The sequence below is a fragment of the Mesorhizobium sp. WSM4847 genome (genome assembly GCF_055811335.1).
Genome location: NZ_JBVVPY010000024.1, coordinates 1 through 57,671, shown reverse-complemented (window position 1 = coordinate 57,671; position 57,671 = coordinate 1). Strand labels below are relative to the sequence as shown.

47 protein-coding genes and 2 pseudogenes (1 of these 49 running past the window's edge) are annotated in these 57,671 nt (G+C 57.9%); 23 read left to right on the top strand and 26 right to left on the bottom strand.

Translation table 11 applies throughout. The features are described 5' to 3' along the window. Positions 1 to 530 carry the 3' end of a hypothetical protein gene (locus AC0L28_RS27790; protein ID WP_473481471.1) on the top strand. 580 nt of this gene lie to the left of the window's left edge, so only the last 530 of its 1,110 coding nucleotides appear in the window; its start codon lies off the left edge, out of view; it ends in the stop codon at positions 528 to 530. Between the two features lie 32 nt (positions 531 to 562). Here the strand turns inward: AC0L28_RS27790 and nadE are convergent, their stop codons facing one another. The 6 genes from nadE to AC0L28_RS27760 form a co-directional block, all read right to left on the bottom strand. Continuing rightward, positions 563 to 1,570 (bottom strand): NAD(+) synthase, encoded by a 1,008-nt coding sequence (gene nadE, locus AC0L28_RS27785; protein ID WP_473481470.1) that lies wholly within the window; start codon positions 1,568 to 1,570, stop codon positions 563 to 565. Continuing rightward, positions 1,567 to 3,108, bottom strand: a complete 1,542-nt coding sequence (locus AC0L28_RS27780) for a class I adenylate-forming enzyme family protein (RefSeq protein ID WP_473481469.1) — start codon at positions 3,106 to 3,108, stop codon at positions 1,567 to 1,569. Before AC0L28_RS27780 ends, nadE begins: the two co-directional genes overlap by 4 nt. A gap of 23 nt (positions 3,109 to 3,131) precedes the next feature. Continuing rightward, positions 3,132 to 3,389, bottom strand: coding sequence for an acyl carrier protein (locus AC0L28_RS27775; RefSeq protein WP_473481468.1), 258 nt, complete (start codon positions 3,387 to 3,389; stop codon positions 3,132 to 3,134). Between the two features lie 21 nt (positions 3,390 to 3,410). Then, positions 3,411 to 5,348 carry an asparagine synthase (glutamine-hydrolyzing) gene (gene asnB, locus AC0L28_RS27770; protein WP_473481467.1) on the bottom strand — a complete coding sequence of 646 codons (1,938 nt, stop codon included), beginning with the start codon at positions 5,346 to 5,348 and terminating at the stop codon, positions 3,411 to 3,413. Positions 5,349 to 5,664: 316 nt separating this feature from the next. Then, positions 5,665 to 6,135 (bottom strand): VOC family protein, encoded by a 471-nt coding sequence (locus tag AC0L28_RS27765; protein ID WP_287193759.1) that lies wholly within the window; start codon positions 6,133 to 6,135, stop codon positions 5,665 to 5,667. Between the two features lie 503 nt (positions 6,136 to 6,638). After that, positions 6,639 to 7,181, bottom strand: a complete 543-nt coding sequence (locus AC0L28_RS27760) for a class I SAM-dependent methyltransferase (RefSeq protein WP_473481466.1) — start codon at positions 7,179 to 7,181, stop codon at positions 6,639 to 6,641. Here AC0L28_RS27760 and AC0L28_RS27755 point away from each other — a divergent pair. The 3 genes and pseudogenes from AC0L28_RS27755 to AC0L28_RS27745 all read left to right on the top strand — a co-directional run. Further along, on the top strand, positions 7,170 to 7,601 hold the full coding sequence (locus AC0L28_RS27755; protein ID WP_473481465.1) for a hypothetical protein: 432 nt from the start codon (positions 7,170 to 7,172) through the stop codon (positions 7,599 to 7,601). The two genes, AC0L28_RS27760 and AC0L28_RS27755, sit on opposite strands and share 12 nt — an antisense overlap. Before the next feature lies 1 nt (position 7,602). Beyond that, positions 7,603 to 7,734, top strand: coding sequence for a hypothetical protein (locus AC0L28_RS27750; protein WP_473481464.1), 132 nt, complete (start codon positions 7,603 to 7,605; stop codon positions 7,732 to 7,734). A gap of 821 nt (positions 7,735 to 8,555) precedes the next feature. Further along, positions 8,556 to 8,798: pseudogene (locus tag AC0L28_RS27745) on the top strand (Arm DNA-binding domain-containing protein); the annotation flags it as partial. 183 nt (positions 8,799 to 8,981) lie between these two features. Here AC0L28_RS27745 and AC0L28_RS27740 read toward each other — a convergent pair. Further along, a complete protein-coding gene (locus AC0L28_RS27740; RefSeq protein ID WP_473481485.1) occupies positions 8,982 to 9,404 on the bottom strand; it encodes a hypothetical protein in 423 nt (140 codons plus the stop codon). Here AC0L28_RS27740 and AC0L28_RS27735 point away from each other — a divergent pair. The 5 genes from AC0L28_RS27735 to AC0L28_RS27715 all read left to right on the top strand — a co-directional run bounded on the left by AC0L28_RS27735 (position 9,380) and on the right by AC0L28_RS27715 (position 13,919). Next, positions 9,380 to 9,811, top strand: coding sequence for a tyrosine-type recombinase/integrase (locus tag AC0L28_RS27735; RefSeq protein ID WP_473481463.1), 432 nt, complete (start codon positions 9,380 to 9,382; stop codon positions 9,809 to 9,811). The genes AC0L28_RS27740 and AC0L28_RS27735 overlap by 25 nt on opposite strands. A gap of 33 nt (positions 9,812 to 9,844) precedes the next feature. After that, complete coding sequence (locus AC0L28_RS27730; protein ID WP_473481462.1) at positions 9,845 to 10,918, top strand: hypothetical protein; 1,074 nt, start codon at positions 9,845 to 9,847, stop codon at positions 10,916 to 10,918. Positions 10,919 to 11,023: 105 nt separating this feature from the next. Continuing rightward, positions 11,024 to 11,257, top strand: coding sequence for a helix-turn-helix transcriptional regulator (locus tag AC0L28_RS27725; protein WP_473481461.1), 234 nt, complete (start codon positions 11,024 to 11,026; stop codon positions 11,255 to 11,257). Continuing rightward, positions 11,250 to 12,101, top strand: coding sequence for a hypothetical protein (locus AC0L28_RS27720; RefSeq protein ID WP_473481460.1), 852 nt, complete (start codon positions 11,250 to 11,252; stop codon positions 12,099 to 12,101). The genes AC0L28_RS27725 and AC0L28_RS27720 overlap by 8 nt, the downstream gene beginning before the upstream one ends. A 210-nt stretch (positions 12,102 to 12,311) precedes the next feature. Further along, positions 12,312 to 13,919: a DUF927 domain-containing protein gene (locus AC0L28_RS27715; RefSeq protein WP_473481459.1), complete on the top strand. Its 1,608-nt coding sequence runs from the start codon at positions 12,312 to 12,314 to the stop codon at positions 13,917 to 13,919. Positions 13,920 to 14,185: 266 nt separating this feature from the next. Here the strand turns inward: AC0L28_RS27715 and AC0L28_RS27710 are convergent, their stop codons facing one another. The 8 genes from AC0L28_RS27710 to AC0L28_RS27675 all read right to left on the bottom strand — a co-directional run bounded on the left by AC0L28_RS27710 (position 14,186) and on the right by AC0L28_RS27675 (position 23,540). Next, positions 14,186 to 14,875, bottom strand: a complete 690-nt coding sequence (locus AC0L28_RS27710) for a hypothetical protein (RefSeq protein ID WP_473481458.1) — start codon at positions 14,873 to 14,875, stop codon at positions 14,186 to 14,188. 248 nt (positions 14,876 to 15,123) lie between these two features. Further along, positions 15,124 to 15,810 (bottom strand): DarT ssDNA thymidine ADP-ribosyltransferase family protein, encoded by a 687-nt coding sequence (locus AC0L28_RS27705; RefSeq protein WP_473481457.1) that lies wholly within the window; start codon positions 15,808 to 15,810, stop codon positions 15,124 to 15,126. A 661-nt stretch (positions 15,811 to 16,471) separates the two neighbouring features. Next, entirely contained in the window at positions 16,472 to 18,349 is a 1,878-nt protein-coding gene (locus AC0L28_RS27700) for an Hsp70 family protein (protein ID WP_473481456.1), read from the bottom strand. After that, positions 18,325 to 19,359 (bottom strand): hypothetical protein, encoded by a 1,035-nt coding sequence (locus AC0L28_RS27695; protein WP_473481455.1) that lies wholly within the window; start codon positions 19,357 to 19,359, stop codon positions 18,325 to 18,327. Before AC0L28_RS27695 ends, AC0L28_RS27700 begins: the two co-directional genes overlap by 25 nt. A 3-nt stretch (positions 19,360 to 19,362) precedes the next feature. Then, on the bottom strand, positions 19,363 to 20,520 hold the full coding sequence (locus AC0L28_RS27690) for a hypothetical protein (RefSeq protein ID WP_473481454.1): 1,158 nt from the start codon (positions 20,518 to 20,520) through the stop codon (positions 19,363 to 19,365). A 278-nt stretch (positions 20,521 to 20,798) separates the two neighbouring features. Continuing rightward, positions 20,799 to 22,076: a DUF2130 domain-containing protein gene (locus AC0L28_RS27685; protein ID WP_473481453.1), complete on the bottom strand. Its 1,278-nt coding sequence runs from the start codon at positions 22,074 to 22,076 to the stop codon at positions 20,799 to 20,801. Positions 22,077 to 22,118: 42 nt separating this feature from the next. Beyond that, positions 22,119 to 22,469, bottom strand: a complete 351-nt coding sequence (locus tag AC0L28_RS27680) for a hypothetical protein (protein ID WP_473481452.1) — start codon at positions 22,467 to 22,469, stop codon at positions 22,119 to 22,121. Positions 22,470 to 22,604: 135 nt separating this feature from the next. Next, complete coding sequence (locus AC0L28_RS27675) at positions 22,605 to 23,540, bottom strand: helix-turn-helix transcriptional regulator (protein WP_473481451.1); 936 nt, start codon at positions 23,538 to 23,540, stop codon at positions 22,605 to 22,607. Here AC0L28_RS27675 and AC0L28_RS27670 point away from each other — a divergent pair. Beyond that, complete coding sequence (locus tag AC0L28_RS27670; RefSeq protein ID WP_473481450.1) at positions 23,481 to 27,050, top strand: TM0106 family RecB-like putative nuclease; 3,570 nt, start codon at positions 23,481 to 23,483, stop codon at positions 27,048 to 27,050. The two genes, AC0L28_RS27675 and AC0L28_RS27670, sit on opposite strands and share 60 nt — an antisense overlap. 58 nt (positions 27,051 to 27,108) lie before the next feature. Then, positions 27,109 to 27,372, top strand: coding sequence for a hypothetical protein (locus AC0L28_RS27665; protein ID WP_473481449.1), 264 nt, complete (start codon positions 27,109 to 27,111; stop codon positions 27,370 to 27,372). Positions 27,373 to 27,449: 77 nt separating this feature from the next. On the opposite strand, the gene AC0L28_RS27660 is transcribed toward AC0L28_RS27665, so the two are convergent. From AC0L28_RS27660 to AC0L28_RS27650, 3 genes are read right to left on the bottom strand one after another with little or no spacing between them, the layout of a single operon-like run. Then, positions 27,450 to 28,259 (bottom strand): hypothetical protein, encoded by an 810-nt coding sequence (locus AC0L28_RS27660; RefSeq protein WP_473481448.1) that lies wholly within the window; start codon positions 28,257 to 28,259, stop codon positions 27,450 to 27,452. 29 nt (positions 28,260 to 28,288) lie between these two features. Continuing rightward, positions 28,289 to 28,906, bottom strand: a complete 618-nt coding sequence (locus AC0L28_RS27655) for a hypothetical protein (protein WP_473481447.1) — start codon at positions 28,904 to 28,906, stop codon at positions 28,289 to 28,291. 18 nt (positions 28,907 to 28,924) lie between these two features. Then, on the bottom strand, positions 28,925 to 29,686 hold the full coding sequence (locus AC0L28_RS27650) for a hypothetical protein (protein WP_473481446.1): 762 nt from the start codon (positions 29,684 to 29,686) through the stop codon (positions 28,925 to 28,927). 203 nt (positions 29,687 to 29,889) lie between these two features. Here AC0L28_RS27650 and AC0L28_RS27645 point away from each other — a divergent pair, with 203 nt between their 5' ends. The 5 genes from AC0L28_RS27645 to AC0L28_RS27625 all read left to right on the top strand — a co-directional run bounded on the left by AC0L28_RS27645 (position 29,890) and on the right by AC0L28_RS27625 (position 35,504). Next, positions 29,890 to 32,073 (top strand): AAA family ATPase, encoded by a 2,184-nt coding sequence (locus tag AC0L28_RS27645; protein WP_473481445.1) that lies wholly within the window; start codon positions 29,890 to 29,892, stop codon positions 32,071 to 32,073. Next, complete coding sequence (locus AC0L28_RS27640) at positions 32,070 to 33,383, top strand: McrC family protein (RefSeq protein ID WP_473481444.1); 1,314 nt, start codon at positions 32,070 to 32,072, stop codon at positions 33,381 to 33,383. The genes AC0L28_RS27645 and AC0L28_RS27640 overlap by 4 nt, the downstream gene beginning before the upstream one ends. Before the next feature lie 358 nt (positions 33,384 to 33,741). Continuing rightward, positions 33,742 to 34,350: a hypothetical protein gene (locus AC0L28_RS27635; protein ID WP_473481443.1), complete on the top strand. Its 609-nt coding sequence runs from the start codon at positions 33,742 to 33,744 to the stop codon at positions 34,348 to 34,350. A gap of 486 nt (positions 34,351 to 34,836) precedes the next feature. Beyond that, positions 34,837 to 35,295 carry a hypothetical protein gene (locus AC0L28_RS27630; RefSeq protein WP_473481442.1) on the top strand — a complete coding sequence of 153 codons (459 nt, stop codon included), beginning with the start codon at positions 34,837 to 34,839 and terminating at the stop codon, positions 35,293 to 35,295. A gap of 8 nt (positions 35,296 to 35,303) precedes the next feature. After that, the gene (locus tag AC0L28_RS27625) at positions 35,304 to 35,504 is read left to right on the top strand and encodes a hypothetical protein (RefSeq protein WP_473481441.1); all 201 of its coding nucleotides are present in this window, start codon (positions 35,304 to 35,306) and stop codon (positions 35,502 to 35,504) included. A gap of 79 nt (positions 35,505 to 35,583) precedes the next feature. Here the strand turns inward: AC0L28_RS27625 and AC0L28_RS27620 are convergent, their stop codons facing one another. Then, the gene (locus AC0L28_RS27620) at positions 35,584 to 35,829 is read right to left on the bottom strand and encodes a hypothetical protein (RefSeq protein ID WP_473481440.1); all 246 of its coding nucleotides are present in this window, start codon (positions 35,827 to 35,829) and stop codon (positions 35,584 to 35,586) included. Positions 35,830 to 36,042: 213 nt separating this feature from the next. Here AC0L28_RS27620 and AC0L28_RS27615 point away from each other — a divergent pair, with 213 nt between their 5' ends. The 4 genes from AC0L28_RS27615 (at position 36,043) to AC0L28_RS27600 (ending at position 42,240) form a co-directional block, all read left to right on the top strand. Beyond that, positions 36,043 to 36,315, top strand: a complete 273-nt coding sequence (locus AC0L28_RS27615; protein WP_473481439.1) for a recombinase family protein — start codon at positions 36,043 to 36,045, stop codon at positions 36,313 to 36,315. Beyond that, the gene (locus AC0L28_RS27610) at positions 36,270 to 36,560 is read left to right on the top strand and encodes a hypothetical protein (RefSeq protein WP_473481438.1); all 291 of its coding nucleotides are present in this window, start codon (positions 36,270 to 36,272) and stop codon (positions 36,558 to 36,560) included. The genes AC0L28_RS27615 and AC0L28_RS27610 overlap by 46 nt, the downstream gene beginning before the upstream one ends. A gap of 878 nt (positions 36,561 to 37,438) precedes the next feature. Further along, entirely contained in the window at positions 37,439 to 40,870 is a 3,432-nt protein-coding gene (locus AC0L28_RS27605; protein ID WP_473481482.1) for a DNA/RNA non-specific endonuclease, read from the top strand. 113 nt (positions 40,871 to 40,983) lie between these two features. After that, positions 40,984 to 42,240: a hypothetical protein gene (locus AC0L28_RS27600; protein ID WP_473481437.1), complete on the top strand. Its 1,257-nt coding sequence runs from the start codon at positions 40,984 to 40,986 to the stop codon at positions 42,238 to 42,240. Positions 42,241 to 42,663: 423 nt separating this feature from the next. Here AC0L28_RS27600 and AC0L28_RS27595 read toward each other — a convergent pair whose 3' ends face one another. The 4 genes from AC0L28_RS27595 to AC0L28_RS27580 form a co-directional block, all read right to left on the bottom strand. Beyond that, complete coding sequence (locus AC0L28_RS27595; RefSeq protein WP_473481436.1) at positions 42,664 to 45,381, bottom strand: hypothetical protein; 2,718 nt, start codon at positions 45,379 to 45,381, stop codon at positions 42,664 to 42,666. 1 nt (position 45,382) lies between these two features. After that, positions 45,383 to 46,537, bottom strand: coding sequence for an AAA family ATPase (locus AC0L28_RS27590; RefSeq protein ID WP_473481435.1), 1,155 nt, complete (start codon positions 46,535 to 46,537; stop codon positions 45,383 to 45,385). A gap of 14 nt (positions 46,538 to 46,551) precedes the next feature. Continuing rightward, positions 46,552 to 47,802: a hypothetical protein gene (locus tag AC0L28_RS27585; protein WP_473481434.1), complete on the bottom strand. Its 1,251-nt coding sequence runs from the start codon at positions 47,800 to 47,802 to the stop codon at positions 46,552 to 46,554. A gap of 803 nt (positions 47,803 to 48,605) precedes the next feature. Continuing rightward, positions 48,606 to 49,715: a trypsin-like peptidase domain-containing protein gene (locus AC0L28_RS27580; RefSeq protein ID WP_473481433.1), complete on the bottom strand. Its 1,110-nt coding sequence runs from the start codon at positions 49,713 to 49,715 to the stop codon at positions 48,606 to 48,608. Positions 49,716 to 50,275: 560 nt separating this feature from the next. Between AC0L28_RS27580 and AC0L28_RS27575 the strand changes: the two genes are divergently transcribed. From AC0L28_RS27575 to AC0L28_RS27565, 3 genes are all read left to right on the top strand, one after another. Then, on the top strand, positions 50,276 to 51,616 hold the full coding sequence (locus AC0L28_RS27575) for a trypsin-like serine peptidase (protein WP_473481481.1): 1,341 nt from the start codon (positions 50,276 to 50,278) through the stop codon (positions 51,614 to 51,616). Then, positions 51,519 to 51,989, top strand: coding sequence for a DNA/RNA non-specific endonuclease (locus tag AC0L28_RS27570; RefSeq protein WP_473481432.1), 471 nt, complete (start codon positions 51,519 to 51,521; stop codon positions 51,987 to 51,989). The genes AC0L28_RS27575 and AC0L28_RS27570 overlap by 98 nt, the downstream gene beginning before the upstream one ends. Before the next feature lie 846 nt (positions 51,990 to 52,835). Next, a complete protein-coding gene (locus tag AC0L28_RS27565) occupies positions 52,836 to 55,487 on the top strand; it encodes a peptidoglycan-binding protein (protein ID WP_473481431.1) in 2,652 nt (883 codons plus the stop codon). Positions 55,488 to 56,361: 874 nt separating this feature from the next. Here the strand turns inward: AC0L28_RS27565 and AC0L28_RS27560 are convergent. From AC0L28_RS27560 to AC0L28_RS27550, 3 genes and pseudogenes are all read right to left on the bottom strand, one after another. Beyond that, the gene (locus tag AC0L28_RS27560) at positions 56,362 to 56,595 is read right to left on the bottom strand and encodes a hypothetical protein (RefSeq protein WP_473481430.1); all 234 of its coding nucleotides are present in this window, start codon (positions 56,593 to 56,595) and stop codon (positions 56,362 to 56,364) included. Between the two features lie 38 nt (positions 56,596 to 56,633). Next, on the bottom strand, positions 56,634 to 56,888 hold the full coding sequence (locus AC0L28_RS27555) for a hypothetical protein (RefSeq protein WP_473481429.1): 255 nt from the start codon (positions 56,886 to 56,888) through the stop codon (positions 56,634 to 56,636). 52 nt (positions 56,889 to 56,940) lie between these two features. Then, positions 56,941 to 57,215 (bottom strand): annotated as a pseudogene (locus AC0L28_RS27550) (MBL fold metallo-hydrolase); the annotation flags it as partial. Positions 57,216 to 57,671: the final 456 nt, after the last annotated feature.

Here is a 57,671-nt window from a genome sequence, read left to right as displayed (position 1 = left end):
TGGCGGCAGACGGGGCAGGCCATGGAGCCTTTCGGACATCGCAAATCGACGGCGACGCATTTGCCAGGCTCGTCGAACCGTTGACCGCCCAGTTCGCCCTGCGCCCGAACTGGGCGGCAGGCCAGATCCATCATATGCTGACCGATGCGGCACAAAAACCGGAGCTGGGCGAGCTTGTCTATGTTTCCGTGGCATCGCCGGTCGGCACCAATGTCGGCGCATTCGCCTATCACGCACGGGCGGGCGGAATCGGTCGCGTGCTGCAGATCCTCGCCCTCCCCGGCCAGGCGGGTGCGGTGATCGACTGCCTGATCGATGATGCCGCCGTACGCGGCGTCAGCGGCCTGCGCGGCCGCATTCAACCTGCACTTCTGGAAGCAATGCTGGGGCGCCGCATCGCTTTCCTGACCGTTGCCTCGACCGTGGTGCATTCACGCGATCCAGAGCTTTTGAACGCCATGAAGAACTCGCAAGCTTTCCTGAACGGGCTTGCGGGCGAGCAGTGGAGCCGGCTGGGCCGCTTCACCTGAAGCGCTTCGCGTGACCTGGATCGAGAGCCAGCTCAGGCACTGATTTCCTCGACCTCATCAACGAGTTGCGGGCGCAGGTGCAGGTAGCGCGTCGCCTTGCGTTTGGCGGCGATGTCGGCCCAGACGCGTTCCACCTGCGAGGCGTCCAGTCCTGCCGCCTGCCCCACCACTTCGGCCGCCACGCCGTTGTTGAAACCGCAAAGGCAAAGATCCATGCGGTCATAGGGAAGCGAGAAGTAGAACTCCTCCTGCGTCTGCGCCAGCGAATAGGTATCAGTGGTCGGCGGCCGGTTGCGGATTTCCTCGGGAACGCCGAGATAGGCCGCCAGCGCATAGACCTGCGTCTTGTAGAGGTGGGCGATCGGCTTGACGTCCGCCGCGCCGTCACCGTTCTTGACGAAGAAGCCCTGATCGTATTCCAGCCGGTTGGGCGTTCCTAGAACGGCGAAGTTCAGGCGGTCGGCATGAAAATATTCGATCTGCTTGCGGGTGCGCTGTTTCATGTTAGTGGCGGCGACGATGCCGAGATAGACCGGCAGCGGCATTCTTATTTTGGTCTGCTTCCCCTTGGGATCCTGCACCACCAGCGACGAAATATTGTAGCCCTCATGCTCGAGGGCGTTCGCAATCACGATCTTCGAGGCCCAGCCTTCGCCGTAGTCCGGGACCAATTCGCGGATGAAAGCGTCGCGGCGCTGATAGCAGCCCATGGCGCGCAGGATCGGCCCGATATCCTCCACAATAGCCTCGACACCGAAAGTGCCGGCGACAAGCCGGCCGAGCCGCAGACTTTCCGGATCGGAATCGTTTTCCGGCATGAAGAGGCACAGTACATTCTGTGGCCCGACGGCTCGCGCCGCCAACGCCATCGAAACGCTGGAATCGATCCCGCCGGAAAGACCGAGCACGAGGCCGCGCTTGCGAATGCCGCGCAACTGCTGGCGCAAGGCGGTCACGATCCTGTCCGTTTCGGCGGCAAGGTCGATCGCCAAAGCCTGCGCCAGGATGGCCGGCGCGTCATCGCCGGGGCGAACGCTCATTGCGCGGCCTCCATCATCTCCGACGCAAGCCGGCGGCTGACCTTGCCCGTATCCGTCTTCGGCAATTCCAAGCGGAACTCTATGATTTTGGGCACCATGAAATCCTCGAGATGACTGGCGCAGTGGCGCATGACATCCTTTTCGCTGAGCTTCGGGTCCGAGCGTATGACGAGCGCGCCTATCGCATGCCCGAGCAGCGGATCCGGCACGCCGACGACAACGGCTTCGGCGATGCCCGGATGGCCGTGAAGCACGGCTTCCACTTCCTTCGGCGCCACCTTCTCTCCCCGCGTCTTTATGATGTCGTCCTTGCGGCCGACGAAATAGAGAAAGCCGTCCTCATCGGTCCTGAACAGGTCACCGGTGTAGAGGACCTTCTCCCAAGGGTTCGGGCCCGGTCGCAGCGCTCGTTCCGTCGCAGCTTCGTTTCGCCAATAACCCTGCATGACGTGCGGTCCGCGAATGACCAGCTCACCCGCCACACCTGGCGGCACGCTCTGCCCGTTGTCGTCGACGACAAAGGCTTCGGTGTTCGGAATGGCTATGCCGACCGAACCCGGCCGGTGGTCGAGCTCCTCGGGCGGCAGATAGGTGCAGCGCTTGCATTCCGTCTGGCCATACATCGAATACAGCCTGACACCGGGAAAAAGGCAGCGCAGACGTTCGATATGGGCCGGCGGCAAGGCCGCCGCCGTGTTGGAAATATAGCTGACGCTGGGCAGGAAGCCCGGTTCCAGGTCACGCATCTGCAGGATCATCGCTGCCATCGTCGGCACCAGCGGAAGACCGGTGACGCCCTCCTCGCGGATACGCTCAAAGATCGCTTGAGGAAAGGCGAAGGATTTTTCGAGCACGAGCGTGGCGCCGAGCCTGACGGCCATCAGCAATTGATAGAGGCCGTAGTCGAAGGCAAGAGGAAGGACATTCAGAATGATGTCGTCGGACGTGTTGCGCAGATAGGTGGTGATGGAGTCCGCCGCCGCGTCGCAATTGCGGTGCGTCATCATCACGCCCTTGGGCCGGCCGGTTGAGCCCGACGTGTAGATCAGCATCGCAAGATCGACGTCGATGCCGCGGTGGTCGATCTCCCCGGCTTCGAGCGTCAGGCAGTCCGTGAGGCCTGCAGCCCCCACCGGGCATTGGCCATCGGCGCCGACGGTCGAAGCCACGAAGATGCCGGTGTTGCCGCCGCAGGCCTCGGCGACCACGGGCATCAGTTTTGCCTGGGTGAGGATCGCGGCAGCGTCGCAATCGGCAAGGATGTAGGCAAGCTTGTCGGCCTTGGTCGATGGGTTGACCGGGATGAAGGTCGCCCCTGCCTTGAGGACGGCGTAAATCGAAACCGCGATCTCCCAGCAATTGTCCATGAAAACGACAACCCGGTCGTTGCGCCTGACGCCGTTCGCGAAAAGCGCAGCGGCAAGGCGGCTCGAGAGATCGTCCAGTTCTTCGTAGCTCAGCCTTTTATGGCTGGTGATCAATGCCGTCTTGGCAGGTTGGGCAGCGGCATTCGCGGCCAGAAAATGTTCGATCCGCACGGAACGCTCCTCGCCGATCGGGCCTAGACTGCCGGCGCTTTCGCCTTGATGAAGGACGAAATACACTCAATCGAATCCAAATTGGCCGGCACGATGTCGGTATCGACCATCGCAATACCGAAGGTATCCTCGATGAACGCCACGAGTTCGACCACGGCGGTCGAGTCGATGATGTCGTTCTCGATCAGCGAGGCTGTATCTGCAAGTTCGTAAGACGTGTCGCCGAACAAGAAATTGTCGACGATGAAGGCTCTGACCTTGTCCTTGATTGTTATCATCATTTTTTCCTTCCCTGGATTTGATCAGGCCGCTCGTGCCGCACTGGTTTTTTGGCCGGTGAAAATTTTCTGCCACAGCTGCGTCGACAGGATGCCGACGAAGGCGGCGTTGTCGCGGAACCCCGACCCTGGCTGCGTGCGGCATTTCTCATGAAGGTTCGCCACCGCCTTGGCGTTGAACAGTCCGCCGGCGGCGATGCTCGCTTCGCTCAGCAAATCGCTGACATAGTCCAGTTCGCCGGCTCCAACGAAGGAGCGAGCTTCCGGCGCCCGGTAGGGCTGCTTGGCACGCTCCCGGATCGCGCTGGGAAGCAGATGCCCCGCCGCTTTGCGCAATATGTGCTTTTCGACCAATCCCTTCAGCTTCATTTCAGGCGGAAGTCTTGCGGCAAATTCCACCAGGCGATGGTCGAGATAGGGAAACCGTCCTTCGATCCCATGCGCCATGGCCATCCGATCGCCTTGGCTGGACAGGATATAGCCAGGCAGGAGGAAGCGGCTTTCGAGATATTGCGCCTGATGCAGCGGGTGCCACAGGGAAAAAGCCTGGGGCAACCGGCTGACCAGTTCCTCGGCCGCATCATAGCCCTTCAACGTCGCGCGCAGGTCGCCGGAAAAGAAAATCTTCGCCGCCGCCGTGGTCTTGAAGCGCGGCCGATGCGAGAACAGCGGATCGTCGAGCGCAGCGTTGCCGGCGCCGAAGAACGCCGCAAGGTACTCCACGGACTGCTGCTGCAGGCCCGGCAGATAGGGATAAAGCCTGCGGAACAGCTGCGGCCTGATGCGCGATGCCGGCTGCCGTGCGCAGAACCGACGCACACGCGCTTCCCTAAAAATATCGTAGCCGGCAAAAACCTCGTCGGCGCCCTCGCCGGTCAGCACCACTTTCAGGCCGGCCTGGCGAACGAGGCCGGACAACTGATAGAGCGGGGCCGGTGCGGTGCGGATGATCGGCCGCTCGGCAAAGCGGATGACTTCGGGGAAGACGCCGGCGATATCGCCGGCCTGGCAGGCAATGGTTCGGTGCCGGGAGCCAATTGCTGACGCCATCTCGGTCTGGAAGGCGCTTTCGTCGTGCTCGGCGCTGTCGAACGTCACTGAAAATGTCTGCAGCTGGAGAGGTGTCATGCCGGCGGCAAGCACTGAGACCAGGGATGAATCGAGCCCGCCCGAAAGATAAGAACCGACCGGCACGTCGGCGCGCATGCGAAGTCTCACCGCATCGCTCAACAGCGCCTGCAGTTCCTCGGCCGCATCGTCCTCGTTCGTGAGCTTCGACGGCGCGTCCCGATGCGGATAGTCGAGGTGCCAATAGCGTTTCAGCGTGACTTGCCCCGGTGTCGCAATCATCACGCTCGCCGGCTCCAGCTCGTGGATGTTGCGGAAAGCCGTGCGGGGAGCGATCGGCGCCCACAGCGTAAAGATCTGGTCGAGTGCTATCGGATCGATCTCGGCCGAGACGCCGGGGACCTTCAACAGCGCCTTGATCTCCGACGCGAAGTACAGCACGCCGTCCTTGTTGGTGTAAAACAGCGGCCGGACACCCATCCGGTCTCGGGCAAGCACCATGCGCCGGCGCCTGTCATCCCATATCGCGAAGGCGAAATCGCCGTTCAGAAGCGACAGGCAGTCTTCGCCCATCTCGTCATACAGGTGCAGGATGACCTCTGTGTCGCTCGACGTACGGAAGCGCCGGCCCTTGGCGATCAGCCCTTCGCGCAGTTCCAGGTAGTTGAAAATCTCGCCGTTGAACGCAACCGTCAAATTGCCCGACACGTCGGACATCGGCTGCTGGCCATCGCCGATGCCGATCACCGACAGCCGCGCATGCCCGAGCCCGGCGTCGGCTGCTACAAATTTCCCTTGCTCATCCGGCCCGCGATGGGCGATCGCAGCTGTCATCCGCGCAAGCAAAGCTTCCGCATCCCGGATCGAACCGAAATAGCCCCCGAATCCGCACATTGTTATGACTCATATATCGATGAGATACGGAACATAACCGTGATAGCGGACTCAAGCGTTAACTGGATAATTTCGGCTGACACATGGTTAACAACAATTAAAAGACAAGGTACCTTTTTGTTCTATTATCTCTTCCCGGATAAAAGTATATTTCAACGCTAAACGCAATTTTTGTTCGAGCAACGGCGGCGCGATAGCGTTGCCCCGCCTGACCGACTCGCGCAGCGACTCCAGTCCTCATCGGAGGTAGCTGATAGCACAGTAAAGGCCGATGACTGGAGAACAGGTGTGAGGCAGCCCAATGCGGCCTTCGCGATCAGTCTGGCCAAAGCTCCCGCTTGCGTTCTTCAAAGCCGAGCACGCGTTTGCTATCGGTCCACCGCGCGACCTCGCCCTCCATTCCATCCGGGTCCTTGAAGGTCACAAGACGGACAGCGCCGAAATCTGTAATGGTCCCATCCGAAGCGCCGGCCTTCACCAGACGTCGCCTGACTTCCTGCAAGCACTCTTCATCGTGTACCTTCAGCGCAAGATGATCTATGTGACCTCTCTTGCCCATCTGCATCGACCCATCTTCATACCCCGTTGGTTCCGGCATTTGGAATGGATGAAGGGCAAAGCCACCTCCAACGTCGATTAGTGAGTGACGAAGAGTGCCGCCACCGGGACCGGGCTCGGACAGATCGAACTTCGTTTCCGCGTCGAAGATTTCTTCATAAAAGCGAATGAAACGGTCCATGTCGTGTGTGAACAGCGTCAGATGGTGCGCACCAACCGTTACAGGCATGCCGAACCTCCCTTGCCGATAATATGACGAGCATACCATCTCGCGTTGAACCGGGCGACCTGGAGCCGCGGTACATCACTGAACGGGCCGATTCGGTCCGCAAAGCGGCTGTTCGATACGGGTTTCGTCGCGGCTGCTGAACCGGAAAACCTCAAACCCTTGAGAAAACATGGCGGGCGATGACGCGCTCGAACCGCCGACATCTTCGGTGTAAACAATGCTCCCGCCCTTGCAGACCAGCATAAGAGCCGGCTTTACAACGTTACAGACGGGGCCGTGGCGGCAGTCGGGACTGCGGGCTACGCCAGCAATGGCGCTGGCATTACCGTTACAAGCATAGGTGCGTGTCCCGTCGTGGCTGGAAAGGCGTATAGGGTGGAACACCGTTGCACCAGCACCTGAGGAACGGATGGTTTGGGTGCGGCGGCAGGCTATTCCGAGATTGAAATTTATACCCGCGTCGAATTTTGGCGAAGAGACTGACTGTAGGTCTCCTAGACAAGCTATTCCCGCCTCATCAGCATACAAAAGCCGGCAGATGTGCTGTTCGACTTATTCCAATATTTCTTACGGTCCCAAACCGCAATGAGACTGGATGGCGAAAAGTCGTGCCTGATCTCTTTCATGCCCTCAAAAAGAAAGCGCATCCCGGAAGGGGTGGCCCGCCAATGGTCGCCAAAATACGGGCCTTCATGAACAGGGTAGAACCAGGGCATAGCGATGAAAAGGTAGCCGCCCGGCCGAATGAGGCCAGTTATGTTCGGAGCGGCAACCCACGGCTTGTCGATGTGTTCGATGACCGAGTTCGCGATTACCAAATCGTAGGTTCCGGCATCTGCCGGAAGATCCATTAAGTCCCCGTGGATATGGCGGGGGTCATCATGCGGGGCCAAGTCCAAGGTTCTGAAATCCGCGCCGGGGAAATAGTCCTCGTAAACTCGGCCTTCCTTGTCTATGTGGTTTGGCTTCGCGCCGAGATTGAGAACCGTTTTTGCCCCCAGCGGTGAGCAAAAGTCCTTCAGGCACCGATTAACGTGCTTGCGCAAGACTGTCGTCCGGCCACGTCCGAAAATCCAAATCCGATTAAGCATCTGGCTTCGATAGCACTCAACAATGTGAGAGCGCAAGCCAGCGTTGTTCCTAGAATTTGGATTGGCGCATCGGGCTGTCTAGCCTTCGTCAACTCCGGACTGCTCAAGCGCCAAAATCAGATTCTTGGCTTTGCCGAGGACGGGGGCTACGTGGTTCAGACGGCGGCACCGATTCATTATTTCCTTCCATGGCTTGCCTTCATAGCGCTCGGTATTGCGGTCACGGTAACGCGCAGTTCCATCGCCGCCGGAATAGCAACGCTGGTTCCTGCGTACATTTTCTATAAGCTTTTCGAGCTTCACGGCGTGCTTGCAGGAGTGAAACGGAAGTTCGCTTCACTCGGTGTCAGCGACAATACGGCAAAGGTTTACTGACATGCGCCGCTGGAAACTCTCGGCGGCTGCCGTTCTCTTTTCCATGTCGGCAGGCCTTGCGACGATCCACGCCGCCGGCCGCGACCCCTATGTCGGCGAGTTCAGCATGGAGTGCCCGCAAGCCCAGTGCTGACTCGAGATCGAGAAGGGGAAAGGGAAGACCTACAACGTCCGCTTCATTGCCGCCGACCGCGTGGATGCCTCCAAAGTCCTCTGTCGGGCGGATATCCCGATGGAAAGGGGACCTTTGAGTTTCACCGCGACGGAACAGTATGAGGACGGTCTGTCCGGCTCTTACGGCGACGACCCGCTCGTTTGGATTCTGTCCTTCGGCAACGGCAGTGTCGGCTTTTATATCAACGACGACCGGTGCGGGAAACTCGATTGCTCGGCGAGTAGACCGCCATCGGCGATTGAGGCCTATTCGAACAACCACCAAAAGACGAGCCCCCACGAGCCGGCCGTCGCGGCCCCGGCAACGAAATGTCGCCAGCGCGCCCATTGCCATTGGAGGTATTCCGTACGCGTCAGGGAGGCCCGCCACTTGTGGTAGGCCTCTTTTTCAGCTTCTCCGTATGCCCTGTCTGCCCGCCAGCCCATGCCCAGTTACCTGTAGCGTCCCGGATGCAAGATCACGGCTAGCGGGTTGCCAGTCAAGTACGCTGGACCATCGCCACCATTTCAAGGCTTATATCGGTGGCGGTTTCGGGGGCGGTTGCCGAGGTCACCGGGAACTGGAAGCTGGTACCTATGTGAATTTCCTTAAGAAATTTGGTGGGCGATGACGGGCTCGAACCGCCGACATCTTCGGTGTAAACGAAGAAGGCCGGTATCCTCCGGCGTCCCTCAGCTACCACCAATTCTTGATTTTGTTGAATTTTTTCCGCCAGACTACCTTGTATGTATCGGACAATCCCTCGATACTAGTTGCTAGTTTGTTGCTAGGAGAGGCACGTGCCGATCACAAAGACGGACGCGGAGAGGCTAACTCAGAACTCAATCCTCTGGGACACAGGTCGCGGAAGCGTGACCGGTTTCGGTGTCAGGCGGCAACGAAGGCATGTTGTCTTCGTCCTAAAATATTCTGTGGCCGGTCGGCAAAGGTGGCATAGGATAGGTCGCTTTGGCGTTTTGACCGTCGACGAGGCAAGACACCAAGCGAAGGTGCTATTCGGTCAAATCGCAGCCGGTGAAGCTCCGCAGACTCGAGAGCCGCAAAAAGAAATGATCCCGGCCCTCACAATGGCAGACCTGTGCGATCGTTATATGATCGCGGCAGAGGCCGGGGCCGTTTTGACTCGCTTCAATCGACCTAAAAAGACGTCAACCCTCTCGATCGACAAGGGCAGGATCAACCGGCACATAAAGCCTCTCATCGGCTCAGTTGCAGTAGTCGATTTGGACGCGCGCAAGGTCAAAGGCCTCATTCAAGACATCACCGTCGGAAAAACCGCCACCAATGTGAAAACCAAATCGCGGGGCCGTGCCAGGGTAATAGGGGGCGCATCTACGGCAGCTCGCGTGGCAGACCTCCTTTCTGGAATAATGTCGTGGGCCGTCGACGAAGAGATCGTCAAGAGCAATCCGGTCCATGGAATCAGGCGCTTTAGAAGCGAAGCGAAGGAGCGCTTCTTGAGCGATGGCGAGCTCGCCAGTCTGGGCGCACAGTTGAGGGCTGGGACCGATCAATCCGGAGTCCATCTTCACCCAGCCGGGGTTCATATAGTCGAACTTCTGTGCCTGACGGGCTGCCGATCCAGTGAGATCGCCAAATTGAGATGGAGCGAAGTGGATCTCGATCATTCCTGCTGCGGCTCGAGGATACCAAATCCGGTCGAAGCCTCCGCGCCATTGGTTCGGTAGCCACCAAGATCCTCGCGTCATTGCCCAGACAGAAAGACTGTCCGTTTGTGTTCCCAGGAGCGAGAGGCACCTCGCATTTTCAGGGGCTTAACAAGATCGCGCCCAAGCTATTTCGATCCGCGGGTTTGGACAACGTGAGTTGTCATGTCTTGCGGCATACGTTCGCATCCGTGGCTTCGGAGCTCGGCTATTCGGACGGAACCATTGCTGGACTGTTGGGGCACAAGGGCAGAACCGTTACATCGCGTTACGTACATCGGCCGGACGCGGCCCTTGCATCGGCTTCGACAGACGTTTCAGGGGAAATTGCAAGGCGGCTAGCGTTGGTCGGTACTGGCCACAGATAGGCTTTGTTCCAGGCGCTGAGGGGGAAGGATCCGATGGCAGACGGTGATGACGAAGGTAGCTCGAACGTTGACTCGCGCCAAAGAGCCCTTCGTGGCCTGAGACGTTATTGGGTGCAACAATTCGCCAAGCTTAAGGCGAAGAAAATTCGAGAAGTGTTGCTCAATCCTCCAACGCCTGCACCTGAAGATCAAACAGGCGCTATGCGGTCTATTACAGATGGCGGGGTGGTGGACATTTTGGAGTTGCAGTCCGTCCTTTTCGATCCTGATCTGCCCAAGGCAGAACGATCTATTGCCGGGAAGATGTTTGGCGCCTGGTTGGCAGATCCCTCTAACGCAGAACTCCACCTCCAAGTGTTGCGCTCGGCTGTCCGATCGACGGCGGACCAGATGGAGAGAATCGATAGGACATCTGATCTTCGAACTCACACGATCGACATGACTTACGCTCGTTTGGCTAAGCCGTATCGGCCCTTCTATGAAGGAATTTACAAGCGCGTTGGGGGACTTCCGGTCGTATCGACAGCCAAGACTTCAGACCAGATGGCGGTCGAAATATTGAAAGCCTCAAATTGGTTACACGACACGCTGATAATGTATGCGGGCCTCCACACGATGAGGCATGCGATCGGTGAAGCTGATTTTTCAATCGCCCTGACCGCAGCCAAAGCCTACGACATCCCTACGTGGATCGATTGGCGCCCAATCCGGGCGGCCACTTCGGCCGGGAAGACTAGTCTTCCCGGCAAGCCGAAGAAGAGAGAGCCCAGGCAAAAAAAGACTATCGAAAACGATCTTGCGCACAAAAGCTTTGCGCCCGCGGTCGCCTATGCCGCGTACAATATCTTTGACGGCGACGGGGAGTGTCTTCTCAATCGAATTCTCATTGAGCCGGCGAGCCTGTACCTCATCTCCGAGGACGTTGAGCGTTGCCTTCGGAGGGCGAGATATGTCTACGACAATCTAACTCCCAAGAGCATGAAAAAGGATGAAAGAGGCCTACCAGCAGAGCCCGAACAGTTTGATCCAGAGGCCATGGATGAGAGCGATAGAGCGAAGCTTGTAGACCTCTCAAGAAGAAGACCAGGACGCCCATTGAATCGTTAATTCAGGTATATTCGATTTTTCCATAATAACCTGATTTTTCGCCATTTTTCGTCAGCCGTCCTTCGAGGAGAGTGCGGGTCCCCACAACAACTGGAGTGACCCTCGATGTCCGAAATCACAGAAAATACTCACTTAGCCCAGGAGACTTTCTTCGACGAGAAAGCCCTCGCCAAGAGGTGGTCGATCTCGGTCAAAACGTTGCGAAATCGCCGCGTGACCGGCGGTTCCCTACCCTACGTCAAACTGTGCCGTTCGGTCCGCTATCGCCTGTCGGACGTTCTGTCTTGGGAGAAGGAACACACCTTTCAGAACACGAGCCAAGGAGGGCAAAATGGCTGAAGCCAGACACCCCCTGACTCTGCCAACCAAGTGGCGCCAATATCGCGACATGGATCACGCGCTGGCCGATCATCGACGGAGGCTGCGCCGCCTTCGTGATCTCGCCAAGATTGCACCCAACGATGCGCTTATGGAGTGCCGAAAGGGTTGCTGTGGACTCGGATCCGAAATCCCAGCAGACCGTAGATCCTCGCCGAGCCCCTACCCTTGCTCAGCGATGTGTCGAGTGGCCCAGATCAGATTGGAACGTAAGGAAGTGCCACGGTTGGCGCAAATCCTGTCTCCTCTCGACTCACAACCTCTATTCGTGACAGTGGCCAGTCCTGCGTATTGGTTGGTGCCGAAACAGCTACCCCAGTTCACCGTCAGCGGCATAGCCCAGTCCATTAAACGTTGTTTGAAAAAGGCAGCGAAAGCCTCGGGTCAAACGATCGTGGCGGTCGGCAGAGTGGATTTCGATCTGGGATACTCGGACCACGGGAAAGTCGTCGTGCGGCCACATGCACATTTGGTGGTTGCGGGCTCGGACCAACGAACTCTTAGGACCCATCTTCATCATCGCTATGACCGCAAGGCGTTTGCGACGCTAAAGCCGGTCACCATTGTTCCGATCAAAGACAAGGGTGCCCTTCGCTACGCGCTTAAATGCCGCCTAGGCGGACTGACTAATCAAGGCGACGCACCGCCTGATTTGAAGCACGCTCGACAAAGGTTGAGCGCGGAGCACGAGGCGCTCTTCGACGAGTTCCTCCTAAAATACAAAATCAGTGATCTGCTGATACTTTTTAGGATTCGAAAAAATGGAAATCAAATCGAACTTCTGAATGATAAGACGAAATTTTAAGCAATGGTACAATTGGTTGTTTCTAAGCCATAAGTAGATAATCCATAAGCCTTTATCATAAAATATACACTATACAGATTACACAACTACATAAAATATCAATAACAGTCTCAATGCCTTTCAATAGACACTCATCCCGAGGACAGGGATGCCGAACACGTGTGTCTAGATTTCGGTGAGGCAGGTGAGGCAAAGCACAGGAATCAGAGCATGTCACCAATAACGAAAATCCGCCGATACCGTGATGAGGACGGCAAAGAATGGACCTCGATAACCTTCAAACGATACGACCAGGGTGAGGCCTCGGTGCTTCTCCCCAGGCAAAAAACTATGAACCCCAAGGAGCTGAAAAACGCGCTGATAGATGGTGGCGCGGTGCTGGAGGGAGCCAATATCGACTTTCCTCGAATGGAGGCCGGAGTATCGCCTGGTAATGGTATTCTGGCGGGACGGACAGGATGGCACAATCGATCCTTCCTAATAGGTCCCAACCTGCTCGTGGGAGAGGACGACGTCCTCCTCCACCCCGCGCTAGCACGGGAAAACGACCTACAGTCACCACCATCAAGCACGCTTGCAGGATGGCAAGAGCAGGTTGCCAAATTAGCCTTGGGTTCGGACTTCGCCGGGTTCGCGATCCTACACGCCCTTGCTGCTCCCCTATTCCGGTTCGCACGCTCCAGCCTCCAGGAAGGTGCGATTTTCCATCTGTGGGCGGGCAGTTCGACGGGCAAAACCACAGCGTTGAAGGCAGGAGCATCCGTCGCGGGGTCCCGAGATATCCTGACGGACTGGAACGCTAGCCCGCGCGCTTTGCAAGAGTTGGCAGCCATTCGAAACGGCCTCCAGCTGTTGCTGGATGACACCGAAAAAATTGGAAAAGCCACAAAATGGCAGGTCCTCCGCTCGACCGTCCATCACCTCACAGGGGGAACGGGGACAACCTATTCACGGGCGGTCCAAGATCGATTTCCAAATGTGAAGTTCGATGGCTGGGGAATATCAACCGGTCCAAACTCCATTGAAGCAGAATTCACTTCTGGAGGACACACTCGTACCGGTGGCGATCGAGTACGCATGATCGACATTCCGGTGCCAGGCGCTGAACGAGGTGGGATATGGTCAGCTCCTGCCAACCATTGCGGCGTTTCAGCAGCCAAGGCTTCGGAGCGACTCGTCCGTGCATCTCGCGAATATTACGGGTCCGCGTTGGTCGCATGGGCGACGTACCTGGTGAACAATCAGGACACCTTGGAAGGAAAGGTGTCCCGCTACATAGACAAATTCGTCGAACGGAAATGTCCGGGCCGCGGTGATGTTGAGCGACGCATTGCTCAGAAGTTTGGTCTGGTTTTCGCCGCAGGACGATTGGCAATTCAGGCGGGTCTCCTTCCGTGGACAACCGAAGAGTGCGATCGACTTATATCTCGGATCTATCGATGTTCTCTCGACCGAGGACGAGACAATGAAATGTCTCCCTCAACAGGGGCTGCAATCATTTGGAAGGCCACAAGAGACCGTGACAGGTTTCCTCGGTTCGCGGATGATGACAAAATCAGGATTCAAGAATCGTGTCCCGGCTTTGTTGCCGTCTTCCGAGGAAAAAAACGGTTGTTCATCAGCAAACAGTACCTCTCTAAGCTGTTCCATGATTCCTGTGAGGCAGTCATTGACCAACTGAACAGCCAGGGAATCGTCTTGAACGGGGAAGGTGGGAAGAGAACTCGCCAAATTCGCGTCTCTGTTGCCGGCCGTCAAAAGAAAGTGCGAATGCTCGTCTTCGACCTACGATCATTGAAGAACGCCGCCGGCGTATGATCGACTTCGTTGGTCAACTTGGATCGAGGCCGGGGGACGCTCGCCTATCGGCTGGTGGGGACCACTCAGTGTGAAATGGGTATTTTACACTGAGACCCCTCACCTATCGGCGATTATTGGAGTCCGTCGCAGACGTTCGCACCGCACGTATTTGCACCGGACCTTTCGCCTCCGTTGGGTGCTCGTGACGATGCCGAAATGCGACTACACCACCGTCCTCGCCAACTTGGCTTTCGTAGCCTAGCTGCTGCCGGGCCAGTCCGGCGCTACGAGCCCTTCTTGACGTCTGGAAGGCTCGTCACGCCATCTGCGAGCGCGCGCGCAAACGCCCGAAGTGTTGCTGTGTAATTGGTGAAGCGCTTCTTATCGAGCTTGATCGGATCGCCATCCTTGAGCGCGACGTTGCGCCCTGCCGCCGCCGTTATCCGGTTGATCGCTTTGCGGTTGAAGACCGGGATGCCGTGGGCACAAAGATTGCGGACCGTCACTGCTTCAACAACCGCGCGCTTGCCGCCTTTGATTCCCGACCAGTCGCGGCCGCTCGCCTTTAAGATGGCATCGCCCCAAACCTCCATTGCTACATCGGTTACATAGCGCTCAGCCGCCTCGCTGATGTTGCCAGCCTTCATGCCTGCGAAGCCAGTACGAGCGACCCCCTTGTTGGTCACAAGGAGTTCGACGAGTTCGCGCGCTAGATCCTCCGTCAATGCGACATACGTGGGATAGAGCGTCCGATATAGCACCTCCCCGTCGTTCAGCACCTGCTTGAAATCTTCAAGAACGCATTTGAACCCAGAATCGCCGGAGGGATCATGGACGATCATTGGCGATGGAGACGATACCGGAAAGTCGTTCACATAGGCCTTGTAGGAATCAAGCGCCATCTCACACGCCAGCCGGAACCGCGTTAGATCGCGCCAGCGGTCCCACATGGAATATCGCACCCAGCCGGCCATGCTTTCCCCACCCCTTGGAACAATGTGACGCTCGACGAGTTCGCGGACAAGGGGCGACCAAGCCGCTCCAGGTTCATTCGGATCAGAGGCGAGACCGGTATGCGCCTAATCACGTTTAGATCCATTTCATCGTTCGCTGCCTCGTAATCAATTCAAAGCGGCTGCAATACCGCGTCGAAACCGCGCGCGCTTCTGTCTCGCTCACTAACCGAACGTCGCGGACCGGAACAGGCGTCCTCCGAGACGGTTCATCCCCAACAGTAGGGTTTACGGCAGATCCGGGGGCTGAAGGGCTGAACCACCACTTTACACTCTTTGCGCCCTTTAGTGGCAAACGCTGCCTGGACGAAACCTTCGTGTTCAGGCGTCTCGATCCAGGCCTCCATGACGTAGTCTGGGTGGATGGGGCTCATTACCTGGACTTCTGAATCTGGGAAAGTCGGCCAACTTAATGGGAGGCCGGACTCAGCGCGGAAACTTGTCTTCGTCGGATCCGTCGACAAAGAGAAATCGTCGAAAAGCTTCTTGAGGGCGAACCCGCCATGCGTCGTGCTCCTCTCGTACTTCGTGGCGTTTGTCGCCGCGCCATTTCGGTGGAAGTGGCAGGGGCAATTCCAAAGAAGGCTCGGGTGCAACACAAGAATGACCCACGGCTTGTATCCTGAGCGGTGCCGCTTCGCCTCGAACATCTTCGGGTAGTAGCAAGAGATCGAGACCGAGATCGCGTCATCTTCCTCGTCGAGGCGATCGGCATCGCTAACATAAACGCCATAGTCGGTGTTCCGGAGATCTGACCGACTTAGAAGTCCGTGTTCAAGGATACCGGGCAGATTCTCTAGGCGCGAAAAATGCAGAACATCCTCGATCTGCCGGGTTCCGACAACCTCCGCGATGTGCTCCGCAATTGTCTCCCAGTAGTTCTTCTTGCGCGCCATGCCGACCCCCGATGCTCGCGGTATGGGGCGTAGATCAGGTCGGACCGGTGTCCGACAAGCGAATTGTGCATTCAGCCAAAGACACCTCGGTGTGAAACTGGAATTTTACACTGATGGACAGACTCGATCGTTTGACCTCGTGAGCTGGGCGTAGGGTTTCGTCCGGTTCCCCACACGCTTGACCACACACAAATTTTGTGCAGAGACCGTGTTTCGCGGCTCTTTAGCCTAAGTTTTGGCCTCAGTTTCTGCCGGCCGTTTTCGGAGTAACGCTCGGGGCAATTGCGATCGTCGTCCGATGCAAATTCGATGGCTCCTATGGCCCCTGGTGCTAGCATCATTCCTAGTTCGAAACCTGTTTGCTTAGCAGTCATTTTTTTCCATATGCACTCATTTCTCTGCTCAGCCAATAGCCTCGATTTTTTCGTGGCTTAGCACCGTGTGTGCGGCATGACGCGCCAGTCGAATGTCGGCTTTCTGCGCGTTTTGCCTGCTATATCCGGCCAGTTCTCTGGCGGCGATTTTGCGACTAGCGCTCTCGCGTTTGGTGATGCTGTTTCGATGCAATGCTGATGCGAGAATGGTGCTGGTTTCGGGAGGGACACTCCCGTTGCCATTTGTTGCTGCTCCAAATTGATTTGAGCCACCTGAGCGTAGCGCTTCAGGGCAATGGGGGTCCAGGGAGAATGGCCTGACCTGTCGGATACGCTCGGCGCCAAAGACACCGAGCATTGTCACATCCTTCCATCCTGAATTCGTATCGGGTTCGGTGGCAGTAAGGACAGTCCTTGTAGTAAACTGCCTCTTTGTATTGCCAATCAGAGTATTCCGGCGATCGAGCGTCAAACCAGTGTGGACGGTAGGTCGTGACTAGATCGCCCGGAACTTTTCCCCAAGAGGGTACTGCCGCGACATTTGACCGGAGCCGTACTTTGCCGACCGACCCGGTTTGAGCGACAGACAATGTACCTGCCGATCCGCCCTTTCGGACTCCTTTCTCAATCAGCGGGACGGATAATTTCTCGGTGGTGAAGGGGAACCTAAGTGTGAACTCTAAATCGAAGATTTCCGCCTTCATATGATCCTTCCGCATAGTTGATTGCAGATCTACGTGTGCGACGTAGTCGTGGTCTATTGAGACCTCCAACTCGAGGCGCTCCATTAGCGGAGCGGCCGATTCATCTACTCCCAGGTGCAGCGTCGTATAAGCTTTTCTATCCGAAAGAGCATCACGAGGGCGAGGTCTACTGGGGCGCGCAAAAGTGAATGAGGCGCGGCCCGATCGGGGATCGACGCAATGATAGACGGCTTTTGCGGCGCCTATCGACTGGTTCTCAATAGGAAGGATAAATGGAACTGGGACTATGGCTGCAAAAGTGTCATCTGACTGAAGTAGTTCGATTGGCTTTGCCAGGCCTAACCGTAGGTCATCGTGAGCGATCCACGCCGCACCCTCTGAAATGATCCTATCGCCATTCGAAAGACGGGGAGCACGTGCCCCGAACCGCTCATTTAGACCATCGCGAATGGCTGGCATGTTGACCATTCCTCCTGTTGGCAGGCAGAGTGCGATCTGTTGGTACGAAAGATGGTTCTGTTCCAACAACCCATCAATGGCGCCAAGTCCCCGATCGATGAGTTCTCGCGTCCAGTCTGCAACCGCCGAACGGGAGATTGAAACGCTTAGATCGCGACCGGGCCCTTCATGGCGAAGGTAGTTCCGAACGAATGTGGTCGCGGTTTCGCGTTGCGATAGCTCGATTTTCCGAAGTTCGCACTGGTTGAGAAGCAGGATGCGGGCTTCATCCCGTTCGACGCCGGATAAGTCATGAATATCATGCTGATCGGCATGGGCATCACGCACTTTGTTTCGAATTAGTTCGTCAAAACGATCGCCGCCGACATCGTCGTCGCCAATGTTTGCGATCTGGACAATCTGGTCCCGTTGTACCTCACAGAGAGTCAGATCGAGCGTTCCACCGCCCCAATCAAAGACCAAGACTCGGCAGCCGTCTAACTCCGCTAGGCGTCGGCGATAGTCGGTTTGAGATCGCAGGTACGCATACAAGGCCGCTAGAGGTTCGTGCACGAACTGGACGATCCCAATACCCGATTTCCTCGCTGCTTCCCTCAGCCTTCGCCGCCCCGCGCCGTCGAGCTTGACCGGGATCGTCATAACAACTCGGTTGGGCTCGTGTTTAGCCGCCAGCATACCAGCGGCGTCCGTTCGCAAGAACCGAAGCACTTCGGCTATGACGTCGCCCGGGTCGAGATCCCTTCCCCCTACATGGATCGGTGCGTCTTGGTCGAGTAGTCGTTTGGGGGATCGCACAAAGGAGCCCGTGATCGCCTCTGCTCCGGCATCAAGGTTCTCGCGCGCCTTGCGGCCCACGATCACTTCGCCAGCCCGATACCAGACAACCGATGGATGCGGCCGATCTTTTTCATCGGTAAGGTGAATTGGGCGCCCATCACCTCCAATTACCGACAGCAGACTGTTCGTAGTCCCAAAATCTAATCCGAAGACTTGTTCAACCATTCCATCTCCCTTTGGACCGCCGCGCGCGCGATCTCCAACCGCTCTCGTGCCACCTGTGGATGGGGAGGATCGGTGTCGATCGCATCCCATGCATCGTCCAGCAGACCAGCTACACCATCCCCTATTTCGCGCCGGAACCGAGCCTTCAACTTGTTCAAATCCTGGGTGGCGCGGGCTCTTGTCGCTTCCAAATCGGCTGCAAGCTGAGTTATCTCGACATCACGCTGACTCAAATCCCGAACGAGGTGCTGCACTCTTTCGCGCAATGCGGTCCGTTCATGCTCCAGCCCTTCCCTTTCGCGGCGTAACTCACCCACCACACCGATCGCTGTGCGTCGCGCTTCTTCGGCGATGGTGATCTCCGCTTCGGAGAGGGCCGCGATATCAGCAAGGTCAAACAACTGCTTCGAACCAACCCTTGTGAGGTGCTTGCTGGCGCGGCGCTCAATCGCAGCAATCCCGCGTCGTTCGCGTGGGTCGCCACCTGCTCTTTTTAGAGCACGAAGCGCATCGAGTGGTGAAAGCGCACGCCTAGCAACAAGAAGACTTAGCCCTATCAAAAGACAGGACTCTGCCAGTTGACGTTTCGGCAGGTCGCCTTCTCCTCGAATTGCGGGGTATGCCCAAGACAACAATTCGCCCCAGGTGGCCACTGCATCCTTACCGGGATCGAGTGCCCAATCGCGGAGTGGTTCATCTCGTGTGCGCACGATATTCTCACACCAGCGAAGGACCACTCCGGGTTGGGGCACAGTGTCGGCTGCGGCTCGCGCGAGTTCCACTACCCGGCTCATCTTGATGGGTTGCGCGTCAACGATGTCATGTGCTTGCGCAAGATCGACGTCGGCCAATGCTGGCCGTTTGGAAAGGAGCTGAACAAATCGACGTGCGGATACTTTTTCGGCATTTAGAAACTCTGCAAGCGAAGCGGGTACCGGCCTGGCTTCCTTCTTAGCAGGCGGTCCCTCATCAGTTGATTCCGGGACCTTTGGCCCTTGTGTGTTATTCACGTTTCAAACCTCTGCCAATTTGCTGCCAGCCCACGCTCCGAACGTGGGGTCGCCATCAAGCAATCTAATTGCTCGCCTAGCGCTCGTTTTGGCGCCAAGTCGAAGCGCCGCTGCGGCCCATAGCGCACGAATCTTCGCACGATCAAAAGAGTCAACGCTGGCCTGATCCGCAAGGGCATTAAATTGTTCCTCGGCCGCCGCTCCCCAGCGCGGGAGTTCGGCAGCTTGTTTCGCGAGCCGTGTAACCGTGTCAGTACCGACGTCTACCGGGCAGACGAAAACCCGAGCGCCCATCCGTCCGATCACCGACGTACCTCCCGTTTTCCATCCTTCCCCGTCCTGAGCTAACGGACCGAGTAGGGAATAGGCGTGATCAAGATGGGTAAATCCAGTCGCGTGCCGCCATCGGCTGAAATCGTTGAGGCTGAATCGAATGAGGGCGCAGAGCAGTTGCGCTAAAGGTCTTGCATATGACTGAAGAACGTAGAGAACTCGGTTCTGTATCTCATGATGATGGTGAATGCGAGTCGAGACGCCCGTGCGCAGGTCGCCATCTTTGAGGAGCACCGCTCTGACGTAGTCTGCTAGGGCTTCCGCATACTCCTCGGCTGCCCCGCCGCGGGTGGCCTCGTAGAACAAGCTTATCTTATGCAAATTTATGCCATCAGTACCAAATCTGGTCAAGAACAACTCATCCGCTTTTACTAATGACGCCTCATCAGGTGCCAAAACTCTGAGGTGATATTCTTGGACAACTGGCTGGAGTAGGCCGTCTCCAGCGTTCGAAAGCCGAAGCCGAAGGGATGCTCGCTTTATCTTTGCCAAACGCCGCGACAAAGTCACTACCGGGACCGATCGAACGGGTTCACCGTCAAATCCCGCAGCCAATTCGGTACAATTGAAAACCTCTAAGGATAGTGGCTTCAGACCGAGCCGAATTATGTTGTCTTCAGCGCTGGGCTCCGCGCCTCCAATGAGAAGAAAAGGCCGTTTGATGACGTGAAGCAATTGGAGATGCGAACCAAGGTTGTCACGCTCTTTAAAGCTGTGGCTGCAAAATGGGCACTGGTACGTGGGTAACGCCGGCTTCGGAGGCGGCGTAGGGTCGCGCGCAGAGAGGAAACGGTCGCGATCGCCTTCAAGTATCCAGCCGACGGTCATCACTGCCCCCACCTTTTGCGCAAGCCCAGACCGCTAGGCATTGGAGCTGCAAGTCATTGCATATCATCAAGACGTGACTGACAACCCGCAGCTACTAAGCTTTTGCTCGAAGAAGCTAAACCATCACGTGTTTCTACTCAAACAAGCAATTGGTGCCATCCCGACCCTCTAGTTGCCCAGCTTGAGAGCGCTTTGGTATGCCATGAACTCATTGCTCCTTCTTGATTGCCCTGAGCACGAGTAACGCCGTGCTTCTATGTCCGCCGATCAAAAGATACCTACTCAAATTCGCCCATAAGCGAATTCTCAATCATCAGCGGATCGAGTCCTTCAATGACCTGCAGATGCCGCCCGGCGATACCCTGAAGGTCGCCATACATTCCTGCGGTCGCCTCAACCACGCCGCGGATCTGTTGTTCACGCTTCGCCCACAACCTGGTCATGCTTTTGCGCTCCTTTTCGAGATCCTCCTGCATGTCGGTGAACTTCTCGACGATTGCTTCCACGCGATGTCGAAAACGCGGCCCAGTCAGATACCCATAAATCATCTCCATTTTGGTCTGCTGGCCTTCGCCGGCATGGCGCACGCCAAGCAAGGAAATGAGGGATTCACGCAGAGCTATGGCTACTGGAACCGCACATCGTGGTTCGGTCACCCAAACGCCGTCGATAAGATCGAACGAATGATCCATCCCCTGCGGCAGGGCATGTGACACAATAAGAGCCACATCTGCCTTGGCTACGCGCTGGTCGTCCCGCAGTTTTGCCAGCCAGTTTCCGCTCCAGTTCTTGGTACGCTTGATCTCCCACAGGATCGTGCCGGCCAGCTGTGACGTCGGTCCCATCACCCGCTGGATGATGTCGCCACCAAATTCGCCTTTTCCCACTGGTTCAATCCGATCACGTGGAAACTTTTGTCGCAGCAGCGCTTCAAACTCCAGTTCCTGCACTTCACCCTGCAGCTGTTGCGATCCCTGCTCGGCACGCCGCTTCAAAAGCTCAATCTGCTTCTGCATAGAGCTGATCTGCTCTTCCTTCTCGCGGACCTTTAGATGAAGGCCATCCTCCGCCTCCTTCTTCGCTTTGTCGCGCACGCTGACTAGCGATTCCTGCACACGCTGTTCGACAGTCAGTTCTAGTTCGCGACGTGCGTCATCGAGCCCCCTTTGTTTGCGGAGCGTCTCTGCTTGGACCTTCTGCGCCTCCCCCAACTTTTCATCGCGCTGCTGGAGCAGTTCCTTCAGATCGCCAATTTCCTTTGCACGTTGCTCCAGATCCGACGAAACCTTGAGTGTGGCGCGCTTCGCCTCCTCCGCCGCAATCCGCTCACATTCGGCAACAAGTTTTGCTGCCACTTGTTCATCAACAGACTCCTTGGCGTTCGCGACGTCTTCCAGCTGTCGCCGGACCATTTCTTCGCGCGCTCCGATTTCGGAATCCTTGTTTGCCAGCCGCTCTTCGAATTCCCGCCGCGTGGCGTCGATCAATGGGGCCGCCAAAGACTCCGTTAGCTTGATTTCCGTTTTGCATTTCGGACAACAGATCGTCGGTTCCATTTTGGCCTCCCTTTCCTTCGAGCCTTTTCTACCGCCGCTTTCTCACCCTGCGGCTGAGCCTTGCTTCCTCAGGGACAACCGCAGGTGATAGTCAGACACCCGCTCCAGGACGACTACATCGCCCGGCTCCGCCATAGTGTGCCGAAAGAATTCTCCGACGAACGCCCGATCGCGAAAGAAAAGCCGTGGCTTGCCGGCCTTAGTAGTAGGCACGTCGGTTTCCGTTTGAAGGGAGCCGTATTCAAGGAGCATCCTGCGCGGCGCCGGCTTGTCCTTGGTGCTGCCGCCGAACACGTCAGCAGGCAGCTTGTGAATGAAGCTGGTTATGTAGAAATGGTTGTTGGCGACAGATTTCCCTAAATTCCCGTGGGTTAGCACACTCTCATAATCCATAAACTTAATGCTCCTTGGCACGCCCACCGTCGAAACAGCCAGGGGGTGTGCCTCAGTTCCCATAATCCGGTGACAAAACCTGTCACCGGCTACTGGTCACGCACCTTGCATGATTCGGAAGGATGGATCGCCAGATTATGGAAGCGACGGGAAATCCGATCGCCGATACTCCTGCACCATCTGACGCAGGGCTTGGGGACCTATCACTTCTACCTTGTCGCCCCACATATAAAGATGCCAGCACATCTCAAGGTGCCCCGACGCGGAGAAGCGCACTAGGAGCGAGCCGTCAGGTTGGTCCTCCAGCACCTGATCCGGATGAAAAAGAAAGCTGCGGGCCTGTGGAGCGGCGTCTGAACTGAACCTCCAAACGACCTCGCCAAACTCGCTGTCATTCTGGAAGGCTCCGAATGCCTGGCGGGCGTGCCGATTGATATCGAAGCTAGGGTCGCGCTCGAAGATTTCTCCGGTTAATTCGGCCCTCTCGATCTTTTCAGCAAGATAATGCCGGAAGCTATCACCGGCATCCAATCTAGGCCTTGCCACGAGATAGCGTCTGATTCCGATCAATACGCCGTACGGCTCGATAATGCGTTCGGTCGGCACGGCAGCGCTACGAGACTGATAGATGATCCGCAGCCGCTCCGAACCCTTCAAAGCCGTCGCTATGGTGGCGGCGATTTGAGGAGCCAACCGCGAGACAGGCCCGGGACGCGCGGCTAGACCCTGCGCCTCAAGAAGGGCATCGTGATCTGTTTCCAGCCGAGCAATTCTGTTACGCGGTACCAGGGCAACGATCTTCTCCCTGAGCGACCGCAGCATGTCTGCCTCCACACCTTGGGCGTCGCGTTCGAGTGTCCCAATCGACATGTCCAGCGCAGCCAGTTCGTCTGGAGTGAGCGTGAGGAGATCGCGCAGGGCAGTCGTATCCAGGCGCCATCTCTTTCGGCCCTCGTCGTCGAAATGCGTTTCCGTATCCGGAAATCTAAGCTCGAGCGTATGGAGAATCCGTTGGGCCGTGCGTTTCGAAACGCCGAGCCGGTCAATGACATCGTCGGTGGTTACCCCCATGCGACGCGCGGCTACATAAGTCGCGAGATCGATGAGCTGCTGCGCTTTTTCGAAAGACATCGGCATTTACCGTTTCAGGTGACAGCTATTGTCATCTCCACTGCTTACGGCTTTATTATCATCGGTGGTGGGGAATCTGACATGAAGCTGGAAGGCAAGGACATCTTGCTATCCGCATCGGACCTGATGCGCTTCATGGGGTGCGTGCACGCCTCGGCGATGGATCTACGCAGTTTGCGGGGCGAGCGGCTGACGCCAGCTGAGGACACTGAAGATGCGAAGCTCCTTCAGCAATATGGCGATGCGCACGAAGCAAACTACCTGGCTAAGTTGCATGCCGAAGGTCGCCGCATAATCGAATTCAGCCGAGACATCGATCTGCGTACCGCAGCGACTGCTACCAGAGAAGCACTGAGCGAAGGCGCGGACGTCCTTTTCCAAGGCGCCCTCCTCTCGGCACCGTGGGGTGGTTGGTCAGATTTCCTCATCAAGGTGGACAAGCCGTCGGCTCTAGGTCCTTTCTCCTATGAGGTGATCGACACCAAGCTAAAGCGAAAGCCCGACCCGAAGCACATCCTGCAGCTTGTTCTCTATTCGGATTTGCTTGCCAAGATTCAGGGAGTCGATCCCGACCAAGCCCATATCGAGCTTGGCAACGGCGAGCGCTTTTCATTCCGGCTTCAAGAATATTCCGCCTATGCCCGTCAGGCGCGCAAGCGTCTGGAAGAGTTCGTGGCTAACCCGCAGGCGACATCTCCTGATCCGGTCAGGATGTGCCAGCTTTGTCGCTGGCGAGATATCTGCAAGAGTCATTGGGAAGAGACTGACAGTCTCACTCTCGTGGCTGGGATCGCAAAGGGCCAGCGAGACAAGCTGACCTCGGCTGGCATTTCGACCATGACCGCTCTTAGCCGACGCAACACGCCGGTACCGAGGCTCGCCGAGGCGACACTTACGAGGCTGACAACTCAGGCTCGGCTGCAGTCTGTTCGGCGCGCCGGTGGCCCGCCAGCGTTCGAATTGAAGCCGTTTGACCCAGCACGCGGACTTTCACTGCTCCCTCGGCCGGACGAGGGAGACCTTTTTTACGACATCGAGGGCGATCCGTTCTACGAAGATGGCCTGGAATATCTGCACGGCGTCTGGTTCAACGGTGAAGGCGACGGCATTTTCCTGGACTTTTGGGCTCACGATCGTGTCCAGGAGAAAGAAGCGTTGCGCCATCTGATGGCATTTTTCGAAGATCGGCTTCGCCGGTTCCCTGGGGCGCACATCTACCACTACGCGGCCTACGAGATCTCCGCGCTGCGGAGACTTACGAGCAGCCATGGGATCGGCGAAGCGCTGCTGGATCAGCTGTTGCGGCAAAACCGCTTTATCGACCTTTATCGGGTTGTTTCCGGCGGTCTGACCGCCTCAGAACCGGCCTACTCTCTCAAGAATCTTGAAGTTTTCTACATGGAACAACGCACCGGTCAGGTGAAAACCGCCGGCGGCAGTGTTGTAGCTTATGAAAAATGGCGCGAAACAGGCGACCAGGCGATCCTTGATGAAATCCGAGACTACAATCGTATCGACTGTGTCTCTACGCAGTTGCTTCGCGACTGGCTGGTGTCCGCAGTTCGTCCACACGACATCGAATGGCGGGCTTCTAACGAGGACGGAAGCGGCATCGATTTCGAGAGAGTTGATACCGAGCAAGTGGCCGGCGACCAACTGCGCGAAAGGCTGCAGCCAGTTCGTGATCGGCTGGGGGATCGGATGGCCGACTTGCTGGTTGACCTCGTCTATTTTCACCCAAGAGAGAAGAAGCCTGCATGGTGGTCGATTTTCGACAAGATCAGCGCCGGACCGGATGAACTCATCGACGATCTCGATTGCCTGGGCGGGTTGAGAGCCGTTTCGTCGACCTCGAAGATGGGCAGTTATTGGCAGCGAACCTATGAGTTCCCCGAACAGGAGACAAAACTCGATATCGGCGATTGCAATGTCGAATTAGAGGGACTGCCAGCGTCGGTTAGGCTGGTTGAACTCGACCGAGTTCACAACACAGCGATCGTGGCATTTCCTAAGAGTCGGTTCGACGACGCACCGGCTTGCACAGCGCTCATTCCGTCTGGACCGCTCGACACACGTCAGATCGAAGGTGCCATCCGACGAGTGGTGACATCCGTCATCCATAACGATCGACATTTCCCGGCCATCCTCGACTTCCTTGAGCGTTCCAAACCTCAATTCACAAGTGACAATCGGCAGCTCACAATCATCGATCCATCTCGAGAAATCGTCGCCGAAACGGTCACAGCGTTGGGCGACCTCAATTGTTCAACCATCGCGATACAGGGTCCTCCGGGCACAGGTAAGACTTATGTCAGCTCCCGCACGATTATCGATCTCGCTAAGCGGGGAAAGCGGGTTGCAGTCGCTTCCAATAGTCATAAAGCGATCGACAACCTTCTCTGCGCTGTCATAGACCGAGCCAACGACGCCGAGATCAACGTCGCGGTCGCAAAGAAGGGTGGCGATGGCTTTAGCGATGAGTACCGGTCGATTTACGTGGCATCCAAAAACGATGACGACCAGCTGCTCTCTGCGTCTGTAGTAGGTGCAACGGCCTGGCTTTTTTCACGGCCAGAATTCGAACAGATGTTCGATTACCTGTTCGTCGACGAAGCCGGGCAGGTTTCGGTGGCGAACATCGTGGCGATGGGGACCTGCGCGAAGAACATAGTATTGGTTGGCGATCCGATGCAGTTGCCACAGCCAATCCAGGGTGCCCACCCCGGAGAAAGCGGACTTTCGTCTCTTGAATATCTGCTGGCCGGTCACAATACAGTTCCTACCGACATGGGCATTTTCCTACCCGTTTCGCGGCGCATGCACCCAGACGTCTGCCAATTCATATCCGACATCGTCTACGAGAGCCGCCTCACCTCAGATGAAAGCGCAGCAAAGCAGGCTCTCCTTCTTGATCCTGGCAATCGATCGTCAGGTGTCCATCTTATGCAAGTTCCACATTCGAGGAACAGACAAGTTTCGGTCGAAGAAATTGCTGCGATCCGTAACGAGATTGATCACTTGGTCGGAGCGAGGTTTCGTGACCGCGATGGCTTGGAGCGCAGCTTGACGCTGGACGACATCTTGATCGTGGCGCCCTACAACGCGCAGGTCAATGCGCTGAAAAGGTCGCTGCCCGCCGGGGCACGCATCGGAACGGTCGACAAATTCCAGGGACAGGAAGCACCGGTTTGCATGGTTTCGATGACGACCTCGTCGGCGGATGAAATACCTCGGGGTGTCGAGTTCCTGTTCAGCCTCAACCGGATTAATGTCGCCGTTTCGCGCGCGCAAGTGCTTGCGCTTGTTTTCGCCAGTCCGCGTCTCCTGGAGGTTCCCTGCAGCAGCGTGCACGAGATGCGGCTCGTCAACACGCTCTGCGCCTTGCGTGAGTATGGCCTGAGGCAAGAAGGTGGAACGATGCCTCCCGTTTCACAGGTGCAGGCTGCATGACAGGAATTGGCATCCCCCTCTCCTACCTTCCAGATGAGACAGGAAGGAGGAGAATTCGATGTACACGCACCACGCAAAAGTCCGCTGTCAGCAGAGAGGGATCAAAACCGAAGTTGTCGATGCCATCCTCGCCTATGGGCGTCGCAAGCGCCGTCACGGCGCAGACGTGTATTTCATGGACGGCAGAGGACGAGCTCGCGCGAGGGGGGAGTTGGGCCGCGAATACGCCTCTCTCTCGGACTATTTGGACAGCTATCTCGTAATGAGCGATGATGGAAAGATAATTACGGCAGCAAAACGGACACGGCGACTAAAATTCTGATCCCTTGAACGACAACGGAAGGCGTTCTTTGGCAAAGAAGTGGACAATATTTGAATGCAGAATTCGCAATCCTAGCTCTAAGGTGATCCCATTATCTTATTTTTATTTATTTTGAGTACCACATTGTTGTCGCAATAGAATTTGTATAGGGCAGAGGCGACGCTCAGAGCCTCCTTTATTTTTTGTCCGCCTAGTTGGGTAGAGGTCGGCCCGGGTGCGGAAATCGGCACCGCAATCACCTTGGTGGCGCCCAACATGACAATAGATGGTTTTCTCGATGTGGCCTGCGCCAGGGAACCAAGATCCATATCGTCACGAGGCATCGCCGAAGCTCCCGGCCAAAACGACAAATCAACTGTTCCCTTGGTAATCTTCCAATCTATCGTAATTTTCGGCGGCAGATCGGCTTTGAAAATAACCCAGTTCGATCCGGCCCCTTTGGAGCCCGGCGATTTCATAGCCAATTCTGGGTGCTCCTTGCTCGCGGTCTCATAGATGCGTTGCCAAAGTGTGGTCATGTCATCCGACCCTTGGCGATCGGTGGAGAAGTCGACCGTCGGCTTAATACGTACGTGAGTTACATACCCATCAGGCCCATTCTGGGGATTCGAGAGAAAACTTGGCTCAGCGAGCGCGTGACTGATACACCCCAGGTCCATCCGCCTCCGATCCCCATTGAAATCGATGAAGACTGGAATAGCGTCAGAGCCGAGGTGCCATGAGATGTTCAAAAGCATTTTCTCAAAGAACTGCTGGCGCTGCGGATCCGGCGCGCGTGTCGTCCTTTCAAAGGAATCCGCTGCAAAGGTGTCGGCGCTTTGAACAAATACATCTGTCCCCTTGGTCCAGGGATCGTAATCCAACGGTAGGAATGTCCATTCCGGCACGTTATCCTCCAGGACGCAATCGAGCCCTATCAGAGAGGGACATAAGTCCTCTTCCAACGAGAGTATGGGGTTCCGTTGGGCACTATGTCATTACGCCACCAAAACCCCCTAGCCTCATCGATCCAGATTTGCTGACCTTCGCTGCGTAGCCGATCTATCGCCGAACGCACTGGCTTTTCGTCAGCATCGAGCAAAGACATCAACGTCTTTACCGTAACCGGCCCCCGGGCCTTAAGAGATTCCAATACCTGCGGCTTGAGTTCACTACGATCCTGTTGCCCGGCTACCGTCTCTTGTTGCCGCCGCGCGATAGTAACGTGGGTAACATAACCGTTGGGTCCATCCACCGGCGGAGCGAGTAAAGCGGGCACCGCAAGTGCATGACCAATGCAACCTTTATCCATCCGCCTCTTATCACCGTTGAAATCGATGAATACTGGGATGGACTCCGATCCCAAATGCCACGCGATGGTTCGCAGTTTTTCCTCAAAGAACCTTTGGCGGCTCTGATCGGCGGCGCGGCTGATTTTCCCAAACGAGCCTGCGCCGAAAGTGCTAGCACTTTTCACGAAAACCTCTGTGCCGGTTTCCTGCAAATCCCGATAGAGTGGCTCATAGCCCAAAGAGATAAACGTCCATTCTGGCATTCGCTTCACCGCCAACCACTAAATGATCTCGCGTCCTGTTGGCAAAGACCTAGCTTCTGCATTAGCCAACCGCCAAGCCGCTCGGATGAACGGCTTGACGTATTCAGCATCTTCCTCGCCAGCGATCCGAAACTCATCTTTCACTGCCCAACCATGGCTATCGGGAATTCTGTGAATTGCGCCTCGTGAATCCGCCAGTCCCGTGTCGATCAATCGAACCAAAATCGCGCTCCGCTGAACCTTGATCTCCAGGAAGCATCTCCTGGATCCGGGGACTTTGTACGCAATCCGCTGCGCAGGGGTCACGGCCTCACCTTCATGTAGGCGATTATCTATCTCGAGAATATGCTGCCGCAGTGACCGGAGGATTGGTTGCCGTGGCGCGTCTGTATAAGCAACATGATCCTCGAACAAAGCCGACGATTTGCCATCTACCTTCCCGTCCGATGGCATCGGAGGATTGATTGCCACATGGGTCAGGTAACCCTCGGGCCCGTTCCGGAGAGGGATCAAAAATGAAGAGGCAAGCGCATTGCCGATACACTCCCAGTCCATCCGCCTTTTTTCACCGTTGAAATCCACAAAGACGGGCACATGATCAGTTCCCAAGTGCCATGCGATCGCAGCTAGCATCCGTTGAAAGAAGTTCCGACGCTCTTGGTCGGACGCGCGGGAGACTTTGATGGAATTTGCGGATACCGTATCGTCGCTCTCGACAAAGACTTCTTTTCCTCTACCCCATCTCTCATAGTCCAGGGCAACGAAGGTCCACAGTGGCATAGGAACACCCCCTCCCCGCCAACTCCGATAAGCTGAGGGAAATCACATCATACTATTGACGTCGAATGGGTCAAATCGGCAAATTCACTTGTTTTGTTCTGAAGGGTTATTCCTGTTGGAAGATCAATGACGATGGCCTTTGAGGCCCCTGCTCCGGAGGGAGTCCGTGACATCGCTACTTACCAAACGAGCGGCGGCCTTTGATGACCCAAGCCGACGACATTCGGGAATTCGTGCTTCGAGAGTACTTCTCAAAGACCCGTGCAAACCCCGAAAAGACATTGACAATACGTGCCGGTGATGTCCATCGCGACATGCGCCTCGATAATGCCCACCCTGCAGTATGCAGTGTGCTTGGCGGTAACAAGCTTCTTGAGGCATCGGGCTCACGCCTTATCAAGACAGTCGGACCAAGCAACAGCTCCACAACGGAATTCTTCTACGAATTACTTCCTGTTCGTCTCGACGTTGGTGTAGCAGAGGCTGCGTTAAGGGAGCGCTACGGGTCGCCAATACTGGCAACTGACAAAATGGTTGCTTTCTCCTTGCGAGACGGCCGATCGATCGCCCTGCAGAAGGACATCGAAAAGGTCCAGCTCTGGATCGAGCAGAGTGATAGGCAGCTCGACCCTCCAGTCGCCGAGTTGCAACACTATCCTGCTGAAAAAGGAAGGCACTCCAACCTCCCTCCTCGGCTGAAGAACAATCCGTCAGATGAGTATCGAAGACAGGGTTATCCGAAGGCTGTTGTTAGCGTCAGAATTAATGACGTCCCACAGCTGCAGCAGTTTCTCGACTGGTATGAGAGCGGCATCGTACCTGTCGATTGGGATGACGGTCAAAAGAGAAAGAATGATGATACTATGAACGCCGTAGCTCCCACCAATCTTATCCTCTACGGCCCACCAGGTACCGGCAAAACTTTTGAAACGGCAAATGCTGCTGTCAACCTATGCGACGGCACCCTTCCGCAGGACCGAGAAGGCGTCATGAGGAGGTATCGGGAACTTGTCGAGCGAGGTCGCATCGCGTTCGTCACATTTCACCAATCATATTCGTATGAGGATTTTGTCGAAGGGCTTCGTCCTGAAACACCGTCGATTGACGGAGCGGAGGACAGGCCAACGTCAAGTGCTGGTTTTGGGCTCAAAGTCCATCCAGGGATTTTCAGGCGCATCGCCGAACTGGCAGGAGAAAACCGCGGTCGGTCCTCTAACCCCCCAACGTTGGATGCCTCCACGAAGGTCTTCAAGATGGCTCTTGGCCGAAACTGGAGCGAGGAAGGCGAACTATATCTGCAGGACGGTCTTGACGGCGGCTTTATCGCGCTTGGCTGGGGAGGAGATACTGACTGGGCTGGCCCAGAATATGACTCCTTTGAGGCCATCAAGAACCGGTGGCAACGCGACCATCCGGAAGCAACCGGCAAAGATCCCAACATAGAACAGCTGAACGCTTTGCGCCGATTGATGCGAGAGGGGGATCTCGTCGTCATCTCCGATGGTGCCCACAAGTTTCGGGCAATCGGACAAGTTGCCGGGGCTTACTACTTTGATAGGAACGCTGACTACCATCCACATCGTCGCACAGTCCGATGGCTGTGGCACGGTTCCGAAAGCCAACAGCGAGATCTGATCTACCGAAAGATGTTTCGACGTCAGTCACTTTATCAGTTGGACTCAGAGGCGATCCGTTGGCCCGCGCTCGAACAGCTGGCAGCGAGCAGCGGAGATAGTGTGTCAGGCAACGCACCGGAACCCTACGTCTTGGTGATTGACGAGATTAATCGAGCAAACATCTCGAAGGTGTTCGGCGAGCTAATCACCCTTATTGAACCGGACAAGCGCGTCGGGGCGAACAATGAGCTCAAAGTCACGCTACCCTATTCAGGGAAGAGTTTCGGAGTTCCGATTAATCTGCATATCGTTGGAACGATGAACACCGCAGATCGATCGATCGCACTGTTGGATACGGCACTGAGGCGGCGTTTCCAATTTCGCGAAATGATGCCTGATCCCAGACTACTGCCCACAAACCTCGACGGAATAAACGTCAGTGCCGTTCTGTCCAATCTGAACGAAAGGATTGAGAGCCTTTTTGATCGTGAGCATCAAATCGGACATGCTTATTTCATTGGTTGTCGGTCCAAAGCGGAACTCGATGACGTAATGCGAACCAAAATCATCCCACTATTGAGCGAATATTTCTATGAGGATTGGGAGAAAATTCGTCTGGTCCTGGCTGACACCGCCGATGAAGGCGGTTTCATCAGACGCCGAAGACTAGCCCCAATTGGCGGCAGCAATGGCGATTTCGGCAATGACCGGTGGCGATACACGCTCCAGCCCGCATTTGATTTGGCGGCATACAGACAGCTCGAGGCATGATCAAACGAACCATTCGCGAATGGGGATACCTCCCCATCGACCGACCTGGTCAGGGAGAGTTCACCCGCGCAATTGCCGATCGGCTTTTGGAACTCAGTCGCACCAACCCATTGGGCGGTGAAGATGGCGAATGTATCCTGATTAATCATCCTCATCGGCTGCGAGCGCAACAGGTCGTCGGCGTGTTGGCCGCCCCAGGGGTCGCATTAGAGATTCTCCCCAAGATAGATGGGGCCGACAACGATGGCGCTACGCGTCGCAGCCTCGTTCATATGCTTGCGGCTGTCATCGATCTCGAAATTTCGGACGGCGCCATAACGGATCTTGATTGGCAGAATGATGATTTGCTCGAGATCCTTATTCGCCTCTTCTGTGATCAGCTGTTCAAAGCGCTGCATCGCGGTATGCCAAGACAATACATCGAACACGAAGATGACCTGGCAGCTATCCGTGGTCGGCTCGTCCTCAAGCGGCAGTTCACGACGTTGTCAGCCACTCCACAGCGGCTTGCTTGTCGGTTCGACGAATTGAGTCCCGATATCGCTCTTAACAGGATAATGAAAGCTGCGGTCTCGCGTCTCTTTAGCATCGCGAGATCGCCTCTCAATCAACGGCGATTGGCGGAGCTTGCTTTCGCATTTTCAGAAATTTCTACAGTGCCCGTGGCCCAATTGCCGTGGGATCGTGTGGCGATAGACAGGACAAACCGCGCCTGGGCGCAGCCACTCGAATTAGCGAAGCTGCTCCTTGGTCGACGCTACCAGAATACCAGCAGCGGAGAGGGCCGAGGCTTCTCTCTCCTCTTCGAAATGCATACTCTTTTCGAGGAGTTCGTCGGTCGTAAGATCAGGCAGGCGCTTTCAAAGACGAAGTATGCGGTCTCTTTGCAAAGCCCAACAGATCACGCGTTGATCAACTACCATACCGGCAAGCGCTCGTTCTTGACTCGCCCTGACATTGTAGTCTCCCGTGACAACGGCCCTGTGCTTATCATCGACACGAAATGGAAAAGATTGAGCAGCGAGATTGATGATCAGAAGCACGGCGTGAGCCAAGCGGATGTTTATCAGCTAATGGCTTACGCTCACGTCTATCGGTGCGACCGTATGATGCTGCTCTATCCCCATCACAGTATGCTGGGCCGAGAGGCAGGTTTGATCGCCACACACCACATAGCCGGTACACTTGATACTCGGCTCGGATTCGTAACGCTCTCTCTATCCCAGCCTCGATTGGCGGCAGAGCAATGTCATGGATTGATCTTTGACGAGGCGGGCGCTGTGAACTTGCCCCATCTCCTTGCTGCATGAGTCGCATAAATCAATCCTTCAGTCAGCGCTAATCGGAACGATCGCCATCCCAGAGACCATACTACGTCCATATTCGGCTTGGGTTAGACCTGTCGAGAATCTCGCCGACCCGATCGGTAACCTGGCGAGAAGCTGGTTTAGTTGGATTGTCACGGAACTCCCTTATTTTCACAGCTCGACCTAATCTCATCAGAACGAAAATTTCTCATAGATTCCAGGCGGTCAAATGATGGCTCCAAGTGACTGGAAAGGACATTTCGCTCTAGTGGATTGGTGTAAAATAACTCATGTTGCCTCGACACCGCCGCGTGACGCGGTCGCCGGGGTATGCTCGAATAATTTCCTGGGGATAGACTGGATGTTCCACGCACTTGGCGACTCGCTCGCCTTGGCAGAAATTGCCAAAGCGATTTTGCCACCAATCCTGACGGTCGCTCTTGCGTGGCTCGTTGGCAATCGCCTCACAGCCAGTTGGAATTTGCGTCAGAAGCAGAATGAACAGGCACAAGCGCGTACCGACGATTTCTTCCGTATTTACGGAGAGCTGTTTTCGACGTGGAAGGCTTGGAATTTTTTACTCGACAACAAAGGAGAGGACTTTGCTTCGCAAAGGCTGGACCTCTTTAAGAAATCCGCTGCATCCGAGGGCACGATGGAAGCGCTCTTCGTAAAGCTGTGTGCAGAGCTAGTGTTGGAAGATTCGGAGCTCGCCCGCCTTGGTTGCTTTCGCCAAGCCTATCAAAGTCTCCGACAGGCCATCAGGACCGGTAGTAAACTAGACTGGGGCTCGTCCGAAAAAATTCAGTACCTCGCGTTCAAGCGTCTGTCGACAAACGTAGCCAGCCTTCTGGCTATCCCAAGGCACACTAGAGAAACTCCCTCCTGGATTAAAGCTAGAAAGCAGCTTGAGACAGTGACTTCAGACCAGTGGGAAGCGACCTGGTTTAAGGTAGATAGAGCAGCGTGAGTAGACGTTGGGAGAACCTCTCAGTGTAAAATGGGTGTTTTACACTAAGGGAAGCTTCTGGGCAGAATCGACGCCGTGTCGATCGGGTGTGCCATTGCCCATACAAGCCACCGCACCGCCGGGCGACGCGACAATCGGATCAAAAAATGATCGTCGGACATGCGTCCAATTTGTGGGAACCGATCAAGCGGAAACACATATCACTAATCGGCAGGGCGAACTCGCGGTTTGGCAACGTTCGCGGGTCCCCCCTCGGACTCCGTCGTGCCCGGAGCGTCTTGGCTTTCAGCAGGCGATGATTTCGCTCCCGAAAGCGGCCTGGCCTAGAAGGAGATTATGTGATGATTCTGAGCACCGCCCCTCGACCGACACTCCGCTGGCCCAAAATCGCCCGTCGTCGGGACTTGGCCTCCTGGAGCATGATTTCCGGGAAGGCGAGGCCAAGGCAGGCCAGGCGGCGAGTGTGGCATCTGGTGAGGCAGGCTGATGGCTCGCCCCAGCCATCAGCCTGATGCTTTTCATCGCCGTCAGGTAGAAGCGCTGGCAGGCTATGGTGTTCCGGAGGCGGACATTGCCGGGATGCTCGGTATCGATGCGAAGACGCTGCGCAAGCACTATAAACACGAACTGGCCTTTGGCCACACGAAGGCCAATGCCAAGGTGGCGGAGAACCTCTTCCGCAAGGCAACGGGCGAAGGTCGTGAATCGGTCATCGCCGCCATCTTCTGGCTCAAGGCACGCGGCCGCTGGAAGGAGACCTCGGTCAACGAGCAACTCAGGCCTGGACCGGCAAGCCGATCGAGCAGGTGCATGAGATCCGCCGCATCATCCTTCGCGCCCCGGATCCTGGAAGCCTGGGCAAGACTCCTCCCGGCTCACCACCAGCAAACCAACCGAGCCAAATGGGCCCCGATATCGAAGCTCCTCTGGAAAACCGGCCACTGAGCTCCAGGGTGGAGGCGCTGGCCGGCTTCGGGCTTAGCACGGCCGACATCGCCTGCGTGCTCGCCACAGACGAGCAGGACCTCAAGGCGACCTACGCACATGAGCTCGAGAGCGGCGCTATCAAGGCCAATGCACGGGTCGCCGAAAGCCTCTACCGCAAGGCGACCGGTGAAGTCGGGAGGCCGTCACTGCAGCAATCTTCTGGCTGAAGACCAGGGCGCGCTGGAAGGAGACCTCCATCCATGAGCTAGAGGGAAAACTGGACACATCAGTGACGTTCGTGACCACCTATGAAGATATGAAGCTCCTGTAGGTGGCATGATCGTCCGTCGGACGGCTGGTCCGCTCATTTCCCCGCTCGGATAATTTTTCGTCGGCGAGGGTATTCTCAATGGCAGCGATATTGAGCTCAAGCATGGCCACTCGTTGAATCGTGCTGGCGCTCGGTATTGTGTTCTGCTCGGCGGCGGCGAGAAGTAGATCGCGCTGCTCGTCCTTGAGACGTTTTGAGAGCGTCGTCAGTTTTTCGTTCATGTTAAAACCCCAATGACCCAGAGTGGCATAGGACACCGGCTAAGCACGCTCAAGACCGCGCGTCAGCAAACCTGAGCGGAGCGCAGGCAATTTCCCCGGTAGGCCAGACATAAGTTGCTAGTGCTGGCCTTATGAGCAAACTGCAAACGGTGGTTTGCAGTTTGCACACCCCGGGATGACGCCGCGGCCGCCCGCTTTGCCGAGGCCGAGGGGATGATCATCCTCCAGGAGTTCACCGAGATCGAAACCGGAAAGGGCGCGGATGCTCTTGATCGACGTCCACAACTGACAGCTGCCCTCGCCCTTGCCCGACAGCTAAAGTGTCCGGTCGTTGTGGCGAAGCTCGACCGACTCTCGCGCGATGTTGCCTTCATTGCTGGCCTGATGGTCAGCGCGTTCCGTTCATCGTCGCCGAAATCGGAGCTGACGCCGACCCGTTCATGTTGCACCTCTATGCCGCTTTGGCCGAGAAGGAGCGGCGTATGATCTCTGAACGGACCAAGGCCGCCCTCGCCTCTCGCAAGACCACTGGAATGAAGCTCGGCAATCCGACCAACACAGCGGAAGCTGCAGCGAGAGGTCGGAAGAACTCGATCCGGGAGGCTGACAGATTTGCCCAGACCGTGCTGCCGATCATCGACTCCATCCGGCGCTCTGGCGTCGCAAGCCTGCGCGGCTTGGCAATCGCCCTGAACAACCGGGGTGTGCGCACAGCGCGCGATGGTCAATGACAGGTTTCGAACGTGCGAAACGTTCTCGCGCGGCAATCCCCTACTCTTTTATAAGCGGGAAATAGCCGCTACTAAAACAATCTGGCGCGAGGCTCGGCAATTCGACCAACGGCGGCGAGCCGGCTGCGAAGGGTCGCAACATCTCAATTCGTGAAGCCGAGCGTGCCGCTACCGTTCTGCCGATTGTGCAGGCAATCCAGCGTGCCGGTGTGACGAGTCTCAGAGGGATCCCCATCGCGCTCAGCAACCGCGGCGTGCGCACCGCTCGTGGCGGGCAATGGCAGGTGTCGAACGTGCGAAACGTGCTCGCACGCCAGTTGCCGACTATGTAGCCGCCCCCCTATAGACGGGAGAATGCACGCGGCCCTGGCTCAGGCTACCGCGCTCATTCGACAAGGTTAGGGCGAGCCCCGCTTGCACCGCCCGGCTCCAAGTCTTCACGACTCGTAAGCGTTGCACCCCCAAGCGCTCAGGTGCACTCGGAGGTGCGCTCGCGACGCACCCTGCCAAGGCGTCCGTCGAAATCCAGCAGGCCGCGTTACTGCACCAATGTCTTGCAGTTGAAGAACACAAGGGAGCTGCGAGCGGAGTCCTCGGCCCATCTTAAAACAAAGTCTATTGGCCTAGTGCTCCGTGGATGCAATTGGGATTGAATTTCCATTCAACCCATGGTCTAATATAATTTAAAACCCGATCAGCGGAAGGCGGCTCGCTCTGAAAAGTGCCAGCGCCTATAATTGCAGCGTTAAAACGACCAATAAGTTATGATCTCATGTCGTCGTGACGGAAACACGTTGCTGTGACGATACTCGAAATTATCTATCTCTCATTTGTGCGGTAGGGGCCAAAAATTGGCCAGATATCAGAGCGCCGAATGGATGCCTATAAGTGGATCGTCCGGTTCATTCACCGGTGGACCATTCAGGATAGTGCATCACACTACTGAGGGGGCGAGCGCAGCCGGCGCGTTTAGTGCATTCCGCGCCAACCGTTCTGATCCTCATTTTACGGTAGACGAAAGAAAGATCTATCAGCACATCGACACCAACGTTGCCGCACGGGCGTTGAGAAATCCGCCGGGCGGCGTACAGACAAACCGTGACTCTGCGATCCAGATAGAAGTCGTGGGATTCGCCCACCGCCCAAAATCGAAGGCTACGCTTCGCAATGTCGCGCGGCTGTGCCGCTGGATCGAGGCCACCCATGGTGTGCCGAAGGTTTGGCCGAACGGACGCCCCAAGCCCGCCCGAAACGGCCGGGATCCGGGCGGGCACAATCGCGATGCCCGCACGTGGGATACCAGAGGCGGGCATTACGGGCATTCCAACGTGCCCGAGAACACGCATTGGGATCCGGCCTATACCGACGATGAGGTGGAATTCCTCATGCGGTTTACCGGCGACGAAGGGATAGCGGGCGCGTATGACGAGTTCCCGTCCATTCCGGACTCGGATCCCGGACTGACGTCGGACTACAGCCGCATGCCGGACCACAGCCATGTTGAAGACCGTGCGGCCGGGCCCGAGGCCACGATTGCACCGAGTGCGCCCGCGCGCGAGGAATCGCGGACCCGGCTGGAGACCTTGCTGCCGCGCATGACCGGCGACGTGCTTTCGGCAGTCGACCGCGCGATCGTCGAAGGCCGCATCGATCCCGTCCGATTCGGTGTGGATCCGTCGGAAATCTCCCCGCCCCTAGAACGGGCGGGCCTGGAAAGCCTCGGCGCCCCGCGGCAAACACTCGATTCAGTCAGCAATCCGGTTGGACTTGAAGCCATAGTCCGGCGTGTCGGACGTCCGCCCATGCTCATCCGCAACGACAAGGTCGTGTTAGAACCCGTGCCCCTGCTGCCGCAATTCACGGAGGCGCACGCCCACCGCGTCGGACGGTTCATCCCGTCTGTAGGGCGAGTCGAGTTCGTGAATCACGCCATGCGTTGGGGCGGCACAGGTTTTGTTGTTGACGAAGCGCCCAGCGGCCGCCGCAAGGTCGTGACGAACCGCCATGTCGCGAAGCTTGTGGCAAGACGCGGCCGGGACGGGACGGGCATCTTCCTGCGCTCGCCGATCGGCGCGCGTTACACCGCCAAGCTCGACATGCGTGAGGAGGTGGACTCCGCCCCAGGAGACGCATTCATGCTGCCGGTGACGAGCATCATCTACCTAGCCGACGATACGGAGGCGGACGTCGCCCTGCTCGAGATCGAAATTCGTGACGGACTGTCGCCGGAACCGATTCCACTCGCCTCAAGGCGCGGGCGTGACAGGGAACTTGTCGCCACCATTGGCTACCCCGCTTTTGACGACCGCAACGACCTGTCGCAAATGCGGCAGTATTTCAACGATCTCTATGATGTGAAGCGTTTCGCTCCCGGCTTGATCATGACGGGCGGTGAGGGAACGGTCTTGTCGCACGACTGTACGACGCTGGGCGGCAATTCGGGGTCGTGCCTGGTCAGTCTCGAGCAGGAGGCAGTCGTTGGACTGCATTTCTCCGGAGATTTCGGAGTCCAGAATGCGGCCGTGAGTTCCGAGACCTTGAAGAATCTGCTTTCGGGTCCCAGGACGACGGTCGCTGGAATCGCGCTGGGTATTTCCGAGAAGGAGCGCCCGGACGGATTCCACGAGAGTTCCGATCTCGCCGGCCGAGACGGATATGATCCGCACTTCCTCGGCGACGGTCTGGAAGTGCCCTGGCCCGAATTCGTGGACGACATCGCCGATGACCTCGCGCAACCGTCGGACGCTGAGGAAAGGCGCAAATATGAGTTGCGCTACACCCATTTCGGAGTTCTGTTCTCGAAGGGCAGGCGGTCGCCGCGCGTGACTGCCGGCAACATCGATGGAAGCGCAGCGGTCCGTATCAAGCGCGGCGACGACCAGTGGTTTTATGACCTGCGCATCGATCGCGACCTGCAGCTCGGCGAGGCTGCTTACCGCGACGCCGAAATCGATCGCGGTCATATGGTCAGGCGCGAGGATCCGAACTGGGGCAGCGACGCTCAACTCGCCAATGATGACACCTTCCACTACACCAACTCGGCGCTACAGCACTCTTCTTTGAACCAGGGCAAGACGCTCTGGCAGGGCTTAGAGAACTACATCCTCGACAGCGCGCGCACGGAGGGTTTCAGAGCCTGCGTGTTCACCGGTCCTGTGTTCCGCAACGACGATCCGGAACTGGCGCCCAGCAATGCCCAGATTCCGCAGGAGTTCTGGAAGATCGTCGTCATGCCCAAGGCAGGCGGCGGACTGCATGCGACCGGCTATGTTTTGAGCCAAGGCGATCTTGTTCGCGAACTCCTCGAGCGCCGAAGCCGCACCGAAGCCGTAGAGGGATTTGTCCTGGGCGCCTACCGCACCTTCCAGGTGGGGATCAGGCATATCGAGGAGATCACCGCCCTTTCGTTCCCCGCGCTCGCCGGCGCGGATCCCCTGGCCCGCGCATATGGAGGGGAGGAAGCTCTCGCCGAAGGCCGCATTGCTTATATGCCGCTCGAAAGCATCGGGGACGTCGTCCTCGACGCTCCGCCTGCGCCGGGCGAAGGTGGCCTCGCCGCGCCTGACGTCGGCAATGATACCCTTGCGGGGCTCGAGGCGAAGATCGCGGCGCTCGAGCCGGTAGCGCTCCTCCACCGGCTGGTCGCCTTGGAGGAAATCATCGACGATGCCGACGTGGCCATGTCGGACGAAGTGGCGCGCCTGTTCCAGGCCTATCACAGCGGGGTAGCCTCGGCGGTTCCGGCCGAGGAAGCCGCGGCTCCCGACTTCGGCAAGCTCAAGGCCGAGTACGAGGCCCTCTACATGGCTTGCCGGATTCGCCCTGAACGAAACGGCGAAGTGGCCTGGTACGTCAAGAAGCTGAACGATTTCCGCCCGCGCTACGAAAAGGTAGGCACGGCACTCGGAGTACCGTGGTGGTTCGTCGGCATCACGCATGCACTTGAAGGCAGCTTCAACTTCAAGGGCCATCTGCACAATGGCGACCCTCTCAGCAAGCGGACGGTTCAGGTGCCGAAGGGACGCCCGAAGAAATGGAACCCGCCAAGCGACTGGGAATCCAGCGCGATCGACGCACTTACGATGAAGGGCTATGCCGGCCAGGAGGACTGGTCGATTGCGCAGGGCCTCTACCGCTTCGAAAGCTACAACGGATGGGGCTATCGCGGCCGCAATGTCAACACGCCCTATCTTTGGAGCTTCTCCAATCACTACAACAAAGGCAAGTATGTGAAAGACGGTAAATACGATCCGACGGCAGTATCAAAGCAATGCGGCGCCGCGGTCATGCTGAAAGCCCTTGGAGTCTGAACATCTCATTTGGTCATCGGTCGACCCGACGAATGTCGGGCCGGGATCGGCATGGCGACAGCGGACGGAATCAGTCGGAACAGGTCGGATTGGCTGGCGGAGGGCGGAATAAGGTGGACGTTCAACCCAACGGAAAAGAAGAAGCCGGCGTCAAGGAAGAAGGCGCCGGCCCCGAGGACACCCAAATAGCCGAGGTGCAGCCGCCGTCGGGAGCGACCGATATCGATGGTGCGTTAGATTTCGAGGTGGTCATCCTGGCGATTTCAGCCATCCGCGAGATCGCTGCCGCAATCGCCGCGCGCGTCAAGAAACGGACGGGCCAAACGCCTTCGCTGGTGGTGCTAGGCGATGAGGCCATCTCGGCCCGTATAGCGAGCTGGCGAGCGCTTTCCATGCGGATTGCTGCACTCGAAGAGGCAATGCGGGGCCAACTGGCCAAAGTGGAAGAGGCGATGACCCATACGGAGGCCATGCTTCCGATCCTGGCGGATGCGAGCGCCGGCGTTGAGGCGGTCGCTCACCTGCTGTCTTTCTTCAAAGCCGAGACAAGCTATGAGGGCCGACAGCTTGCACTCGACAATTATGCACTCTATCCAGCTGTCGCTGGTCAACTGATTGATGCGGGCGTCAACCATGTGGTAATCGCCGGAGGCCCGGTGCTGGGGGCGCCAGCAGCGGACAAGCGGGATTTGATCGGGCGCCTGGAGTGCGTCCTTCGCCTGAAGATGCAGTTGGAGCCGCTTCTAGCGCATACCCCAGTTGATGACGATCGGCTGAAGCCTGGACAGGATGACGGAAGCAGCGCCCCGCCGATTGACGACGAGTACGCAGGCGGCGAGCGCGAGGCTGCCAGTGGCCCGGGAGACGATCCGGGGAATGTATCAACGGCCGGCGGTGGTGCAAGGCAGGCGAAAGACGAGGGCGCTGCGAACGGCCCAGACCGGAACCGCCTGACTCCAGCCGAGCGGCGGATCAAATCTTTGGTCGACACGGCCCAGACGCTTTTCGATGAACTGGCCGACAAAGGCGAAGGCCAGTCGCGGCTTGCGGAGTTGCAAGCCATAAGCGAAATCGCGTGTCTGATCGACAAAGAAGCAAAAGAATCAAATGCCTACTTGCTTTCGCCTAAGATGCTGAAGAGCGGAGGCCACTACAGGATCAAAAAGCACCTCTTCACCACGATTTTCTGGGGCGACGAGCTCAGCTACAGCGGAGGCACGGCTGTCAGTTTCGTCTTGACCGATCTGAAGACCGGCTATGTCGCCGATGGCGACGTGCTTTGCCACGCCACCGGCAATGTCAAGTTTCCCGACAAAGTCAAAGAAATTCTTCCTGCCATCGGCGTGCAGCCGCCCGGCGCGACGCACTGATGGCTCCGAGCCTTTCGTCGATCCACCTGCTGGCTTCATCCGGGAGCGGCGAGTGAGTTGGCGCTAGTCTCCCAGGCCCATCACCAGTTCGACGTCGCTGCGCTCGGCATGCTTCTTCCAGCCCAGCCGGTCGGCGGCGATCAGCCTTCGGCATGCGGCAATTAATTACTTTTTCTCGTCGCCGTTGGCTGCTTCGCGGCGGTCGGTCGAGTGGCCAAGAAGCGTTTTGTAGTCGGGAACAATAATGCCACCGCCGGACGTTTTCATTTGGCGAATAAATGCTGGCGAGTTGGGGCTTGCGAGAACTCGTTAAACTGGAACTTCAATGTTCCAGGAATCGCAATCCATATGTGCCGAACTTGAAATACGGTCCGACGAGCGTCTGGACGATCATTTTTCCTCAGCGTCGCGCCAATGTAACGGTTACGATCTTTTCGCCATTCGCCCAGACAGCCGCAAAAGGTAGCGCAGAGGCCTGACGAAAATTCGGTCCCGCAACAGCCACAGGCCGGCCAGCAATGGCAACGCGGCCAGCACCGTCAGCGGCACATAGCCGCCGGGAAGCAGGGCGCCGTCGTCGGGCGCAGGCGCAACGCGCCAAGCGGCGGCGGCCAGCACAGCTGCGGCCACGACATTTTCCCAATGCACGCGCAGGAAATCGACAAAGCGTTCTCCAAATCCTCTGCGGCGAAGACCTTCCTGCTCGATTACCATCGTCCTGAACAGCGGGTCTCCGGCCGGCTTGCGCGCGCGGTAGGGGATGATCCGCTCGGATTGCTGCAAGCCGCCGATCGCCGGCTTGGTTGCGGCGCTGTCGTGCTCGCGAAGAATTGCCCAGATCAGGTCCAGCGCATCCTGTTTCAGTTCGGCAGGCAGGTCGTCGATCAGGCGTCTTCTCAGCCAGCGCGGCATCTGGCCCTCGCGCAGCCATGGCAGACGGGTGAGCGCCGCAAGACGCGGCTCGGCATAGAGTTCCCGCCCGCCCAGCTTGAGGTTCCGGCCGAGATAGATCGTTAGATCCCAAATCAAGGCGGGATAAAGCGCGAGCACCGAAAGCCAGATCATTCCGGCGGTGTCGAGATACAAGGCGAGGTCGTCCCGCAGCGATGTCCACAGCGGGTGGTCAGGCTCGCCGGTGTCCGGATCCGCCTCGGAAAGGAACAGATGAGGCTGCGACTTCAATTGCTCGGGGAGTGCGGAAATTTCGATCCCGTCGGCGAATGCCACCGTCCTGAAATGCTGCGTGCTGCCGCGGCCGTTGATGCGGAGCAATTCGGCAAGGCCGAGCAGGCCTTCGACAGTGGCGCGCCCGATCGGAATGTTGAGGTCGCGCGCGATGGCCCGCTCTTCCATGCCCCATTCGTTTACTGGCCTGGGTGTCAGCATGGCGCGATCGGTCCACTGAAGCAGCGCGCTCGTCCACGGCTGTGGCCGCATCCTGAACGGCTTCAGCATACCATGTCCCTCACCGAGGATGATAAGGCGGCGATCGGAATGCTGGCCGGCCACCTCTTCGATGGCCTGCGGGCGGCTTCCCCAAGTGGGAAACAGCATGGAGGGGCTTCCTATGAAGAAATAGCGCAGCACCGGAACCCCGGCATCGGCCAGCCGCAAGTGCAGGGCTTCCAGGCGCTGCGCTTCTTGGTCGAGGCCGGATTTCGCCTCGATCAGGATGAGATAGGCCGGCGAAGATGTGATCTCACCTGCCACAGGCGTGAAGACGCCGCCTCGCAGGATCGATCCATGGACCGATTTCTCCGCGTCGATGGCGATTGCCGCGATATGCTGCCGAACGTTGAGCGAGCGGGCAACGCGCGCCATCCATTGCTTGTCAGTGCGGTTGGCGCGGATATCGGCCGGAGCGGCGACGACCATTTCGTGATCCAGCGGATTGTCCGGCAAGGCCATCCGGTAGCTGGGTTGCAGGTCTTCGTCGTGCCGGCCGGCGCGAAGCGCAAACCATATTCCTAGCAACAGGATCGGAGCGGCGAACGCGGCCGGCCGAAGCCATGGTGGTGCGGTGACGATCGCAGCGGCGGTGGCAGGGCGCCAGCTTGCATCGGCGAATGCTCCCTCGGGAACCTGCTCGCCGCTAACGGTGATCCAATAGGCTCGGTCGAGAATGTCGACGACATCGGGGCCGGACTTGTCGAGCTCGGAGCCGAACGGCAGTATATCCTCGATCAACCCACGGAAGGTCTGGACGCGCTGCTCCCTCGGCGCGGCCGCTTCGGCAGCAAGTTTGTCGGTCCGTACCATTGCAAGGGCCTCGCCGGACCTTGCGGTGATGCCCTCGATGGCGGCGGCGAGATATACTGCCGCCGGCGCTTGCAGCGCCGCAGTGGCGGGTGCAGGCGCTACGCCGAGATCGGCGAAGCTCTCGCCAATTCGCCGGCGCACATCGGCGTCGGCAAGGTCGAGCGGTTCATCCGGCGGCAGCGCCATCCTGTTGACCAGTTCGGGAAGCGACAGGCTGCGGTTGCCGGAGAGTTCGCGTGGCGGCCACACAAGCTGGAGCTCGGCAAGCGTCGGTGCGGGCGACAGCCCATGCGCCAGGATCGACCGGTCGATCTCGGCAATCAAAAGGTCGGGTGTCCAGACGCCATTGGGTACTTGGGTCACCGGCGTCGATTTTTCGGGGTTGACCGCAACCGGGGGGGTGATCGGGGACTTCTCGAAATCCTGTGCAGGCGGGATCAGAGAGGCAGCGAGCACTATCGCGATGGCGGCGGCCATCAATGCGGCAATCCAGGCGGGCTCGACCCATCGCAGCGCGCCGGCGAGCCGTGCGGGCAATCCGGCTACCCTTTCTTGACCGGCCTTCGGACCGACTCCTTCACCTGGGGCGCCTAGTCCTTCCTTTCCGCCGCCGACCGTGTTGTTGTATGCCTCGGCGATTTTGCGCTGATCTTCCGTCGAACGCGCCAGAAGGCCGCAGAACATGGCCCGAACGTAGGCAGGGCTGGCGGCATTCCGCTCTGCTGCGTCGAGGAGCTGATAGGCGCTGATTGTTTCGCGAGTCCCAACGGCGATGCCCGATGCCCTTACTGCGGCAAGGAAAAGCTCAAGCTCGTCCTCGCGCGCCACGGCAGGCGGCGTCGGCGCGCGCGGGGAGACCATTTCGGCAGCCGGGGCCATCATCCTAAGACTTCGATACGTCCTTAAGAAGGCCGTCAAGCTTGGGCATGATCACGTCGCGGTCTTCGAGCGTCTTGATCAGCATAACCATCGACCGTGCGACAAGCTCTGGTACCTGGGCCGACAGCGATTTGTCGAGATCGGCGCCTGTCCCGACAAGCGATTGCAGCCAGTTCAGAAGCTCCGACACACCTGGAGGCTTGCGAAGCGACAGGACTTCGCCGTCGCGCAGCACAAGATAGAAATCGATTGCTTCCTGGGCCATCTTCTCATCGCCTTCAACAGCGCTTTTTTTCGCGACGGCGGCGTTGGGGTCGGCAAAGCGTTTCCGGCCAAGCCGGGCTTGCACGATGGCCGTGAGCTGCTTCGGGTCGGGATCATCGATATTGTGGTAGACGCAGCGTCGAAGGAATGCGTCGGGCAGCTGCTTTTCGCTGTTGGACGTAAAGATCACGAAAGGCCGTTTGTCGTCGGGCGGCCGCGGTGTTTCGGTTCTCCCGATCGTACCGAATTCGCCGACATTGAAGCTAAGCTGTTCTATCTCGTTCAAAATGTCATTCGGAAAGTCTCGTGGGGCCTTGTCGACCTCGTCGACGATGACCACGGACCGGAAACCGGCGGCCGGCCACTTTGCCTCGATGGCCTTCCGCTCCTCGTCGTCCATCGCCCCGAGTATCGTCGCGTCGTCGCCCTCCTTCCGCGCAATCGGCAGAAAATTGGCGACCTCGCCCTTCACGCGGGAAAGCAGGATGGCGATGCCGAGGGCCTGATAGGAGATGAAACGGCGTGGATCGGACGAAGCCCGGTCCGATCTGTCGATCTGCGAGGCGTGGAAGCGGCCGACGATGTCGAACGTATAGAACATGTCCTTAGCTTGCGAGGTCGATTTCGTGTTGAACTTCAGGCAGGGATATCCCAGCGCGTAGGCAACCGCGTAGCCGAGTTGCGTCTTTCCGCTGCCGGGTTTGCCCGTAACGACGAGCGGCATGCCCAGGAGCAGCGCCGCATTGACCGCTGCTTCCAGCTCTTCTCCGGCGATATAACGATCGGGTGCCTCGATTCCCCGTCTCGGGGCGGCTTTTATTTCGCTCGGTGTCTCGGGCTTTTCGACCCAGGAGTTGTCTTTCGCGCTGCGATAGAATGGAAATGTCGCCACCATCGCCGCCCCTCCTCCTAAGCCCGGCCCGTAGCAGGCTTGATCTTCTGTTTCCACTTGCTCGTGAACTGGTTCTCAACCACCTTCATTGGTCGGCTGCTGCCTTCCTTGATGAAGTTCGTCACGTCCTTCTCTATGTCCGAAACGTCAAACCAGCGGTTGCCTTCGATTGCGTCGATCCATCTTACCAGATCGGGGGCTCCGATCGGATATAGCGGATCGAGCACGACCGGACGTTGTTCCTGCTGGAGGGTGTCGAGGCAGCCGCGGCCCCAACCAGTGTGATCGATCATGAATTGCCAAAGCTGTTCCGACGGCGTTCGAATCCGACTGATCGGCAGATCGCGATCCTTGTTGTGACTAATGAAAAACAAGACCAGCGGATAGACATCTTTCGAAAGGTCGATCCGCATCCACCATTCCAGGCATCGCTTCAGCAACTGCCGGTCCCATTGGTTTGGCGCAGTCAAGGATATCTGAGTCCAGAAGAAGAAATTCTGCTTGTTGATTACTTGGATGAAACGATCCCGTGCCGCGCTGCTATCTTCATCGGAGGATCCAGTTCCCCGCACGCCGGCGCCGCAGGATGCCATTATATCGCTCAGGTAGATGCGAAACGCTTCATCAATATATTCCGCACTCGCGGGCGCGGCGTCGGCTTCAAACGGCCACGCGATCTGCTGATGCCGATATTCCGCCTGCCGTTCAATGGCCAAGCGTGACATCAATACCAATCGATCGATGAACAACCTGGGACAATCGGTAGTTCGGCAAGGCAAAAAGGCGATGTTCGATCCTTTGCGGAACGACGATCGGCGCCAAATATCCCGAAACGTATGCTCTTGGGGTGCACGATCGATAAAGGCATGCAGGCGTCTGACCGTTTCGGATGGCAGGCTCGCTGGCGGTTTGTCGCTGGGCGGCGCTGGCAGATCGGCATTCGTCAAGCGCCCGCGGTCACCGTCGCCGAGGCTTTGTCCTTGAATGGCCAGTTCGCGAAAGAACGCGTGCTTTGTAGGGTGCACCCTAGTCAAATGGGCAGCGTTGCGCAGCCACTGCTGTAAAGGCACTACGCCGCCGACGAGTGCGTCGGCGTTGTTCATCGCATTTAGGTCCAACAGAAGCTGTTCGCTTGAGTTGGTGGCCCGCTCTAGCCGTGCCACATACTCGACGGGTATTCCGATTAACAAAAGACCGCGTTTGTCGTGTAGGCCTGAGATAATGGCCTGGTCGTGGATTTCGTATATCTGCTCAACTCTCCAGATCATCCTGCCACCTCGTTGTGCCGTGTGTGATGGCCAACAGAGAGATGCCTTGGCATTTTGATCCACAAAGTGAGCTCTGTAAATCCAGGGAGATTCCAAGGAGGCAGCAAGCGGGCGACTGAACCCTTCTGTCCCGTTCATGCAGTTCTGAAAGGAGTGTGTCTGGACTCGCCTCATCCCAACGGCGCGTCTTCCGGCTGTTTGTCAGCAGATAATGGACGGCCGAGTGTCCTCGGATTGTACGGCCAGTGTTGTCGACCGCATGGAGCATGAAGCGCGGCTTACCCGACGGGCTGCCTTGGTTCGGCAGGGCCGCAATGTATTCAATCGGCACGCCCGGCACGAGGCGATTTTATCCGAAGACGTTCTTGAAGGCTGATTTGACATGCTCGGGCATTTCGCGGAAGTCATATGCGAAATATCCGATTGCGCAATTTTCCCGTCCCTTCGAGGTCCTCAGCCGGTGGCGCGGCGATTGGCAAGTGCGACGCGTTGGCCGGATCAACACCAAGTTCCGGTTCCAGGAACAGCCCCGATACGGATAGACGAAGAGGATATCTCAGACTGCCACCCGATGCGAACGGAAGCACTGCGTCGTCAGTTTCGAGCAGTCCGACGCTCCGTATTGCACGTTCGAGAATTGGCCGATCCGCTTCGAGCGATGCCCACGCAGGATCGTCGTCGACCTGGAACGGCCCTTCCTTGATCAGGATGGCAGGCCGTGCTGTGAGGACGCTCGCTTCGAGGAGCGGGCCGGATCGGAGAATGATGGCCATGCTTGCGAACCGTCGCCGATCCGATCTCGCTCAGACCATCGTGGCGCCGATCTGCGTCCAGAGACGCGCGTGATTGCTTTTCAAGTCGTCAACGATCGAACGGATCAAGGTGCCGACGTTGATCCAGACAGTCTCCTTCCCTTGATAATTGAACTTACCCAGAGACATCGTCGCCTTTTTGTGAAGTGCAAGCACCTGCCACCGGTCGTTGCAAACCGGAGAGCCCGAAGAGCCGAAATCCGTATCCGTGTAGTAGGCGAGATCGCCTCGGTCCAAAGCCGCGGCGAGATTGTTGCGGATCGCCATTTGCTTCGGCGCGCCGGCCGGGTGCTGAATGATATTCACGGGAAGCCGCAGGCCTTCCCTGAACTCCAGCGCGCTTCCCCACAGCGGAAGCGGAGGGCGCTCCATTTTTCGCTCTAGCTCCAGGATCGCGTAATCGAGCGGTAAGTTCGAAGCGCTCGCCCTTACCGTTTTCACCCTCTGGCCGGCGACGTTGTCTTGGTTGTAGTCGAACTGGACTTCAAGGCCTCGCCCCTGCAGTTCGAAGTCTTTCGGATCAGCCGGCGCCTCGCCTTCGTTGCGGGCGTTCACCACGTGGTGATTGGTGATGATGTGTTTCGGGCCCATCAGCCAGCCGGTCCCGAAATATTGCATCTGCTCGTCGGAATATGGGTGGTTGCGAGGCTCTCCCCCCTCGAAGCGCGGAACTGTCAGCTTGGCGACGGAACCTCCGGTACGCATGGCGCCAGCCAAAAATCCGAACGGCAACAACTCGCTAACGAAGAGGATGCGTTCCTGGCGTGTCCGGGCTGGCGCCGGTGCAACTTGCGCCAGCTTCTGCTTTTCCACAAGATCGGCGCGCTCGCGAAAAAATGTCTGCCTGGTAGGGTGCACGCCGGTCGAGTAAGCGGCGTTGCGCAGCCACCGCTCCAGCGGCACAACGCCACCGACGATCGAGTCGGTGTTGTTCATGGCGTCCAAGTCCATCATAAGCTGGTCAGCCGGGTTGCCCGCCTGATCGAGCCCGGCGACATATTCGGGGGGTATGCCGATCAGCATCAGATTGCGCTTGTTGTGCAGGCCGCCGCTGATTGCCTGCTCGCGAATCGAATAGAGCTCTTCGACGTCGAAAAACATGCGCAGACCCTCCGTAACCGCCGAGCCGAAATCGTGTTCCGGGTCCTTTCTCGGCAAGCACAAGAATGGACTATTGGACAACACCAATGCAATTGATATTCTACGCGTGTTCGCTCTAACCTTCGCCTGCGGAGTACACCTTACGGCTGACCCAGCCTTGCCGGAACGAGGTGATTTGTCATGCGGTTCCGAGTCTTTCGAGCGTTTTTCTTTTCGAGCCGTCGGGGAATACGATGAGCACGCTTAAGGAACAGCTTACTCGCTTGCGCCGGTTCAGGGCTTCCGTTCAAAGGGCAGATCCGAAGCTTGCTGAGGAAAGCGCAGACCTTGGATCACACACGGAGGCGTTCGAACCGGAATTGTCCGCTGAGGCGCTTGAGGCTACCCTTGAGCAGGAAAGCATCGCAATGCGTCGCGTGTTCTTGCTATTCGCGACAATGTGACAACCCTCGTCTTCATCGACCAAGCCGACAGCGAGATCTGGGCGAGAGGCTGACAAAGGCAAAGCCACAGCTCAACCATGTGATACCGGCGGTCGGGCGAATCAAACGCTCGAATGGATTGGGACCGGATGGCTGGTCGCCGAGAACATTCTTGTCACCAATCGCCATGTAGCATCTGAATTCGTAACCCGCAAAGGCGAGGGATTTTCTTTCAAGATGGGGATAAATGACCGGATTGCCGCGAGTGCAGATTTTCTCCAAGAGATCGACAATCCGAACACGCTCATTTTCAAGCTAGTTAAGCCTATACACGTGGAGGACAGCTCGGGCCCTGACATCGCGTTCTTTGAGATCGAAATGCTCTCTGGCGATCGTAAGCTCGCCGAACCGATTATTCTGGCAGAGCAGATCGAACAAGTGACCAATGTCGCTACGATAGGCTATCCTGCGTATGACAGCCGTATTCCGGAACCTGATTTGATGGAGCGTATCTACGGCAAAACGTACAATAAGAAACGGTTGGCCCCGGGTGGCGTAACGCGCGTCGAGCAGACACGGATTTGGCACAATTGCACGACCCTAGGCGGCAATTCCGGGTCAGTGGTCGTTGACCTCGACAAAGGAGTCGCACTCGGGCTGCATTTCAGCGGCAGCTTCGTCAAGTCCAACTACGCGGTACGTGCCGATGTTGTAAAGAAGCTTCTCGACGACGTACGCGGTGGTCGCGCTGGCCGACGCGCCCCGACGCCCGTTCGGGAGAAACATCTTGCATTGTCAGTGGGCGCGAACCCAATCGGCAGCCGACAGCAGGCGGGAGCAAGCGCGACGTTTACCGTGCCGCTCACGGTGACGGTGTCGCTCGGCACTTCTCCGAGCAAGTCGCCGGCTTCAAGACCCTATAGCATCCCGGCTGGGGTTTCCGACGTGGATGCCGACGATTTCGTCGAGGAAGACGAGGCGGTCGCATCCGACTACAACGATCGGGGTGGTTACGCGCCCGATTTCCTGGGCGACAGGTTTTCAATAGATCTCCCTAAGGTGAAGCGCAGTTCCTACGATGTCCTAACATTCGAGGTTGATGGCGGAGGTTTGCAGTACGAGCTGCGCTACGAGCACTTCTCGGTCGTTATGAGCCGCAGCAGGCGCATGTGTTTCCTCAGCGCATGCAACATTAACGGCAATCATTCGCGGAAGGGCACGCGCGTTTCCTGGAAGTGGGATCCCCGTGTACCCCGCGAGCAGCAGATCATGAAGGAGTGTTATGGCAGTCCGCCGAAGTTCAGCCGGGGCCATATGACGCGGCGGGAGGACCCGAGTTGGGGCAACGTTGCTTCCGCCAAGCGTGGCAACGAGGATTTCCATGCACGTCACCAACGCCACGCCCCAAATGCAGGCGTTCAACTCTCCCATCTGGCTGGCGCTGGAAGATTATGCTCTGCAGCACGCGCGCGAAGATGACATGAAGATCTCGGTCTTTACCGGCCCATATATCGCCGAAGTCGATCCCGAGATGTATGGCGTCCGCATCCCTACCGCGTTCTGGAAGATCATTGCGTTCATTCACGGCGAAACGGGCAAGCTGTGTGCGACCGGCTACGAGATGGATCAGCGGAACAGTCTGCGGCTGGAAGAGGAATTTGTCTTCGGAGCCCTCACTTCGCCGCAACTGGGCACGGCCACCCAGGTCCCCGTACATGCTATCGAGACGCGATGTGGCATCGACTTCGGCAACCTTTCGGATGCCGATCCGCTGGCCGTTGACGAGGAGAGCATATCCGGAGGCCCGCGCTCGCACCTGCTTGTCTTGGAGCAGATCAGGTTTGTGCGGTGACGCGATTGGCATCGGCCGCGATCGCGAATTTGCAGGACAGCTCATGGCCTCCAAGGCTGCAGTCAATCTTCGGTGGTTGTGGTCTTGCTCAAATGCGAACGTGCTTTCTCGAACTGACCAGAGAAGGGCCCCCAGTTGGCGATGGGTTCTTTGGCCGGAACTCCATGGAGCGGCGGTGTCCGGCGTCGGCCAATTCCCCTGATCAGTGAAGGCTGCCACCCCTTGCTCTCAATCACGCTCCGCATTCGGGGGGTCGTGATAAAGGGCCGGGGGTCTACGGCCGCGATCGGCACGCCGAGACCGCACGCCTGTCCGGATGAGCATCTATATCATGAAAACCGGGACACCTGTCTCAAGCGCCGCTGCGTCCCCGCCGGGGATGGTGTCGGGCGACCAGCCATGGAGTGACGCGTCGCGTTCGGATCCCCTCCAGCGCTCAAACTAGGCGATGCATGAACGCATCCTCGACCACCCGCAAGTTCTGCGGGCCGATCTCCGAGACTCGGGTCCCGATCACCCGCTGCTAGGATCAATCGCTAATTCACCGGGAGCGCATTGCGCTTGTCCTGAACGACGGGCGCATCACGACCGGCTGCTCGGCGAGGCCGGTGAGGGCCTCGGCCAGTTCGACGCGATGCCGACCCGATCAACTAGTTCGCCCAAGTCCTCCGCGCGCCAGCGACGACATGGCGATCCGGAGCGCCACGACTACTCGGTTCATCGCATCTCTAGGCCCTCAGCGCACTGGCGAGATACTCCCATGATCCCTCCTGATAGAGCACGCCCTCACGGCTGAGCCGGTCGAGAATCTCTGCCACGATCTGGATCAGGCGGCTCTTCGCCGATATGATGGGGAAACTTGCCAGAAGGACCACGCCTAACGCCGCGCGCGAGGGCAAGCAGTGCAGCCTCATCGAGGAAAACGTCATGAACGGATTGCCGTCCCCTCACGCGGTGCTTTCTATCGGGGCCATCATGACGCTCGTCGCGCTGCTTGTCTTCGCCCATCTGCCGCGCTCCGCCAAAACCAGGCTGGGTGGCGGGGCACTGCTAGTTGCGGGACTGGCACTCGGCCCCGGGGCCGCAGCGCTATGCCTCGACTGGGCCTTGGCAAAGGTGGTGGAAACGCACGCGCCGCACGATTCGGCTGTCGCCGCGTTGGCCATTTCGACCGACGGTAAAGAACTGGCAACGAGCACCATTTTCGGCGAGACGCGCATCTACGACCTCTCCGACGGTCACTTCGTTAATGGACCTTCCTTCCCGCGCGTCGCGGCCCTGCACATACTACCCAGCTCTGATGGCAATAATTTATTGGTGGTGATCTCCGACAACTCGAGCTTCTACTTCGCGGGGGGGATAACGGGCCAGCCCGTATTGCGGGCGGCGAATGAGGGGCGGGCCCACCTGCTTTCGTCGTCGGTTGCAAACCGGCTATTCGCGGCCCAGGGCGCAGGAAGCGACGCGAGTGCCCTCCAGCAAAGCGCGAAAGGCACTTACATAAGTCCTTACACTATAAAGTATTATTTTTTTGAGCGAGATTCATCTTTGGTGCTTTCCGAATTGCCTGTGCGGCCGACGGCCATGACGGTCAGCATGCCCGTCGCTCGGCTTCAGGCCGCGCTGCGTGCCTTCGGCATGCAAAATGTTCCGCAGGACGGCGTCTTGGGAGAGGCTACCATTTCCGCCCTGAAGGAATTTCAGAGGCGAAACGCTCTCCGCGTGACCGGAAAAATCGATACCGCCACTATCGGCAGGATATTGGTGCTGAATCTCAGTGATCTGGAGTCGCTGCAAGTCCTGCTCGGTCTCGCCAATGGCCGGATCGCGGTTGTCGATCAGTTGTTGCAGCGCCCGACCACCACGTTTTCACCTGACACGTCGGCCTTTGAGTCAGCGGCCATACTGAACTGGAGGCCAATCGTCCGCATTGTGACCAACGGCGCGGGCCATCATGCCACGGTGGATGCAGACGGGCACTTGTCGCTTTGGACAGTGGATGAAAAAAGTGGTGAGCCGAACTCGGACGTGAAGTTCAAGGCTTCAAGGGTGATAGTGATGAAGGGGCACACAGATTACGTATGGTCGGCCGCCTTTTCGCCTAACGGGGCGCGCGTAGTCACCGCCTCCGCCGACAGCACGACGCGGCTGTGGGATGCCGTGACCGGCGCGCCGGTCGGCGCGGCCATGAAGCATGAGGATCGGGTCTGGTCGGCCGCCTTTTCGCCTAACGGGACGCGCGTCGTCACCGCCTCCGCCGACGGTACGGCACGGCTGTGGAATGCCGCGACGGGCGCGCCGGTTAGCGCGCCTATGAAACACTTGAGTGGAGTCATTTCCGCGGATTTTTCGCCGGACGGGAAGCGCATTGTTACCGCGTCCGACGACGCCACGGCGCGGCTGTGGAACGCCGCAACGGGCGCGTCAGTCGGCGACATGAAGCATGAGGGGGCGGTCAGGTCCGCCCGCTTCTCGCGGGACGGGAAGCGCATCGTCACGTCGTCCGACGACCGTACGGCGCGCCTCTGGGACGCCTCGACAGGCGCGCTGATCAGCGTTCTGCCTCATACCGACGTTGTCAATTTCGCCGGGTTTTCACCAGAGGGGAGGCGCATTGTAACCGCGTCTTCCGACAGCTCGGCTCGGCTGTGGGACGCTGCGACGGGCGCGCTGATCCTCCAATCTCAGGTTCATGCGGGTTGGGTCAATTCAGCCGCTTTTTCACCGGACGGAAGGCGTATTGTCACCGGGTCCTACGACGCCACGGCGCGGCTGTGGGACGCCGCGACAGGCGCGCTGATTGGCAAGCCAATGCTGCATAGTGACACAGTCATCTCGGCGGCCTTCTCCCCGGATGGGAGGCGCATTGTAACCGCGTCCACCGACAGCACGGCTAGACTGTGGGACGCTGCCACGGGCGCGCCGGTTGGCGAGGCTATGAAGCATGAGGGGGCGGTCAAGTCTGCGACCTTCTCGCGGGACGGGACGCGCATCGTCACCGCGTCTTCCGACAACACGGCGCGGCTGTGGGACGCCGCGACAGGCGCGCCGGCAAAGGCCCCGCCCTGCGTCGGCTGTGTCGCGCTCGAATTCGACGAAACAGGCCGTACCATCGAGGCGACCGACTACGCCGGACAGATGCGCCGCTTCGATATAGCGACTGGCAATCAGGTGACCGAGAGTGTCCCCTGTTCAAAAGGCTATGTCGTCGCGCTCGGAGATGGGCGGCTGGTCATCAGCCGGAGCGACGGTTCGGTGCTTGTCTGCGATCCTGCAGTCGGCGCGGATACCGAGATTATTGGACACACGGCGATGATTTCGTTAGCCGAAGCGCTGCCGGATGGCCGGATCGTCACGGCTAGTATCGACGGCACCCTCCGTGTAGTCGACCCGGCCATCCAATCCTATTTCGCTGCTGCGGATCCGTGGCCTCCACTGCGGTCTGCAAGCGGAACTATTGCGAGCTATATCAAGAGTGTGTTTTCCGCCAAGCCCTAATGCGACACCTGAAAAACCTCTCAAGAGCGCAGATCTACCGCGGGCTTGGCACTAAACATCATGATTTTACTAGGTGAAGCTCTTGGCTGCCGTGGCGTTGGCTTACACGCCGAAATGGTTTGTCCGACAGGCGTCTCGACGCAGGCCTCCCACCAAAGCCCTTACCCTCGCACCGGTTCTCAGCCCGAGGCACAAAGTGGAGAATGTTGGATTCCAGTCGCCTTCCCTCTACCACTCAATTCTCCCAGAACGTTCTCTGCTTGGACTTGGCCGCCCCGAAACCCCGCAGAACAGCAGGCTCTTCGGCCAAAAGCTGTGGAGTGGCTGTAGTGGTGAGAGCGACACATTTGTTCTCTGTTGGCCCATACTCTCCAAAGCTGAGGAGTACGCCTTTTTACTCCCGAGCTTTTGCTCTCTGAATTTGCAGGACTTTTCGGTTCCAAGCTTGGAGTGGTTTGCGGCGACGCCACTATGCGGAGAACACAGAAGCAAACCAACCGGTGACCAATTGGTCAGCCGCTTCGGCCTAGGAGCGGGGCTCCGGTGCCGAACTTCAAATGTCTGGAATGGGCCGTCAGACTGACGGGCGGCTTTCGGGAATGAGGTGGAGCAGAGTTGCCGTTCACGCATTAGAGTCGCCCGATGACGCCTTATGGTCCTAAGGCGGATCTGGCCCATCGACGCTGCCCCTGCCCCGCCGTCAGCACCTGGCCATGATCACCTCGTCCCCAACTCCTTGGTCGACGCCTGCCCGCGCGAGCGCCTCGCAGTGGAGCTTAGCCAAGAGGGGCACGGTGACCTCGTGGCTGCGGCCGTTTCATATTGCGGCCCTGGGGAACGTCGCGAGGTCGACTTCCACTGGCCGGGGGGTACTTCACCCTTTCCTTTTCTTTTGTGCTGGCGGCGTCTTGGCAGCCGGCGCGGCCTTCTTCTCTTCAGTGCCGCAACCCTCGGCCTTCGTCAGCGTCAGCTTGATCGTGCCGCTATCGCCGAACGCGCCAACCGGAGTGGTGATCTTCCACGCCCCGGTGAGCGCCATCGCGCCTCCGCCACCATCGAGCGAGACCGTGTAGTTGCCGGCACCCGACCAGGGCACGCCGGCGGCCATGCCGCCAACCGTGAAACTGCCGCCGTCGCCTTGGGGGTCTAGCGAAAGAGGATCCCCGCCGATGCCCCGGTGCCTGGCAATTCGAATGGCTTGGTCAGGTCGCACACTGTGTGATCAATGGTCAGATCATTGTATCCGCCCTTCGCTCGATAGGCCTTCTTCTTGCAAAGCTTGTCCAACAAACTCCTGGCGATCGCCTCGGCCGCCTCCGCCACCTTGTCCTCGCCGAGAAATCCCTTGTCGTCGGCAATCAATTTCCCGTCGCCATCGGTGATCTGCACGATCCAGGTCACATCGCCGTCACCGATGCCGACCACGCCGTCGATGAACGTACCTACGCGCAGCTCGCAACTCGCGCCGCGCCATGATGTAGCGGGCGTTCGGGAATGTCGGTATCCAACGCCCGTCTACCAATCGTGTGTTCCAGCCGCAATGGTCGGCATGAAGATGGGTGCACAGCACATAGTCGATCTGCTCGGGAGCAACACCTGCATTTGCAGGCGCTCCAAAAAGGTGCCGTCATTGCGGCGATGCCAATGGGGGAAGTATGCGAACGTCTTGTCGTTGCCGACGCAACTGTCGACCAGAATGGTGTGGTCTCCGGTACGAACAAGAAAACTCTGGATGGCTCGGTCGTGCCGATGACGTGCTCGTGTCGCGTACTGTGAAGGATCTGGTCGCGGGCTCTGGCATCAAGTTCGAGAACTTCGGAACCCACACCCTGAAGGGCATTCCAGAAAAATGGCAAATATTACGTGCCATCAGCTGATAGTCCTCCGGCGGATCGAAGGTGCCGCCTGACCCTCACACTCAGGCCTGCCGAACTTCCGCTCTGGGACGGCTTCCCGTCGGCCGTCCTTCGGCATAGATCCGCAAAGCAGCCGTGATCGCGACCTTACTCGTTTCCGATCTCTGGGTCCGGTTATGGCGCAATCGAGGCGACCCGTGCTTTTAACCGCTCTGCACGCGGAAGAAGCCGTTGGAGGACTAAACTAGGTTGGGTGGAAACTTGCCGTATGCGCGCCTGTCGGAACGACGTGATTGCGGCAAGGAGCGGACGTCGCCCCGCCTATGCG

Coding starts and splice junctions, on each gene's coding strand:
- nadE (WP_473481470.1), bottom strand. CDS start 1,570: ATGAGCGTTCGCCCCGGCGATGACGCGCCGGCCATCCTGGCGCAGGCT.
- AC0L28_RS27775 (WP_473481468.1), bottom strand. CDS start 3,389: ATGATGATAACAATCAAGGACAAGGTCAGAGCCTTCATCGTCGACAAT.
- asnB (WP_473481467.1), bottom strand. CDS start 5,348: ATGTGCGGATTCGGGGGCTATTTCGGTTCGATCCGGGATGCGGAAGCT.
- AC0L28_RS27765 (WP_287193759.1), bottom strand. CDS start 6,135: ATGCCTGTAACGGTTGGTGCGCACCATCTGACGCTGTTCACACACGAC.
- AC0L28_RS27750 (WP_473481464.1), top strand. CDS start 7,603: ATGCGCCGCTGGAAACTCTCGGCGGCTGCCGTTCTCTTTTCCATGTCG.
- AC0L28_RS27735 (WP_473481463.1), top strand. CDS start 9,380: ATGGAGCGAAGTGGATCTCGATCATTCCTGCTGCGGCTCGAGGATACC.
- AC0L28_RS27740 (WP_473481485.1), bottom strand. CDS start 9,404: ATGATCGAGATCCACTTCGCTCCATCTCAATTTGGCGATCTCACTGGA.
- AC0L28_RS27730 (WP_473481462.1), top strand. CDS start 9,845: ATGGCAGACGGTGATGACGAAGGTAGCTCGAACGTTGACTCGCGCCAA.
- AC0L28_RS27725 (WP_473481461.1), top strand. CDS start 11,024: ATGTCCGAAATCACAGAAAATACTCACTTAGCCCAGGAGACTTTCTTC.
- AC0L28_RS27720 (WP_473481460.1), top strand. CDS start 11,250: ATGGCTGAAGCCAGACACCCCCTGACTCTGCCAACCAAGTGGCGCCAA.
- AC0L28_RS27715 (WP_473481459.1), top strand. CDS start 12,312: ATGTCACCAATAACGAAAATCCGCCGATACCGTGATGAGGACGGCAAA.
- AC0L28_RS27710 (WP_473481458.1), bottom strand. CDS start 14,875: ATGGCCGGCTGGGTGCGATATTCCATGTGGGACCGCTGGCGCGATCTA.
- AC0L28_RS27705 (WP_473481457.1), bottom strand. CDS start 15,810: ATGGCGCGCAAGAAGAACTACTGGGAGACAATTGCGGAGCACATCGCG.
- AC0L28_RS27700 (WP_473481456.1), bottom strand. CDS start 18,349: ATGGTTGAACAAGTCTTCGGATTAGATTTTGGGACTACGAACAGTCTG.
- AC0L28_RS27690 (WP_473481454.1), bottom strand. CDS start 20,520: ATGACCGTCGGCTGGATACTTGAAGGCGATCGCGACCGTTTCCTCTCT.
- AC0L28_RS27685 (WP_473481453.1), bottom strand. CDS start 22,076: ATGGAACCGACGATCTGTTGTCCGAAATGCAAAACGGAAATCAAGCTA.
- AC0L28_RS27680 (WP_473481452.1), bottom strand. CDS start 22,469: ATGGATTATGAGAGTGTGCTAACCCACGGGAATTTAGGGAAATCTGTC.
- AC0L28_RS27675 (WP_473481451.1), bottom strand. CDS start 23,540: ATGGGGGTAACCACCGACGATGTCATTGACCGGCTCGGCGTTTCGAAA.
- AC0L28_RS27665 (WP_473481449.1), top strand. CDS start 27,109: ATGTACACGCACCACGCAAAAGTCCGCTGTCAGCAGAGAGGGATCAAA.
- AC0L28_RS27655 (WP_473481447.1), bottom strand. CDS start 28,906: ATGCCAGAATGGACGTTTATCTCTTTGGGCTATGAGCCACTCTATCGG.
- AC0L28_RS27650 (WP_473481446.1), bottom strand. CDS start 29,686: ATGCCACTGTGGACCTTCGTTGCCCTGGACTATGAGAGATGGGGTAGA.
- AC0L28_RS27645 (WP_473481445.1), top strand. CDS start 29,890: ATGACCCAAGCCGACGACATTCGGGAATTCGTGCTTCGAGAGTACTTC.
- AC0L28_RS27640 (WP_473481444.1), top strand. CDS start 32,070: ATGATCAAACGAACCATTCGCGAATGGGGATACCTCCCCATCGACCGA.
- AC0L28_RS27635 (WP_473481443.1), top strand. CDS start 33,742: ATGTTCCACGCACTTGGCGACTCGCTCGCCTTGGCAGAAATTGCCAAA.
- AC0L28_RS27630 (WP_473481442.1), top strand. CDS start 34,837: ATGGCTCGCCCCAGCCATCAGCCTGATGCTTTTCATCGCCGTCAGGTA.
- AC0L28_RS27620 (WP_473481440.1), bottom strand. CDS start 35,829: ATGAACGAAAAACTGACGACGCTCTCAAAACGTCTCAAGGACGAGCAG.
- AC0L28_RS27615 (WP_473481439.1), top strand. CDS start 36,043: ATGATCATCCTCCAGGAGTTCACCGAGATCGAAACCGGAAAGGGCGCG.
- AC0L28_RS27610 (WP_473481438.1), top strand. CDS start 36,270: ATGTTGCACCTCTATGCCGCTTTGGCCGAGAAGGAGCGGCGTATGATC.
- AC0L28_RS27605 (WP_473481482.1), top strand. CDS start 37,439: ATGCCTATAAGTGGATCGTCCGGTTCATTCACCGGTGGACCATTCAGG.
- AC0L28_RS27595 (WP_473481436.1), bottom strand. CDS start 45,381: ATGATGGCCCCGGCTGCCGAAATGGTCTCCCCGCGCGCGCCGACGCCG.
- AC0L28_RS27590 (WP_473481435.1), bottom strand. CDS start 46,537: ATGGTGGCGACATTTCCATTCTATCGCAGCGCGAAAGACAACTCCTGG.
- AC0L28_RS27585 (WP_473481434.1), bottom strand. CDS start 47,802: ATGATCTGGAGAGTTGAGCAGATATACGAAATCCACGACCAGGCCATT.
- AC0L28_RS27580 (WP_473481433.1), bottom strand. CDS start 49,715: ATGTTTTTCGACGTCGAAGAGCTCTATTCGATTCGCGAGCAGGCAATC.
- AC0L28_RS27570 (WP_473481432.1), top strand. CDS start 51,519: ATGCACGTCACCAACGCCACGCCCCAAATGCAGGCGTTCAACTCTCCC.
- AC0L28_RS27565 (WP_473481431.1), top strand. CDS start 52,836: ATGATGGGGAAACTTGCCAGAAGGACCACGCCTAACGCCGCGCGCGAG.
- AC0L28_RS27560 (WP_473481430.1), bottom strand. CDS start 56,595: ATGGCCGCCGGCGTGCCCTGGTCGGGTGCCGGCAACTACACGGTCTCG.